General features: G+C 52.7%; 40 protein-coding genes and 2 rRNA genes (1 of these 42 cut by a window edge). 12 read left to right on the top strand and 30 right to left on the bottom strand.

Annotation, left to right across the window (positions count from 1 at the left end; translation table 11 throughout):
- Positions 1-2000, bottom strand: the 5' portion of a protein-coding gene (locus ABD851_RS10235; protein ID WP_344978838.1) for a glucan 1,4-alpha-glucosidase. 403 nt of this gene lie to the left of the window's left edge; 2000 of the gene's 2403 nt are visible here — the first part of the coding sequence; its start codon is at positions 1998-2000; its stop codon lies beyond the left edge, outside the window.
- Positions 2001-2243: 243 nt separating this feature from the next.
- On the opposite strand from ABD851_RS10235, the gene ABD851_RS10230 reads away from it, so the two are divergent.
- Entirely contained in the window at positions 2244-2918 is a 675-nt protein-coding gene (locus ABD851_RS10230) for a hypothetical protein (RefSeq protein WP_344978836.1), read from the top strand.
- Between the two features lie 136 nt (positions 2919-3054).
- Positions 3055-3444: a group III truncated hemoglobin gene (locus ABD851_RS10225; protein ID WP_344978834.1), complete on the top strand. Its 390-nt coding sequence runs from the start codon at positions 3055-3057 to the stop codon at positions 3442-3444.
- Between the two features lie 113 nt (positions 3445-3557).
- Here the strand turns inward: ABD851_RS10225 and ABD851_RS10220 are convergent, their stop codons facing one another.
- The 7 genes from ABD851_RS10220 to ABD851_RS10190 form a co-directional block, all read right to left on the bottom strand.
- Positions 3558-4160 carry a histidine phosphatase family protein gene (locus ABD851_RS10220; protein ID WP_344978832.1) on the bottom strand — a complete coding sequence of 201 codons (603 nt, stop codon included), beginning with the start codon at positions 4158-4160 and terminating at the stop codon, positions 3558-3560.
- Between the two features lie 2 nt (positions 4161-4162).
- The gene (locus ABD851_RS10215) at positions 4163-5581 is read right to left on the bottom strand and encodes an FGGY-family carbohydrate kinase (RefSeq protein ID WP_344978830.1); all 1419 of its coding nucleotides are present in this window, start codon (positions 5579-5581) and stop codon (positions 4163-4165) included.
- Positions 5582-5741: 160 nt separating this feature from the next.
- Positions 5742-7190: an FGGY-family carbohydrate kinase gene (locus ABD851_RS10210; RefSeq protein ID WP_344978828.1), complete on the bottom strand. Its 1449-nt coding sequence runs from the start codon at positions 7188-7190 to the stop codon at positions 5742-5744.
- Positions 7191-7193: 3 nt separating this feature from the next.
- Entirely contained in the window at positions 7194-8180 is a 987-nt protein-coding gene (locus tag ABD851_RS10205; RefSeq protein ID WP_344978826.1) for a 2-hydroxyacid dehydrogenase, read from the bottom strand.
- Between the two features lie 247 nt (positions 8181-8427).
- Entirely contained in the window at positions 8428-9732 is a 1305-nt protein-coding gene (locus ABD851_RS10200) for an MFS transporter (protein ID WP_344978824.1), read from the bottom strand.
- Positions 9733-9742: 10 nt separating this feature from the next.
- Positions 9743-10693 (bottom strand): glycerophosphodiester phosphodiesterase family protein, encoded by a 951-nt coding sequence (locus ABD851_RS10195; RefSeq protein WP_344978822.1) that lies wholly within the window; start codon positions 10691-10693, stop codon positions 9743-9745.
- A gap of 144 nt (positions 10694-10837) precedes the next feature.
- Positions 10838-11920: an SGNH/GDSL hydrolase family protein gene (locus ABD851_RS10190; protein WP_344978820.1), complete on the bottom strand. Its 1083-nt coding sequence runs from the start codon at positions 11918-11920 to the stop codon at positions 10838-10840.
- Positions 11921-12115: 195 nt separating this feature from the next.
- Between ABD851_RS10190 and ABD851_RS10185 the strand changes: the two genes are divergently transcribed.
- Positions 12116-12907, top strand: coding sequence for a DeoR/GlpR family DNA-binding transcription regulator (locus ABD851_RS10185; protein ID WP_344978818.1), 792 nt, complete (start codon positions 12116-12118; stop codon positions 12905-12907).
- 65 nt (positions 12908-12972) lie between these two features.
- Here the strand turns inward: ABD851_RS10185 and ABD851_RS10180 are convergent, their stop codons facing one another.
- Positions 12973-14100 carry a PDDEXK nuclease domain-containing protein gene (locus ABD851_RS10180; protein ID WP_344978816.1) on the bottom strand — a complete coding sequence of 376 codons (1128 nt, stop codon included), beginning with the start codon at positions 14098-14100 and terminating at the stop codon, positions 12973-12975.
- A 156-nt stretch (positions 14101-14256) separates the two neighbouring features.
- Here ABD851_RS10180 and ABD851_RS10175 point away from each other — a divergent pair, with 156 nt between their 5' ends.
- A complete protein-coding gene (locus ABD851_RS10175) occupies positions 14257-14406 on the top strand; it encodes a hypothetical protein (RefSeq protein WP_344978814.1) in 150 nt (49 codons plus the stop codon).
- Here the strand turns inward: ABD851_RS10175 and ABD851_RS10170 are convergent.
- The 10 genes from ABD851_RS10170 to ABD851_RS10125 all read right to left on the bottom strand — a co-directional run bounded on the left by ABD851_RS10170 (position 14393) and on the right by ABD851_RS10125 (position 32768).
- Positions 14393-15700: a hypothetical protein gene (locus tag ABD851_RS10170; protein WP_344978811.1), complete on the bottom strand. Its 1308-nt coding sequence runs from the start codon at positions 15698-15700 to the stop codon at positions 14393-14395. The two genes, ABD851_RS10175 and ABD851_RS10170, sit on opposite strands and share 14 nt — an antisense overlap.
- Before the next feature lie 242 nt (positions 15701-15942).
- The gene (locus ABD851_RS10165; protein WP_344978809.1) at positions 15943-18621 is read right to left on the bottom strand and encodes a family 78 glycoside hydrolase catalytic domain; all 2679 of its coding nucleotides are present in this window, start codon (positions 18619-18621) and stop codon (positions 15943-15945) included.
- 104 nt (positions 18622-18725) lie between these two features.
- Positions 18726-20591, bottom strand: a complete 1866-nt coding sequence (locus ABD851_RS10160; RefSeq protein WP_344978807.1) for a glycoside hydrolase family 97 protein — start codon at positions 20589-20591, stop codon at positions 18726-18728.
- An 86-nt stretch (positions 20592-20677) separates the two neighbouring features.
- A complete protein-coding gene (locus tag ABD851_RS10155) occupies positions 20678-22690 on the bottom strand; it encodes a right-handed parallel beta-helix repeat-containing protein (RefSeq protein ID WP_344978805.1) in 2013 nt (670 codons plus the stop codon).
- A 63-nt stretch (positions 22691-22753) separates the two neighbouring features.
- Entirely contained in the window at positions 22754-23947 is a 1194-nt protein-coding gene (locus ABD851_RS10150) for a DUF4998 domain-containing protein (protein ID WP_344978804.1), read from the bottom strand.
- Positions 23948-23988: 41 nt separating this feature from the next.
- Positions 23989-25191, bottom strand: a complete 1203-nt coding sequence (locus tag ABD851_RS10145; protein ID WP_344978802.1) for a DUF5000 domain-containing lipoprotein — start codon at positions 25189-25191, stop codon at positions 23989-23991.
- A gap of 46 nt (positions 25192-25237) precedes the next feature.
- Complete coding sequence (locus ABD851_RS10140; RefSeq protein WP_344978800.1) at positions 25238-27133, bottom strand: RagB/SusD family nutrient uptake outer membrane protein; 1896 nt, start codon at positions 27131-27133, stop codon at positions 25238-25240.
- Between the two features lie 14 nt (positions 27134-27147).
- A complete protein-coding gene (locus ABD851_RS10135; RefSeq protein ID WP_344978798.1) occupies positions 27148-30576 on the bottom strand; it encodes a TonB-dependent receptor in 3429 nt (1142 codons plus the stop codon).
- A gap of 278 nt (positions 30577-30854) precedes the next feature.
- Positions 30855-32075 carry a FecR family protein gene (locus ABD851_RS10130; protein ID WP_344978796.1) on the bottom strand — a complete coding sequence of 407 codons (1221 nt, stop codon included), beginning with the start codon at positions 32073-32075 and terminating at the stop codon, positions 30855-30857.
- A gap of 81 nt (positions 32076-32156) precedes the next feature.
- A complete protein-coding gene (locus tag ABD851_RS10125) occupies positions 32157-32768 on the bottom strand; it encodes an RNA polymerase sigma factor (protein ID WP_344978794.1) in 612 nt (203 codons plus the stop codon).
- A 332-nt stretch (positions 32769-33100) separates the two neighbouring features.
- On the opposite strand from ABD851_RS10125, the gene ABD851_RS10120 reads away from it, so the two are divergent.
- The 3 genes from ABD851_RS10120 to ABD851_RS10110 all read left to right on the top strand — a co-directional run bounded on the left by ABD851_RS10120 (position 33101) and on the right by ABD851_RS10110 (position 38601).
- A complete protein-coding gene (locus ABD851_RS10120) occupies positions 33101-33544 on the top strand; it encodes a SufE family protein (protein WP_344978792.1) in 444 nt (147 codons plus the stop codon).
- A 342-nt stretch (positions 33545-33886) separates the two neighbouring features.
- Entirely contained in the window at positions 33887-37105 is a 3219-nt protein-coding gene (locus tag ABD851_RS10115) for a SusC/RagA family TonB-linked outer membrane protein (RefSeq protein WP_344978790.1), read from the top strand.
- Positions 37106-37128: 23 nt separating this feature from the next.
- On the top strand, positions 37129-38601 hold the full coding sequence (locus ABD851_RS10110) for a SusD/RagB family nutrient-binding outer membrane lipoprotein (protein ID WP_344978788.1): 1473 nt from the start codon (positions 37129-37131) through the stop codon (positions 38599-38601).
- Between the two features lie 67 nt (positions 38602-38668).
- On the opposite strand, the gene xseB is transcribed toward ABD851_RS10110, so the two are convergent.
- Together xseB and xseA are read right to left on the bottom strand one after the other, a co-directional pair.
- A complete protein-coding gene (xseB, locus tag ABD851_RS10105; RefSeq protein ID WP_344978786.1) occupies positions 38669-38905 on the bottom strand; it encodes an exodeoxyribonuclease VII small subunit in 237 nt (78 codons plus the stop codon).
- Positions 38898-40238: an exodeoxyribonuclease VII large subunit gene (gene xseA, locus ABD851_RS10100; protein ID WP_344978784.1), complete on the bottom strand. Its 1341-nt coding sequence runs from the start codon at positions 40236-40238 to the stop codon at positions 38898-38900. The genes xseB and xseA overlap by 8 nt, the downstream gene beginning before the upstream one ends.
- Positions 40239-40365: 127 nt before the next feature.
- On the opposite strand from xseA, the gene ABD851_RS10095 reads away from it, so the two are divergent.
- From ABD851_RS10095 to tkt, 5 genes are all read left to right on the top strand, one after another.
- Complete coding sequence (locus ABD851_RS10095; protein WP_344978782.1) at positions 40366-41637, top strand: porin family protein; 1272 nt, start codon at positions 40366-40368, stop codon at positions 41635-41637.
- 4 nt (positions 41638-41641) lie between these two features.
- Positions 41642-42082 carry a QcrA and Rieske domain-containing protein gene (locus tag ABD851_RS10090; RefSeq protein WP_344978780.1) on the top strand — a complete coding sequence of 147 codons (441 nt, stop codon included), beginning with the start codon at positions 41642-41644 and terminating at the stop codon, positions 42080-42082.
- Positions 42079-43197: an imelysin family protein gene (locus ABD851_RS10085; RefSeq protein ID WP_344978778.1), complete on the top strand. Its 1119-nt coding sequence runs from the start codon at positions 42079-42081 to the stop codon at positions 43195-43197. Before ABD851_RS10090 ends, ABD851_RS10085 begins: the two co-directional genes overlap by 4 nt.
- A gap of 40 nt (positions 43198-43237) precedes the next feature.
- A complete protein-coding gene (locus ABD851_RS10080; protein ID WP_344978776.1) occupies positions 43238-44611 on the top strand; it encodes a di-heme oxidoreductase family protein in 1374 nt (457 codons plus the stop codon).
- Positions 44612-44805: 194 nt separating this feature from the next.
- Positions 44806-46815 carry a transketolase gene (gene tkt, locus ABD851_RS10075; RefSeq protein ID WP_344978774.1) on the top strand — a complete coding sequence of 670 codons (2010 nt, stop codon included), beginning with the start codon at positions 44806-44808 and terminating at the stop codon, positions 46813-46815.
- 78 nt (positions 46816-46893) lie between these two features.
- On the opposite strand, the gene ABD851_RS10070 is transcribed toward tkt, so the two are convergent.
- From ABD851_RS10070 to ABD851_RS10030, 9 genes are all read right to left on the bottom strand, one after another.
- Positions 46894-48000, bottom strand: coding sequence for a Fic family protein (locus ABD851_RS10070; protein ID WP_344978772.1), 1107 nt, complete (start codon positions 47998-48000; stop codon positions 46894-46896).
- 184 nt (positions 48001-48184) lie between these two features.
- Positions 48185-48529, bottom strand: a complete 345-nt coding sequence (locus ABD851_RS10065) for a DUF3024 domain-containing protein (protein WP_344978770.1) — start codon at positions 48527-48529, stop codon at positions 48185-48187.
- A gap of 264 nt (positions 48530-48793) precedes the next feature.
- Positions 48794-50188: a tRNA uridine-5-carboxymethylaminomethyl(34) synthesis GTPase MnmE gene (gene mnmE / locus ABD851_RS10060; protein ID WP_344978768.1), complete on the bottom strand. Its 1395-nt coding sequence runs from the start codon at positions 50186-50188 to the stop codon at positions 48794-48796.
- Positions 50189-50288: 100 nt separating this feature from the next.
- Entirely contained in the window at positions 50289-51110 is an 822-nt protein-coding gene (locus tag ABD851_RS10055; protein ID WP_344978766.1) for an energy transducer TonB, read from the bottom strand.
- A gap of 60 nt (positions 51111-51170) precedes the next feature.
- Positions 51171-51764 carry an ExbD/TolR family protein gene (locus ABD851_RS10050; protein WP_344978764.1) on the bottom strand — a complete coding sequence of 198 codons (594 nt, stop codon included), beginning with the start codon at positions 51762-51764 and terminating at the stop codon, positions 51171-51173.
- Positions 51765-51818: 54 nt separating this feature from the next.
- Positions 51819-52514 carry an ExbD/TolR family protein gene (locus ABD851_RS10045; protein WP_344978762.1) on the bottom strand — a complete coding sequence of 232 codons (696 nt, stop codon included), beginning with the start codon at positions 52512-52514 and terminating at the stop codon, positions 51819-51821.
- Positions 52515-52640: 126 nt separating this feature from the next.
- Entirely contained in the window at positions 52641-53495 is an 855-nt protein-coding gene (locus tag ABD851_RS10040; RefSeq protein WP_344978760.1) for a MotA/TolQ/ExbB proton channel family protein, read from the bottom strand.
- Between the two features lie 950 nt (positions 53496-54445).
- Positions 54446-54557: ribosomal RNA gene (rrf, locus tag ABD851_RS10035) — 5S ribosomal RNA — on the bottom strand.
- A 157-nt stretch (positions 54558-54714) separates the two neighbouring features.
- A 23S ribosomal RNA gene (locus ABD851_RS10030) occupies positions 54715-57622 on the bottom strand.
- Positions 57623-57671 lie beyond the last annotated feature (49 nt).

The raw sequence follows: 57671 nt of genomic DNA, 5'->3' as shown, positions 1-57671 counted from the left end.
GCCGGGCGGCCCGGGAACAGCTCGCGCTCCGGTATGGCCGCAGCGTCCCAGATCTGCTCGGGCAGCATGCCGCCTTCTCCCGCAAAAAGCCCCATCGTTTCCAGCAGGGTTTCTGCACGCTGCCGGTTACCGGCGGCCAGCTCATAATGCGCGCGTTCGCCGGTCAGCAAGGGCCAGGCCCGGCCTGTGCCGGCACCGTCAAAGGGAGCACCGTCTGCATGCTCGCCATAGCCGTCCTCGTTGTACCGGTGCCAGCAGTCCCCGAAAGGCGTCTCTACCTTCAGCAGGGCGTCGATGGCAACCAGGGTATCGGTAATGCGCTTGTCGTCTGCGGCGCGGAGTCCGAAGCGGACCAGGGCGAGGGCATCCGGGCTGACGATCCTTGCCGCATTGACGTACTCGCTGGTCGGGAGATTTTTGATGAGGATCATCTCCTGGTCGTATCCGTCCGTGCCGTCCACATCCGGAGGAGCGATGCGGACATAATAGCCGGAGATGCCCAGCGAGCGGGACAGGGGCGTATCGCTGACATAGGTCCATGACTCGATCATTTCATTCCACGCATCGGCGATATGCCGCAGATAAGCGGCGGCAGCCTCGCCGTCGGTAGCCTCCAGCAGGTCGGCGGCGGCCAGCAGGGCGGTGATGACCGTAGCGAGGGTAAAGGGAGAATAGCCGCTGTTTTCTTCCCAGCGGTCTTCGGGCGAGCAGGGGCCGTTCCGCAGGATAAAACGGATGGCCTGCCGCAGCATCGGCAGGTAAGGCGCCGTAGCCGGCGGCGCGAGCACCTGCTGCTGACAAAGCAGGTTCAGCAATACGACCGGGAAGGCGGTTTCATCCAGCTGAAGCCCCTGCCAGTAGGGGGTGCCGTCCAGCCACATGTTCTGCTGCCAGTGCCCGTCCGCCTCCTGGGTCACCCGCAGGTAATCCAGCACCCGCAGCGCTTCCCGGCCGGCCCCGGCGGCAAGGAGGCCCCCGGCGGTCTCCACCAGGTCCCGAGGCCATACCAGATGATACCCGCCCAGGTCGTCGTCTCCCTTGGAAGTGCCCCAAGGTACCGAAAGGCTGGCCAGGAATCCGCCGGGAAACTGGGGCGCTTCGTGGGAAAGGATCACGGCAGTGCTTACACGGTACAGGTCGTGTTCCGCCTTTTTTCCCGCAGGAAGGGGCAGCAGGCCGGACTGCCATTCCTGCCATCCTTGGACATACTGGTCCCTGGCTTTTTCAAACCCGTCGCAAAGGCTGGCCAGGGCGCGCTGACCGGCCTCATGGGCGTTCCGCCCGAAGCCGGTCACGACCAGGAAGGGGGCATCGCCGGCAGCGGCCAGGTCAATTTCCCCGCAGAGGGCCACGTTCCCGTTCTCCGCCCGCTCGTACAGGCGGGTGAGCCGCTTGTTCACCGAAATGTCCTGCCAGGCATCGGAGCTGCCGACAAAACCGACCGAACGCCGGAGATAGGGCACGGAGCAGCAGAGCGCCACCGCCGCCCCGTCGCGGGAGGCAAACAGCATGGGGGTACCTTTATACTCCCCGTACCAGGCGGTATTGCCCCAGCCGGCATTCATAATATGGGGCGCCAGGAGCGCATACAGCTGATAATCTTCCCGCTTTCCTTCGAGGGGGATGAACTTCAGCTCCTGGAGGAGGCTGTTGCGGAAAGGGTCAGTGAGTATGGTTTTCTCGATCCGGTACCGCCCCTGCCGGCAGGTGTTGGTAAAATGATAAAGCGGAACGGAGGGCACCGGGTAAGAAAGCCTGGAGACTGTATGCCGCTTTTCTTCCGAAAAAAAATCCTTCCCGTTCCCCACCAGGAAACCCATATCCCGGATACAGGCAATGTCCACCCGCGGATAAAACACTTCGTTCAGGATACCGTGACTCGTTGTAAACCATATTTCGCTGGAACGGTTCAGCGAAGTGCCGACCCCGCTTTTATTGCTGCTGTTCCAGCGCGGCGGGATCCCCGGCCATCCCGGGGCATATTGCATGGCTGTTTCCATGTTTTTTTCTTTGAAATTCTCACCGGTTCCCACACCTCCTGGGTGCCGGTCCGGGCAGGGTCTAACGTTCCGGTCTTCGAAGCCTGCGACACCATCTTGTATCCCATAGCGTCGTCCGGACGGGTTTAACGCGGCAGGGAATGCCTTACGGGACCTGCGCTGCGCCCGTTTTTTGCACTTTGCAAAAAAATATTTGGCATTGTGCTTGCAATATAGCTCTCCAGGCGGATAAAATAATCATAGATGATAACTACCCGTAATATAGTTTTTTTTGAACAACCCCATCCGGTAAGGGAGGGTCTGGCCATTACCCGGGCCCGGAAACTGGAAACGGCGCTCCGGAATGAGCGGGAGAAAAACCAGTGGTGTCCGGAGACGTGGGAAGAGATGCTTCCCTTTACCGAAACGACGGCAACAGGGCTGCCCGAATACCATAGCTGGACACCCTCGGTACTGCTGGATCATATTACACAGCTCGACCAGCTGCTGTTTCAGGACCTGGCCGGCTTGCAGACATGGCTGGAGGAGCTGATCCGGGAAGACCAGACTGCCGATACCCACCTGGTCGGAATTGCCCAGTACGTGTCTTCTTTTAACATGGCCCTGCAGTCGCTTCAGGAAAAGGAAGCGGGGGTGCTGTACCCCTGCATCCGGGAGTACCTCAACGCGGGTACCCAAAACAAGCCCCTTCCCCGGTTCCCATTTGGCAGCATCGTAAGGGCTTTCGAAAACATACGGATCGATTACAAGCAGATCAGCCAATACTGGACATCTGTCCGCACCTACATCTACCACTACACCACGTCAGGCACAAGCGATCTCCTGCAGGAAAAAGTGGCCGCATATGACCACCGGCTTCAGGAGCAGCTGTACCTGAAAACGTTTGTCCTGTTCCCCCTCATCAGCACGCTCGAATAGCAGCGTTCTGCCGTCATTTTTTCTCTCTGTATCTTATTTCACCGCAACGAGCTCCGGCCGGCAGCGCGGGTAAATTTTGTACCTTTGTGCGGCACAGGATAATGACACATGGACTTACATCATCCTGTCCGGAATCATGAAAAAGGATATTCAAAATATGGCCGACGTCCGGTTGCTGGTGGACAGCTTTTATGACAGGGCGCGGAAGGACGCTTTGCTGGGGCCGGTTTTCGAAGCCGCTATCGGAGACCGCTGGGACCGTCATCTGGATATCATGTACCGTTTCTGGCAAACGATCCTGCTGGAAGAGCATACCTATACCGGCAATCCTTTTTCCAAGCATGCCCCGCTGCCGCTGGAAAAGCCGCACTTCGAACGCTGGCTTTCTCTTTTTAACCAGACTACGGACGAGCTTTTCGAAGGCCCCCTGGCCGACGAAGCCAAGAACAGGGCCTTCAAGATGGGGCATATCTTTCAGGTGAAGCTCGACTATTTCCGACAGAGCGGAAAGCAGCCGCTGGTGTAAGAGAGGTAAAAGGCGAAAGGTAAAGGGCGAAAGGCTTTTTTGATTTGATGATGTGCCGATTTGATCATTTGATGATGAACAATCGGCACATCATCAAATTTCCAAATCAAACCTCAAACCAGAAACCCGTTCAGCAGGTTCAGGGTCAATACGCCTTCATCATCGAGCCGGAAACGGGTAATGGTGGAATTGTCCTGCACCAGCATCCGGTAATTCCGGAGGGGCATCCCCAGCTTGTGACAAAGGTATAGCCGGTTCACCGTATTATGGGCTACCACCAGCACTGTCCCTCCGGGATGCTGCCGCAGCAGATCAGAAAAAAAAGCTTCCGTACGCATCACCACCTCCAGCGCTGTATCGCCGGTGCCACCGGCCCTCACCCGGGAAGGATCCCGGTTCCATGCCTCCCAGAGCTCCGGGGCTTCGGCTATAAACTGATCCCTCGTCTTTCCCTCCCATGCCCCGAAGCCTGCCTCGATGAGCCGCGTATCGTTACGGACAGCGGCCCTGCCTGACACGATCTCGGCCGTATGGCGCGCCCTTTGTAACGGAGATGAATATACGTCATCAAAAGCATGATGCTTCAGCTGCTCATGGACAGTCTGCGCCTGTCCGATCCCCTTTGCGGTCAGGGGCAGGTCGGTGCGTCCGCAATAGCGGTTGCCATCCGCATTCCAGGGTGTTTCGCCATGGCGAAGCAAATAAACGTCCAGCATGCTCAGTGTATATATCCTTTTTCCTGTAACCGTTTCACAAACCTACGGTAATTTTTATCATAGGCCTCCGCAGGGCCGGGTTCCGGCCGGATGACCTTCTCAACGCGGGTCATGGCCTTTGCCGCCTCCTGCAGGGAACCGAAATGGGTCCGGGAGGCCGCAAGGATGGCACCGCCGGCGGCGCCGGACACCTGCTCCATCTTATAAAGCGGGAGGTTCAGCACCTGACTCCGGATCTGCAGCCAGACGGGGCTGTTGCTGCCGCCCCCGGCAGTATATACGGCTTTCACCGCTTCGCCCGAAAGCGCCGCGACGCGTTCGTAAGCATAACGTTCCAGATAAGCCACTCCTTCCATCCCGGCCACAAAGTGCAGCAGCGGGGACAAGCTTTCGGGAAAAAAACCCTTTGCCGAAGGGGCTTGAAAAGGGAACCGTTCTCCCTCCTGCTGCAGGGGATACGCCAATTCCCCGGTAGGCAGCGTTACTCCGGCCAGCTCTTCTGCGGAGGGCAGCTTGTTCCCGAACCCGGTGCTGATCCAGTCCGCACCGGTATTGCTGGCTCCGCCGGGCATCCAGTACCCGTCGGGATGGCGGTGACTGTACCATACACCCTCCGGGTCCCGGATCTCCTTGCGGGTGACGCCTTTGATGACGAGCGTGGTGCCGATGGTGGTATTCCAGTCACCCGGGCTCACCGCTCCCGAAGCCATCTGTGAGGCGCAACCGTCTGTTACTCCCGCCGTTACCGTCAGCGTTCCGGGCAGCCCCAGGTGGGCGGCAAGCGCGGCATCGATAGTGCCTACCGGTGTACCCGAAGGCACCACTTCGGGAAGCCACGACCTTTGCAGGGGAAGCTGCTCCCAGAGGTAGGCAGGCCATTCCAGCCGGCGGAGGTCGTAGCCGGATTTCAAGGCATTGGTATAATCCGTAATCCCCCAGCGGCCACTGATCCTGCCGGTGATATAATCTGCGGCATGCGCCCAGCTCCGGAGCCGGGGTACGGTTTCCGGATGGGCATTTTGCCACCAGAGCATTTTCGGGAGGCCGCTCGAGGTATTAAAACCGGTATAGCCGTCAGGATGATAACGCTCCGCCATGCTCCGGCAGATCTGCGCTTCCTGTACCGAGCGCTTATCGCTGTACATAATGGCCGGGTGAAGCGGCTCATGCTGCGCATCCAGCGGAATAACGGTACCGGATGTGGAAGTGACCGCCAACGCCCGTATATCCTGCAGGTTAACATGCCCCTTCACTTCCGCCACAAGGGCTTCCAGGCAACGGAGACTGGCCTCCCACCAATGCCGGGGCGACTGCTCCTCGCGGCTGCCGGCATTCAGCGGGAAAGCCTCCTCCCGGCTGCCGGCAACTTTTCCTTCTGCATCGGTCAAGACCACACGGGCACCCTGGGTGCCGATATCCACACCCAGGAAATAGACCGGGTTTCTGATTGATTTGATGATTTGGTAATTTGGTGATTTGATAATAATAAATTGATCAGCACATCATAGCAAAGCCTTAACTGAGACCACTAAAAAGTCATAACACACGAAGCCTTTTATCTTTTACCTTTTGCCCTTCACCTTAATCTGCCATCTTCCGGAACGATTGCCGGGCCTTTTTCCAACGTTCATACCGCGCAGCATAGCGTTCCTGCCCCCGGGGTGCCACCTCCGTCACCGGCAGCTCCTCTTCGCGATGCAGGTCCAGGGCTTCGTTGCAGGTCAGCACACAGCCGGCCACGGAGGCCTGCTCATATCCCTGCCGCAACCGGATATGCTTTCCGAGAAGTCCGGCAATAAATTCCGCCAGCAGACGGCTTTGAAAACCGCCTCCGCAACCCCAGACATAATCAAGGGGATAAGGGGTAACCTCGCAGAGCCGGTCAAAATTCTCGCGGACACAGCAGGCAATATCCCAGAGGGCCGCCCAGGCAAAATCGGCGCGGGTCAGCTCCTGCGCCAGGGGCACGGGCAGCAGGAAGCCGGCGGGGTTCAGCGGCGTCTTTTCTCCCGCGAGCAGCGAGCCCAGCGAGGCCATACAGGCCGATTCGCCGATATCCCGCACCTCCTGTTCCAGCACGGCATAGCTTTCGTTGGGATAGAAAATGGCTTTCAGCCGCTGAAAGTTCAATCCCGTAACCCCGCAGTTCGTTTCCAGCACCAGCTCGCCCGACACCGTATGACGGCCGGTCCAGGTCCGTTGCTGCCCGTCCAGCGTATAGTCCCTGATGATCTTGACTACGGGAGTGGTGGTGCCGGATACAATGACGATATCCTCTACCGAAGGTTGCGTGCTCCGGATAGCCATCTGGGTATCGGCTCCGCCGACCACTACGGGCGTCTCCGCAGAAATACCCAATGCGGCGGCGGCTTCTGCGGTAACCTTCCCCAGCACAGTTCCGGAACGCTGCAACGGCGGCAGTAGGGCAGCCGGAATATCAAAAACGGCGCACAGCTCATCGGACCAGCGCTGCTGCTCCACATCATACAACAAGGTCTCGGAGGCCTGCGAAGGTTCATAGCGCGCGATACCGGTGAGACAGTACTGGGCCCAGTCGCTGATGCTCAGAAAGGTGGCGCATCTTTCCCATAACTCGGGGCGCCGTTCCCGTATGGCGACCAGCTTCATCGCGGAAAACAGCGATCCGGGATAACGCCCCGTAAGGTCATATACCCGGTCCTTGTCCGCAATACGCCCCTCCCACTCGCGACCGCGGTGATCATGATTGGGCAGGCCGGTCAACGACTCGCCCTGCCTGCCGATCAGCACAATACCCTCCCGCTGGCTCGTAGCCGTAACGGCTTTTATCGTTACTCCGCCCGCAGCTTTTAAAGCGCGCTGCGTCATTCCGGTGATCTGCTTCCACAAGCCGTCCGGATCAAAACCCAGGGCATCGGGATACAAGTGATCTTTTTCATAGATCACGTTTTCCCGTTCCAGGTACAGCAGTGTTCCGTCGGTACCGGTAACGGCTACACGCACATTTCCGGTACCGACATCGATGATAAGATAAGCGGTTGTTTGCTTCATTTTTTAAACAGCTTTGTTCTCCAATTGGGAAAGAGTGCTGCCCCGCTCCCGCAGCCATCCGAGCACGGCCTTGTTCATAATGGCGGCGTGATGATCCTCCACCTCAAAGGTAGCGCCGGCGATATGGGGTGTGGCCAGCACATTGGACAAATGGATGATCCGGTAATCGGTGCTGTCCGGCGGCTCGTGGTCAAACACATCGAGGACGGCACCGCGGATACGCCCGCTTTCGAGCACCTCCAGCAGGTCTTCACGGTTCACCACCACCGCTCTTGCCGTGTTGACAAATATAGCGCCGGGCTTCATCTTTGAAAACAGCGTCTTGCCGATCATGCCCCGGGTCTGATCGTTTACCGGCAGATGTACCGACACGATATCGCTGCCGGAAAATACCTCCTCCAGGTCCGTCTTCTTCCAGGAAGGTTTCGGACTTTCCACAAACGGATCATAGAACAGTATCTTGCAGGGAAAAGGTTCCAGCATCGCCGCGATACGCCGGCCGATAGCCCCAAAGCCCACCGTGCCCACCGTTTTCCCGGCCAGCTCATTGCCTTTGAACTGCAGGTACGAAGTGTGCGCGCCGGCTTCCCAGCGCTCTTCTTCCAGCCAGCTGCAGCCCTCGCGGGTATTCCGCAACAGGGTAATTACGTTCGAGAGAAACATTTCGGCTACGGCCTGCGCATTGCGGGCGGGGGTATGAAAGACGGGTATGCCCAGCTCCCTGGCCGTGCTCACGGCGACATTGGAAGGGGTGCCCCGGCAAACACCGATAAACTGCAAACCGGGAAATGCACGTATAACCGGGTCCGTTACCTCATCATGTTCGGTAATCAATGCCGTTGCCTTTGTTTCATCAAGAAGATCTTTCAGCTCCTGCTCGTTGTAAGCACGTCCCTGCGGCTTCCAGGGTTTGTATACGATCTCGCCCGCTTTTTCTTTCAGCTCCTGCCGCGCTTCTTCATTATACGGCGCTGTAATTAAAATTTTCATCTGTTAATATTCGTTCTTTAGTGGTCAGATGACTGCGAAGCTGCATCGAGACCTATTATAAATCATTTATGAGCGAGACAAACCTCGCATAGTAACATATTCCTGTACAATAAGTACTGTCATGCCCGGTTTCATAAAAAGCAATAATAAACTGTTGATTCTGGATCTACGATAGGTTATTTGTCTAAGGTCCAAAGTTTAAAGTCTAAAGTTTATCTGCCTGGAATGGAACCTTAGACGTTAGGCGTCAAACCTCTTCCGAAGGAACGCCGGAAGCGGTATGATACACGGTACGGGCATTATCCGGCAGGGTGATAAACCGCGTCAGCACAGCGCTGATAAAGTACAGTATGGCCAGTATCCAGATCACACCCGCATTCCCGATCAGCCCGATAAAGATCCCTACAATAGCGGGACCTACAAATACGGGAAGCCCGGCCCCCAGGTTCAGGATAGCCATAGCAGCGCCCTTGTCCTTTTTCACCAGCGAAGGCACCAGGGCAGAAAGCGGAACATATCCCGCCAGCAGGGCGCCCCACAGCACGCCCGGGATCAGGATAAGCCAGAAGTTACCGCTGACCCACTGGGGCATGTAATAAAAAAGCAGCGTAGTGATGCCGCATCCGACGCCGCCAAACCACATTACCGTATTGCGCCAGCCCATCCGGTCGCCCACAAAGCCGAAGATGAGGTTAAAGATGATGTTACTGGTAAAGATGGTTCCCCAGATATGCAGCCAGGCGTTGGTGGACAGACCATGGGTTTCCATATAAGTAGGCAGAAATACCGGGAAGGCAAACTGCGCGGTGGTATTGATGATCCGTACAATGCCGCCCAGCAGCACCTTCGGCTCCTCCTTCACGATCGTCAGCCCCTTGACGAGCTCCCTGGCCTTTGCTCCGGCCTGCTCCGCCCCTGCAGGACGAAACTTGTCGCGATTGAGCACGAGCGCAAAAAAAGCGCCGACCAGCACCCAGAATACCGAGCTCCACAGGGTATTGATATAGCCCAGGCGCGCTATCGCCCAGCTGGAATAATAGGCCCCCAGCACATTCAGTCCGCCGGTAAACACAAACCAGAACCAGCCCACCGCGCGGCCCAGCGATCGCTGCGAGCTGCGGTAGGCAATCCAGACCAGGAAGGAATAGGCAAAAAGCGGATACCCAAAGCCGCGCAGGGCATAGGTCACCAGCATAATCCCATAGTTCAGCCGGGCCACGCCATAGCCCACAAAGCCCACCGTCCCGATCAGGTAGAGGATCAGGCCGGCCGCCATGGTCTTTTTTACCCCGTAGCCCTCCGCCAGCACACCCGAAAACCAGGAAGAGATGGCGATGGTAATGCCATAGACGGTAAACAGGGTGGCCGATTGCTGCATGCGCATGCCGTGGTTGATGAGGTAAGGGCTCAGCCAGCCCTGCTCCATACCATCTCCCATCATAAAGATCAGGATGCCCACATAGCCCCAGAACAGCTGCCGGGGTATCCCCACCCGGTCCAGCAGCGTAGCCTGCGCGGGAGGTATTGTCATCTGCGGATTCGGATTGTTCATACGCGGTGTTTTATTTTAATTTCTTGGTGCCCTGGTATTTGTACAGCCGGCTTTTGGCCGGATAGCCGCCGCGGATGGCCTCCGCCACCTCGATGGGACGATCCGATTCGATGATGTCCGCCCCGTCCTTGACCGACTGCCGGTAAGCTTCCGCGCGCGCCTCCGGAGTATCCAGCTTGTCGTAGGAAGGACCGGCCCCGATCATTACCTTTATATGCCGCCGGTGCAGCTGCTTACACAGGTCCCGGTTCTTATCCGTGATCTCGGGCCCTACATAGGCGATGAGGAAATTAGACCAGGGGATACCTGTTTTTTCATACTCGGCCAGGGCTTCAGGGGTCAGCACCCAGGCAGAAAACAAGCTGCGGTGGTCAAAGTCGTAAAAGAACTTTGCCTCTTTGGCATCATGTATGGTAAAGATCACATAGGCGAAAGCGTTATACTTCTTTACGAGATCCGCCTTTCTGTAGAGCGGTACGTCTTTGACATCAAGGTTGATCACCGTCTTCCCGATGCTCCAGCGGATAGCTTCTTCGAGGGTCTCCGGATGATACGGGGTGGGGCTGCCCTCCGCATCCTTCAGCTGCAGCTGCTGTACCTGGGCAAGGGTATACTTGTTCAGCCGGCCGTGGCCGGTGGTGGTGCGCTCCAGACTGGGATCGTGCATCAGTATGATCCCGCTGTCGCCCGTCAGGTGAGGGTCGATCTCAAACATCGCCGGCGTGGCGCTCAGCGTATGCTCAAAGGTGGGAATACAGTTTTCGGGATACCCCTTTATGGCGCCCCCGCGGTGGCCGCTGATAATGGTGGCATCCGGCCCGTCGTAGCGAAAATAAGCTTTGGTATCGGCTACGCTCCTGAACTTCAGGACATGAATGGTCTGCGCCTGCGCCCCCAACCCCGTAGCAAGACACAGCAGTATTCCAAGGGTCCGGATAAAACGGTTTTCAAAAATCAGCATATGAATGTTGTTTATTGTTCAAATATCTTAAAAATTATTTCAAATTTATTCATTTACTTTCGAATTGTTCAAAAAAAAGACGCGACGGGCATTCTGCCTGCTCCGGAAAATAAGCAGAAAGCTTAAGCACCGTCTCCAAACGGCTCAGCGGATACCGTACCGCCTCAGCGTATCGAGGATGACGGGTCTCAGCTCCTGCAGCATCCGGTCGAAACCCAGGTCTGTCGGATGTGTGCCGTCGACCGTAGCCTCGTGATCGGTACCCAGCAGGTGCCGGCCCCGGATCAGGTAAAGATCATGGACCCCGCTCTGCTGCAGGCGGGTAACCTGTTTTACGATCTCATCATTCTGTTCCGCCACCCGCGCGCCGGCCGCCCGGTCGAAGTTGCCGATCTCCCGGACCACACTCTGGACGACAATGATGGGTGTTTTCGGATGCCGCTGCCGCAGGGTACGGACCAGGTAAGCGGTCCGCTCCCGGATCTGTACGGGGGAAGGGTTGGGCACGCAATCCAGTATATAAGCATCGGCCGGGATATCCGCCAGCATGTCCGCCGCCGCCTTTTCCATCTTTCCGTTACCGCTCAGGCCCAGGTTCAGGAAGTTCATACCGGTTTCCCGGCTCAGCCGGGCGGGATAGGCCATGCCGGGCCGGCTGGCTGCCGCGCCCTGGGTAATGCTGGAGCCATAGATCAGCAGCCGGTAGCGGAAAGGATCCGGCAAAGCGTTAAAAGAAGCGTTTTCCTCCACACCGATCTGCAGGCTGCGGGTCTCATCGTACGTAGGCAGGTAAAGCAGGCATTCCTTGATGCTATGATCCATATTTCGGACCAGCACGGCATTGCCGCAGCTGTCGCCGGGACGACCCACGCCAGCGTATACCCACTTCCCGTTATGTCGTATATAGAGGTCCAGGCCCTTTTGAGCGATAGGCGTCAGGTTGCTTCCCTGCTTTTCCGCACGCACACACCACCGGGCGGCGATCTGTGTGCTGTTGGTCGTAAAGTGTACCGCCAGCCCTGCAGATTCCGTCAGGAGAAATTTTACCGCCGGCGGCAGGGCGGGATAAGCCGAAGTATCCACCCGGTGATAGGGATAGCGGGTCTTTACCGCCTTTCCCGTAAGAGGCAGGTCGGCGGCGTCGATATATTTCAGGGAAATTTTCTCCTGGGCCGGCAGGCTGCTCCCGGCCAGTATCAGGACGAACAGTATCGGTAAAAAACGCATAGTGATTCTTGGGCTTGTCGAAGTCCAGGTAAAGGCACACATGACGGACTTCCACTTAAAAGTAAAACAAAAATTAAATTTTCAAAACGCTTCTTAAAGAAATGTAAAGATTATTTAATTTTGAAAGGGAAATAGTTAATGTGGACATTTACGTGCTGGCTGCCGGACAGCCACAGGATTTTATAAGGGATGACTATGGCTAAAGAGATCAACAAACCGATGAAAAACAGCACGGACAGACATGAGCTGATCCTTCGGAAGCTGCAGGAAAACGGCCGTGTGGGGATACAGGAGCTGAGCGACCTGACGCGGGTCTCCGGCGTCACCATCCGGAAAGACCTTAAGCTGCTGGAGGACAAGAACCTGCTGTTCCGCACCCGCGGCGGCGGCTCTATCACCAATCCCTATACCGTCGAACGCCCGATCAACGAAAAAGAACTTATCAACGACCGGGAGAAGCAGCAGATCGCAAAAGCCGCCCTGTCTATTATCGGGGAAAATGATTCCATCATCATCGGCTCCGGCACTACGGTATTTGCCCTGGCGCGCTGCCTGCATCCCGCCAAACACCTTACCGTGATCACACCTGCGCTGAAGGTGGCGCTGGAGCTGTGCAACCGGCCGAATGTGGAAGTGCTGCAGCTGGGCGGCATGATCCGGCAAAACTCCTCCTCGGTGGCCGGCAGCCTGGCCGAGCAAACCCTCGCAGAGATATCCTGCGGCATCCTGTTTCTCGGGATCGACGGCATCGATCCCGACTTCGGGCTGTCCATTACCAACATGGCAGAAGCCAGTCTCAACCAGAAGATGATCGAGTCCGCGCAGGTAGTGGCCATCCTGGCAGACAGCACCAAATTCGGACGGCGCGGCCTGGGAAAGGTGTGCGACTTCGATCAGGTACAGTATATCATTACAGACGCCGGCGTATCGCCCGGCATGGTCAAGCAGCTGGAAGAGCGGGAGATCAAGGTGATTATTGCGGGGTAGGTATCATCACCCGCACCGTTTTAAATCATTTGCCGCCACGGTTAGCCGGCGGTGTGGCAGGACAACTAAATATTTTTCAATTCGTTGTTTATAAACGCTTCCAATTTTGACTTATCGGGTAGTTGAAGCTGGTATTTGCTCACAAAAATATCCAGATCGCTGTCGGCAATGGCGTATTCTACCAAAGCCTTGTTTTGGTTGGTGACGAGCAAAATCCCAACAGGTGGATTATCGTTGCTTTCCAGAATATTTTTCTTGTAATAGTTGAGATACGATTTTAATTGCCCGATGTGTTCGTGTTTGGCGGTTTCGGTTTTTAGATCTATCAAAACATGGCACTTCAAAATACGATGATAGAATACCAAATCAATGAAGTAATATTCATCGCCAATTAATATGCGTTTTTGTCGAGCTTCAAAGCAAAAACCGTTTCCCAATTCGGTAATAAACTGCTGCAAATGGCTGATAAGAGCCTGTTCCAACTCGTTTTCCTCAATTAAATGCGGCTGTCCGATATTGAGAAACTCAAAGAAATAATGCGACTTAACTAAATCTATTGTTTGTTGCGGTTTTATCTTCTTCATCACTTCGGCAAACGAGATTTTCTGATCGTCCGACAGTCCAACTCTTTCGTAAGTGAGCGTGTCAATCTGCCGTTTGAGTTCTCTTACGGTAGGCTGTGTTTTCAAAATCAGTAACTCATAAAAACGTCTTTTGGTAGAGTCGTCTATTTTTATGAGTTCAGTAAAATGCGTATAAGAAACAAACTGAAAAATATTGGAAATATGCTCTAAATCCTCTTTCGTATCGTTGTTTTGTAATTCTTGGGTTGCCGACCCAAGAATTTGGTTTGGGCTATTTACAAGCATAACATCTTCGAGAAAATCGACTGGAAGCATCGTTTTGAATTTTTGGGTTATCAACCCAAAAATTTGTGGATAGGCATGGTAAAACTGCCGGCAACGAGATAATTCGGGGGCTGAGAGCCCTTTGATACGGATGTTTTTTGCCAATTTTTCAAGTAGTTTAGTTCCGTACTCAGCCCTGTCGCTTCCGTTTTGCTCAAACTCCACAATGTAAAATCCTGTGAGCCAATTCCTAAGCGTAATGTGTATGTTTACGGCTTTTACGGCATTTTGCTGTAAAAATTCGTTGGCCTGCCGTACGCGAAAAGCTAATTTCTTAAAATTCATCTGATTGGCATTCTTATGTTTAATATTCCTTTTCACTATCGTCCAGCTAAAATAAGTCAAAATGAAGTGTAAAAAAGATGGCCGGTCGATAGACCTACAAATTGATGTTTGGTTAGTATAGAGGATTTTTTCAAATGTAAGTTTTCTTCCGCGGGTTTGGCAGACAGCACCAAATTCGGACGGCGCGGCCTGGGAAAGGTGTGCGACTTCGACCAGGTACAGTATATCATTACGGACGCCGGCGTCTCGCCCGGCATGGTCAAGCAGCTGGAAGAGCGGGAGATCAAGGTGATCATTGCGGGGTAGGCGAAAGCCAGGTACGCCCTCCTTCCCTCGTTCGCGCAATAGCGTGATGCGCATTCAGCCAGAAAAGAAGATAGGCATCTGCCGCCTGCCACACAACCATTTGTTCACGACCCGGATAGGTGGGATACTCTTCATACGTGAACATATGACCATCCTTGTGCCGCCCCTGCATAGCCAGGATACGAGCGCTTCTGAGGCGCATCCATTCTGTTGCGCTATGCCCTGACCGCTTGTCCCAATCTAAAAGATACGCATCCACATCCGTGAGATAATAGATATCGAAACGGTATTTACTCCAATCCGTACCCTGCGGATAATAAACCCCGGCCTTGCCGGGTATGTACATGGTTCCGCCCGGAGCTTTGTAGGGGGGCGACGGCCACCGGTGGTTCATCAGCGAATGATAAACAAACGCCGCGTTCCATTCAGCAGCCTGTGATACCGGTTGTTCTGCAAGTGATTGGGTTAAAAAAGCGCGGGCGCTAAGGGTGATGGTCATTGTATAGTCCGGGTGAACGATATGATGATTAATCACTGCGCCATCGTCACGCACATTAAAACCATGCAGCCATTCTTTTACCGGCCTGCCGTCCACCTTTTCGTTGTTCTGCAGATCTTTTTTTATGGAAAAGGCGGACAACATCAATTCACTGCAAACACGCTTCCATCTTTCCACGTGCGCATGCCGGGGCATCATCGCCACGGCAAGCTGCAGAATATTGGCATTCCACGCGTTCTCCTCAGCTTTTGTGTCGCCGGGGCTGTTGACATGCCCGTCCGGGGAAGTCCAGTAGGGAACCTTATAACCCGGCGCTATAAAACGGTCTGCTTCATCGATGACCATTTTCTGAACCATCTGCCGGGTACTTACATCGAGATCGTCCCAGAGCATCCAGGCCCCCTGCCCGGCCAGGGTGGCCCAAAAGGCAGTTTGCCAATCATTCCCCCATCCTTTACCATCTGACCGGTTGGCCTTGTAGGCGGCAGCGACTCCTTTCAAAAGCATCCTTACACGTCCGAAAGCCGTTGCCCGGGATGCGCCCAGGGATTCATCATCAAGCGCGGCACATTTTAAGGCCACAGCCAGCCCGTAACAGGCGCTGGCAGCCGGCCGGACCCCGTTTTCATTGTACTTGTCGATGATATACAGGTGGCGAAGGCTGTCGGTTTTAAATGCATTTCCGATCCAGACAAGATTGTACCGAGCGGCATTGCCCAGGATCTGCCGGCTCTGCATCATGTCTTTATGCTCCCGGATAGGCTTGTCAAAACGTTTCCAGTTTATCGGTAACACCTGCGTATTTGCAACAGAAGTATCAGGCGGCATTGCCACCGTGGCAGACGAAAACAACAGTAAACTCATTATAACCGCAAAAATGCCTTTTATCATGACCGCATTACTTTTAGTCAATTAGCTTAAATATTCGACCAAAGATACATAGGTTAGCATGATCTATAGATAGCTTTGCCACGACCAGAACATTTGCTTTCGTCGCTGTCATATTTTCCTCTAAATTGCAGGGAGGCGGCAACAAGTCATTTGGAATTTAATAGCGCTTCGCTAAACCGGTAGTCGCCGGCGCTCACCAGACATTTGATGGAAGTTTCTTCTTCTGAAACAGCCATCACTCCGGTGTACTTAACCTGCGATGCTACCGGCCACAGGATCTTTCCGGATTCCATTATGGTAAAATCTCCCTGGGTCAGTTTGGGAATATAGATCGTTGCACGCGTATTGGCAGGAACATGAACCGAAAGCGAAAGCTTGCCTGCAGCATGTTTCTTCCAGCCTGTCGTGATAAGTCCTTTTACTGTGGGAACCGCGCCTTCCGCAAATGTCAGACCGCTTATATTCGGCCGGATATCGAACGTGGCAAAGCCGCCGCCAGTGGGCTGAATGCCGAGAATATATTTCTGAAAAAGATACCCGGGATAGGAAGTCCAGGCGTGATTCACCTCGCCGCCGAGACCGAATTGCTCCCAACAGGTTCGGTTTGAATCCAACATGGGGCGATAACGCGCCAGGTCGTGCACCACATATGCCCCCTCGCCCGCGTTCAACATTCCGCTATAGAACGCATCACCGCCATAGCCGCCGATGTTTGGTTTGCCGGATTTTTCAACCGCGGCGAGAATTTTGGATTTGTCTGCTGCCCGCTCGATGTCGAAACGCAACGGCCACGCGGATGCAAGCGGGAACATCTTACTGGTGTCAGTCCGTGCAAGATAGTATCGACCGTTGAACAAATGAGTATTGATGCCTTCTTTGACGCTCTCCGCCTGCCGCAAATAATCTTCGCTTCGGTTGGTTTCTCCCAACACTGAAAAAACACGCGAAGCAATGCGCAGGTTCTCATAGTATTGGCAGGCGGTGGCAATATTGTAGCCGCCGCCGGGCATATCGCCGCCGGCAAAATCGGAAATACGCCACATTTTAAGCGGGTTCAGCAGTTTGGTTTCCGGATCCTGAAAGGGTTTAAGCCACTCCAAAAAAAGCGCCACGCGCGGCGCCATTTCCCGAAGAAGCGTTTCATCGCCTGAAAACAGATATTGCTGCCACAACAACATGGGCCAATACATGGCCCATTCGGGAATCCGGCCATGTCCATCCGCGCCTTCAAATCCATGCCCCGGGCTGACGTTCCGGATATATCCGTTGGTCATTTGTTCTCCTGCAAAGTCACGGACTACTTTGTCGATCATCGTTGTGTTGCGGTGGTTGTAAAGCAGGACGTTGGCAATACTCCAGGCATCCGCCAGCCACGGCAGTTGTTCGCGCTGGGCATCCACGCTGATGATGCCTTGCTGAACGCTCTGCCGCGCCGAACGCTCGCACATTTTGTAAATGTCATTAAGCAAATCGCTCGAACAACGGAACCTTCCGGTCACATCCGCATCGCCATAAGCCCACATACCGCTGACGTCAGAAGCGCTCAATTTCCCTGCGTAGCCGGTGATCCTGAATGTCTGGAACGAGGTGTAACGCCCAAAATTTGCATCCCAGGTTTCTTTGCCGCCGTGACAAATATATTCGTCCCAGCCGGAGGGCTTCCGCTCGCCGATCATCTGGAAGTATTCCACGCGCACGGTATCACCCGGATGGTTCACGCGCATGGTGAGTTTGGGCCAGCCGTTAATACACTGTCCGAAATCCACCAACCAAGCGCCGTTGGTCCGGGTGACGCTAACCGGCCTAAGTGCAGCCTGCACCCGTTCTGTCGGCGCCTTTTGCGCAAACAAATGATAGTCGGAGCGGTTCACTACCATGGGAGAGGCCCAATCGGAATCATCAAAACCAACGTTTTTCCAGCCAACAGGTTCCCGGCGCGAATCAAACCGAATGGCGGCGCGGTTGCCTCTTCCGCTGCCGAAATATGTCGGATCGGCTTCAATAAAAGCGGTAGGCGACAACATCTTCCACGATTCATCCGTTCCGATCGTGGAAGACGAGCCGTCAGGATACAAAAACCGGGCTTCCAGCAGAAAAGCGGGCTTGAGATTGGGATTGCCGGACCAGGGGATCGCCTTGTGTCCGACGGCGGCAAATACATTCGTGCCGGGTTTCAGCAGCTTGGTCACATCGTAAGCATTGTATTGGCCATAGTGATACGGGTCGCACCGCGCCGGGCCTTGCCCCAGGAGTTGTCCGTTGCAATACAGAAGATAATCGTTGATCGCCGTAACATAGACTTTGGCCAATACCGGTTTATTCGAGATCACAAAACGCTTGCGGAAATAGACAAAGTGATTGGCTTTGTCGGCTCCATCCCAGATGTAATGCGCTGTCCAGCCTTTTTGATTTAAGCCCATGTCAAAAAAAGCCGGTGCGCTGTAAAGGCTGGCCTTACCGGTCTCATCCCAAATCCGAACCTTCCACCAGAACCGTGTAGCAGCAGGCAACGGCCTCCCACCATATCCAACCGAAGTTGATTTGTCCGAAGTCACTTTACCGCTGTCCCAGTAATCTGCTTTACCCGCAACCAGGCGCTCGGGTCTGGAGGCCACAAGGATCTCATACGCAGTTTGCATTGCCCCGCGACGGTCGTCCCTAAACATCCAAGTGAAACGCGGCTTGCCGCCATCAATCGCCTGCGGATTGCTCACGCCGTTGACCAGCAGGTCCATGGGAGCGGACGGCCCACCGGAAGCCCAGAACGCAGTCGAAGCCATCATGAGCGTGAAAACAAATCGTGTGACAGCCGAAAAAATCTTCATAATATATTGTATTACCCGGCTACGCTCTTTATTTCCATACTATTTAAATTTTTGATAAAACGCCCTAAGGTAAGCTGTCGGGATATTAAAAAAAGGGCGTACGGCTATTTCAATGGACGCATAATAATTGCCTGTCCACACTTTGCTCTGATATTTATTGGAAGATCTTCTCCCTTTTTAACCTGTATTATTCTCTTACCAATCCCACCCTTACCATCATCCTCATAAATTGCAGCTTCATAAATGATATTCGCCTTTAAGAAATCCAGTTTTATAGCACCGTCCCAATCTTCTAATCCGGCGGCATTTCCTACAAACCAGACATTTCCTTTCCTCCGGGCAACACTGATATACTTCCCTATTTCCCCGGCCAGATAGTGGGACTCATCCCAGACTGTGGGCACATACTTAAAGAATTCTATTTCCTTTTCATTCGTATAATCTTCAGGCTTGCCATACCAGAACATGGACTGCAAAGGACTGAAATAAATCACGGTTAAAGCCAGCTGGTGCGCCATGCTCACCTTCAGGTTTTTGCTGAAGCTGTTCGTCGCATTGGGATAACAAAAGGTAAAATCAGCCGGCCCTGCCAGGAAGCGCGTAAACGGCAATGTCGTAGTATGAAATGCATCCGGACCATTCTCATCTCCTCTGACCCCTTCCTGTGTCAGCCAGGCCGGGTATTTTCTGCTGAGTCCGGTAGGCTTGTAATTATCATGGACATCAATAATAAAACCTGCATCAGTCGCTTTTCTTACAGCGGAAGCCAGCCAGCTGATCCCTTCCTGTGTCATGCCGTCCACAAAACCGAACTTCATCCCCGCTACGCCCCATTCTTTATACAGGGGTATAATTCTGTCAAGGTATTTTCTTAAACCGACGTAATTGACATACAGGATAACGCCAATATGCCTGGACTTACCATATTTAATGATCGCCGGCATGTCCAGCCCTTTTATATAGGTAGTAGGATCTGATATGGAATTAAATTCTTTTCCATACCAGCCTGCATCAAATAATATGTATTGAAAATTATGTTTCGCGGCAAAATCAATGCATCGCATGCCGCTTTCGGTTGTTAGCTGCGCCCTGATCAGCTTGCCCGGTCTAATCCAATCAGGCATGGAATCGGAGACCGGATTTACCAGCTTAAGATAAAGCTGACTGCATGCATGTAATCCGATGGCTGTGTTGGAAAAGCTGATCGTTCTCCAGGGCGTTGTGTAATTTTTCGCTATCCGAACAGCAGCATCATGCATAAAGGAAACCCGAAAACTATGCGCCGCATCGCCTTTCGTTAATTCCGATTTTGCATAGTTATCATTATCCGCTTCACCAATACTGATATACGTATGCTTATAGTCAGTAAGTGTTGCCGGCAGATCACAGCTTTTCCTTAACGAGTCTATTTCAACCGGGTGAAAAACTGACTCCTGATTATATTGATAAACGGTCAGCGGCTTATTAAAAGCAAATGTTGTCAGTTCCCTGGTTATCGCTACATTATTAACCCCCGGCTGAACAGGTATCTGATAGCGAAACGCGACACTTCCGTTAAAAATGCGCAGGATTAGATTGAAATTTAAATCAGCGCTTCTGCACATTAATATGGCCTGGTTATAATCATTAGAGATAGAATCATCTTCACCCAACCGCCAGGCAAAACTTCCCCGATGACGGGACACTGTCTTTTCATCCATAACGGTATGTGCTCCGGCCGTTTTTCCATCCATCACAAAACCCATTTTTGACCAGGTGTTCACTATCGTTTGTTGGTAAAAAGTTCTGTACAACAAGTTACCGGTGGCGTCTATACCGATTTCTATTTTGGTATTTTTATCGGGAGATAACAGGCTGTGGATGATTTTAATATCGGGCGTCGCTTGTGCGGAAAAACCAATCAACAAAACAATTACTGCCAAAAAGCTTATGAAAAGGCCTCTTTTAAATGCGATGGTCATCCGTCTCATTAATTCTAACGATTTAAATGTAATAACTCCGGGATCTCTGATAAAGTTCTGTGTGCCTGTCGAACACAACAATCCAATGGACTATCTTATCTCAATACTATCTTTTTCGTATCAGCCACTTTGAGCTGATCCTTATTATCGATCGTACCTGTAAAAATACCGTTTCCGCTCAACAGATTGTTTTGAATGCTGATATTATCGGTCCCGTATGATTCAATCCCATACCCTCCGTTAAAATGGATCCGGTTTCCGGAGACGGTCATCTTCCGGTTCCCGGTGTAGAGATATTCCGCATGGACGCCACTTTGGTCGTTCCCTTCGATCAGGTTGCCGGTGATCGTTATACCGGCGCTTTCACTGACCGATATCCCGTTGAGCGCATTCCGGGCCAGTTCATTGTCAGTTACCGAGACTTGTTCACAGCTCTGCAGATAAATACCGGATCCGTTTGGAGAGCCGTCCAGGCGGCTGTCCCGGACGAGAATGCTGCTGCAATGTGTCAGCAGCAGGTTGTGCTGCAGCTTGGGACCGGGGACTACCGCAGCTCCGTTTTCATTAAGATCACAGCCGGAAAAGGTCAGATCCCGGGCACCGCTGATGAAAACGCCGTTATACGTGCAGTTCCGCACGGTAAGGTTCATGAAGTGTAATCCATGCATCCGGTTCACCGCCGCACTCCGAAAGAGGACGCCCCCGCGGTTACCTTTGTTGTTAAAGGACCTCGAGCTGTTGGGATCATTACCGGGGTGAGGCTGCAGGGCGCCTTCCACTACAAAGTTGCGCAGCGTGATGTCGTGCAGGTCGTCCGTAGCATTGACGATCGCATCGCGGCCGGCCTCCGGCTTTAGAAAAAGGACCGAACCGGTGCCCATGCCCGAAAGGGTTACCCCGCTGGGGAGCTTCAGCGCGGTGTCGAGGGGGTGCACCCCCTTGGCCAAAACCACCCACCTCCCGGTACCTGCCGCACGGTCCAGCGCCTGCTGCACGGATTGGCCGGGCTGTACCTGGATGGCATCTGCGGGGATATCCGGGACGTCTTTATCGGCGCCCGCAATGTAGGCGGTCGAATCGTTGACGAGGGTTCTGATCGGGGAGGCGGCATGGGCAAAGGCGGCCCTGACGGCGGTAAGGGTGCGCTGGGGTACTTTCGCGCGCATCGAGTCGGCAGCCCGGGCGACGAAAGGAAGCCGGATCCCCAGGGCGGCATAATGGCGGTAAACATATTCGAAACCACCACCCAGATGCATGGCCCGGGGAGAGATCTCGCAATAGCAGTAAGGGGTATGTCCGAGCAGGTATCCGGTCGTATATTCATAGCCCCGGCCGATGCGGTTATCGCCGATGGAAAACAGGTCCACCCCCTGGGTAAAAGCGACCTGCGCCGCACCCGCGAACTCATCGAGTCCCAGCTGTACATGTCCCTGATCCCGTCCGGACTCCTCACACTGCCCGTTGGGATAGATGTATTTAAAAATGCTTCCGTTGACCGGGCCGTGCAGCAGGTGATCCACAGCATCATTGAATAAAGGGCGGTTATCGGTAAAGATCGCGATGGCCAGCAGGCTATGGCAGATCGCACCATCCCAGTTCCCGTTCGCAGTGGGGAAATAATACCGGAGCAGCGGATAGTAAACGGTCATCAGCATATGGGTGAACCGGTCGACGCCTTTCTGGCTCCAACCGGCGTCAGTATAACGCAGGATCTCAGCGGCATTGCAAAAGGCGTGTCCCGTCCAGCCGGCGAGTAGCTTGGCATCGTTGTAATCGAAATCCCAAAGAGTGTCCGACCAGCCGTCCAGAATGCGAATCGCCGTATGGGCATAATTCCGGTCCTTCGTCAGGTACCAGAGCAGCGCGCAGTTATAGGCCACCGTTGCACTTTGGGATAAATCGTCCCCGCCGATATTGGGTTTGGCATAAGGCCCCCTCAGCACATGGGCATGCGCATGGACAGCAAAGGTGGTATCGGTATCTTTTACCAGCTTGTCATAGGCGCTTTTCCAGGGTTCCTGTTTCCGGGCGATCAGTTGTTTCAGATAGGCCAGATCTTTCGCCGACTGGTCGATGCCCGGATGGACAAAGGATTGTGCATGTGCCATTATGCATAGACACGAAAACGTAATAGCAAATAGAATGGTACGCATAGATAATAAATTCTGCCTTTATGGAATAATAGTTCCCCTAAAAGTAAGCTCTGTTAACTGGTACTGATAATCCGATGCACCATAATTTTCCAAAAGCTCAAATCTAAAATACTGATACGCCTCACCATTATCAGGGAATTGAAAGGCTTCAGAAAATGCTGAAGCAGTATAAGTGAAGGTTCCCAGCAAATGCCAATGATCCCATCCCCCATCCGCATCGGGGTCATTGCTTCCCCAAATGGAAAATTTCTTAGGCCAATAGGTCTGGAAAGGGGTTGATCCATGGGGCCTTTGGAACAACTCTACTTTATTAAAGACTGCCTTGAATCCCATATCTACTGTAAACCAGTTTGGCTGACTAATGGCCGGATCCGAACCCTGGACCAGGAAAATGTTCCCGTCCGTCGTTGTATTCCCATCCCATACATTGGTCACAGGATATTTAGGATCATGCTGATAGAAATCGCCCGGCAAAGGATATACCTTCCAGGTATCTTTAGGGATCACCTCTACAAAGCGCGGGACTTTTACCTGGGTATAATCCGTATAAAAAGTATCTATGCTCAGAGAGTCGGGTAGAAATAAGGTTCGGTATTGAAAGTCGCCGCCTTCCTGAACACCGGATATTACGGAGGTATCTTCGGTTATAGGCATACGCTGAATACGGGAATGTCCAAGTGTGTCCGTATATTTTACTTCAGTTGCATACGCTCCGTTTGATACATCTGCAACTCCCCATATAATATTGATCGTATTCCTTGGTTCCATCGTGCTTGAGCTCAAGGGGCGGGTTAACAAGCTGGCTTGATACAGATCTCCATATGTTTCACTTAGCAACTCTACCGGAACAGAAACATTCCCTTTGGCATCATACGTTTTAATGATGAAGGAGTATGCTTTTTCCGGTAAGTTGTCGATCATCACACTGATGGTATCATCGCCGTCTGGTGGGATATTGACCTCCACGGAATCCGTATAATAGTTCCAGAATATAAGGGCTTTGACCACACTCGGATCCTGTCCCCTGGACCAGGATATCTTTATCCTGTCACGCCCCGGATAACCTACCACCCGGGTAGCTTTGCCCGGATAGGTAACCCCGCCCGGAACGACAAATTTCCGGAATTCATCATCCATCTTCCCGCAGGCACCGATGGTCAGGATAATTGCGGACAATGCCGCTAAATATAAATAGCCGGTTGTTCTTTTCATCTTGAATGCCTTTTTTGCCAGTATTTTATAAGCTGTTTCTTTTAGGGTACCATTTTCCCCCAGAACGTAAACTCCCCGAAGTAGAACTGCCCCGTCATATTGTAGGTTTCCAGAACCTTAAAACGCATGTACCGTACGGCAGGGAGCCCGTCGGGGAAAGCGAAATCCTGACCGGTTCTCGCGTAAGCCAGATCGTCGGCCGTATACTGCGGCCAGGGCAGCCCCGAGGGTGTCTTGTAGTCAAACGTCGCCAGCAGCTCCCAGTCTGCCCAATCATCGCTGAGTGTATTGGAACCGTATATGGCAAACTTTTTTACCCATGCCCCGTTGTAGGGGTATTGAATTCTTTGAAACAGCTTCATCCGGCTGAAAATAACCTCGTGTCCCAGATCGATTGAGAACCACTCGGGCAACGGTTTAGTAGGGGGTGCAAACTGGTTTTCACTTTCCAGTTCAATGCCATCCCACAGGTTTTCCATGTTATATTTAGCAGCAACAGGCTGCCAGTTATCCGACTCCAGCTTCAATGCCTTAAATTTATCTTTAGGTATTAACTCCTCAAAACGCGGCGTTAAGCGGGCGATCAGCGTATCCGACCGGTTAAGCCAATGGTCCTGTATATACGCGCCGAATTTTCTTTCAACCGTATCCAGTCCCCGGGCTGCAAAAACCCCTTCTAATTCAGCGGTATAGTAGGTCCCTAACGGCTCCCATGTACCCATGCCCAAAGAATCTTCAACCATTAATGTTATACCGATATTGGCCTGTGTGCTGTCCTTAAAAGACACAAATACCCCCCCGAAAGTAGAGCCCAAGGCCAGCGTCTCAAATATGGATCTCACCGGCGGGGTAAGCGGCTTTACATTCAAAGAGATCGGCTCCGATTCCTTGTTGTTTCGGCCAACGCTGTATATTTTCACTTCATGGCTAAGGGTATCCCCGAAGCCCACCAAGGCAAGGGTATCGGTATAATACGAGGACTTGGCCTCCCGGAATACACCCGGCTGGATTTCATATTCCGCCTTTACATAAAACAGATTGGGGTCTTCGGGTATTTTATAAGTGATAAAAGCACCGCCCGGCGTGCTGGTGATCTTCAGGCCGCTTACCTGCGCCGGAGCGGGAGCCTTAGGATCTATATAAGCATCTGTTTCTCTTTTGCATCCCTGCCATAAGGCAGCCAACATGAGCATGCTAAGGAGTCCGCAGAATGGCGGACTGATAAAAAACTGCTGTTTCTTCATGTTTATCTTGTTGTAAATAAGTATGATAATGATTGCCTTGGAATACCTACCATCCTAAATTCTGCACCAAATTCCTGTTGGCTGTGATCTCCCTGTCAACGATAGGCCAGAAATAATCTTTTGATCCGAATGTTTGGTTAAAGACAGTGACAATCCGGTAATAATCTTCTGCTTCTTTCTGCTGGCCGTCCCATCCCTGGATAGGAGCATTCAACGTCTGAGCAGCCTCTTTCCAACGACGCAGATCCCAAAACCGCTGTCCTTCAAAAGCCAATTCGATCATTCGCTCCCGGTGGATGATCTTCCTTAATCCATTTTGCGTCTTATATTCATCCGGATTGATAGCATACTCATCCCATGCAGATTGCACGGATGGCAGACCGGCCTGTTGGCGAACGAGGTTCAGATAGCGATACACCTCCGGTCCGGGTCCTTCTGATTCATTCAGGGCTTCAGCATACAGCAGGTATAAGCCGCTTAACCGCATAAGGGGCCAGGGATAATTATGTATCGAATAAGTTGTTCCTGCTTCTACTACATTTTCAAAATGTATAAACTTTTTTATAAAGTAGCCTGTTATACTGCCCCGATCAAATTGCAACGCATCGATCTGTCCGAATTTAGCCTGCACATAGAACAGATCTGAAGGGCTGGAATCATCGTACCGGCCCTGTCCGTACCAGACACTGCCATCGAAACCCAGATCGGCATAGAACCGGGGCTCCCTGTCGAAATTCAGGGAAGCCGTAGTATAACCCCTGTGAATATACAGGGCGTCGCCCTCTTCAGCAGTACGTAATTTATGCCTGCCGCTGTAATTCCATTCTTTATCTTCATCGATGGGGACACCATGCCGGGTATAAAACATCTCGGCAATCTTTAAGGGCGGGGACAGTTCTCCCCGGGGTACATGGTTTTCCGTACGGGAAACATCCATCATGGGCAAAGCAATACCTTGCACGCTGGCAAAGCTTTGGGTATTGGCCCAGATAATGCCGCTGTTCCACTTCTCACACATGCTGTTGCGGATAGTCAACTGCCTGAGGATGGTATCGGAAAGATGATACTGGTTATAATTTGACCCGTTTCTGTCCTGATAGTCATATAATTTCATTCCGGCCGATTCACAGATCCCGATCGCTTTTTTACAGGCGGCGGCAGCGGAATCCCATTTGGCTTTGGAAAAAGTCTGATTAAAAAGCTGGGTGCCGTCGGCGTTTTTAAGACCGGCTTCATCTGTGTTGCCGTTGAAAAGCGGGCTAGCCGCATAGGTCAGTACTTCAGCCTTAAATGCAGCGGCTACCGGCTGCGTAATCCTCCCGTTCTCCTGTTGCGGGTCCTGGGGTACAAGCTGCAGATCCGGTGCAGCCTCATCAAGGAGCTGCACAATGTAATTAAAGCAGGAATCAACCGGGTCCCGGGATACCTGTACCTGGTCCGGAGAGGCATCGATCGGCAGGTTTTCCTTGACCAACGGCACCGGTCCGTACATCTTCACCAGATAAAAATGATAATAAGCAATCAGAAACTTCACCTCAGCGATCCATTGCTTCTTTTCCACATCCAGCATATCGGGCACTTTGCCGATATTGTCGAGGAAGATATGGCAATCCCGCAACCCTTTATACAAGGCATCCCACTTGTCACCAATCGGGCTGACCTTATTTTGCAGCCCTCTGGCCATATCCGTAAAGCCATTCCTCCTGTAAAGGATCCGCCAGATCTCATCTCCCCCCTGCATGGCCGGATCATCATCTATGTTTCCGCTTTTGGGCATATAAGAATAGCAGGTAAACAGATACTTTTTTGCCTCTGAACGCATGGCAAAGGCGTTGTCAAGCGTCGCCGTGTTATCCGGCAATATATCCAGATACTTTTCACAGGAGGTCATCATAAATAAGACAACCGCCAAACCAATAATTATATTGATGTAGTTTTTCATATCGAAGATGCTTTTTAATTAATGTCCAGGTTCAGACCTAAATTGAATACCCGTTGTATAGGATAGCCCATTCCGTTGCCCCCCATTTCCACATCCCACATTTTAAATTTGCTGATGGTAAACAGGTTACTGGCGTTCGCGTAAATACGAAGCCTGGACATATGGAGCTTTTTCTGAATGCTCTTGGGAAGAGAATAACCTATTTCCAACTGCTTCAGTCGCAAAAAGGCGCCGTTCCGCATAAACCAGGTGCTGGGTTGGAAATTATTTGAGCTGCCTGCGGGACTTAATCTGGGCCAAAGCGCATTGACATCCCTGTGATCTTCCGACCAATAGCTATCCGCATAGGCCTGCAATACCTCACCATCACTGGCAAACGGAATGGTTGATCCGGTATTTGTAGCAGGGTCATAAGGTTTAACATTTATCCAGAAAGCTTCATTGGACAAGCCCTGGAAAAAGGCAGATATATCAAAGCCTTTATATCCGGCTGAAAAACCAAAGCCATAGACAATTTCAGGTGTGGTCGGATAGCCGATAGGAACCATGTCGGCCTCGGTAATCTCTCCGTCGCGGTTCACATCCAGGTATTTCACATCACCGGCGCCGTATTCACCAAAATTTTGCCGGGGTGAATTCTCGACATCTTTTTCATCCACAAACAACCGTTCTGCAATATAACCGTAGGTCTGGGAAAGAGAATGTCCCACGTGATAACGGTAGGGCTCGTCATAATGCGGCTCTTCGAAGACCCTGTACTTGCTGGTGGCATAAGTAAAGTTCCCCATTGCCTGAAGCCAAAACCCATTGGAAAAATACTTGTTGTACTCCAACGAAATATCCGTACCCTTTCCCGAGGCTTCACCGACATTCGCCCTGCTCGCGGCGGACAGCCCCATCGATAAGGGTATCGACCGGGTCATCAGGATGTGATCGCGGTATTGTGAATAGAATTCTGCTGTAATGCTCAGATCGTCAAACAGGCCGATGTCTATGGCAATGTTTTTTTCGGTTGAGGTCTCCCAGGTGATATCCTGATTAGCATATCTTGAAACCGTAATACCATTCAAAGAATAAGTGCTTTCGGTCGAAGAAGTACCTCCAAAAGTGGCCCCCTTGTCGCCATCATTCATATTCACATTGGATATATAAAAGAAACGGTCTTGCGGAGAGCCAATGGCGTCGTTCCCGATAATTCCGTAGGTTCCCCGCAACCGCAAATTGGAGATCACCGGTTTTATGGACTTAAAGAATTTTTCATTGGAGACGGTCCACGCTAAGCCGTAAGAGGGGAAAAATCCATAGCGATGGTTGGCGGCAAACCGCTCCGATCCGTTGTAGCCAAAATCAAATTCCGCATAATAACGTTTGTCATAATTGTAAGTCAACCTGCCTGAAGTCCCTAAGTTCCGGAACGGGAGAGATTGCTGGAGATCACCCTGGGCACTTGATTGATTGCTTCTCATCTGATAAATCACCATGCCGCTGATACCGTGATTTTCCTTGAATGTGCGGTTGTAATCAACCATCGCCTCCATATAAAAGGAAGAGGAAACATCCGGCCGGCTCTGATTATATCCCAGGTACTCCGTACCCCCTTCTTCATTTAGATTGGAAATCGCATAGGTGTCCGTCAATTTATCGTAACTGTCCAATTGATAATAGAAAGGAGAATAGGCCCGGACCACATCAAAGTAAGACTGCCGGTAGGTATATCCCATGATCCTTGTTGACAGTCCTTCCGTCAGGAAGGAAAAATCCTGTTTCAATTCGAGCTGTGCCTGCATTAGTGACCGGGAGTAATTCTTATAGCCTTTCACCATGTCTGCATAAGGATTGGAATAGCCCACTCCACTTCCGCTTCTTGCGGTATAATTTCCAAACATGATGTGTTTCACATACTGATGAGCGGAATCGGTTGGATAATAAGGAGGAAACAGCACAGGATTAGAATGCATAATTTCATTGTACATGGCTGCACCACCGGATATGGGACCGGTGTAATCATCAAAATTACCGCTCAGCCGGGCACTCAGCTCGGTGGTCTTTGTCAGGGTAATGTTTACGTTCGTCCGGAGGGTATAGCTATTCAGCTTAATATTATTATTAAAATTATTGCGGTGATCGACATTCATCAGACCATTGTCCCGGTCATACGAGCCGGAAACAAAATACCTGGCCACACCGCCCCCGCCGCTCACGTTCAGGTTGATCCGTCTTGTTGTCGTGTAATCCTTAAACAACAGCTTTTGCCAGTCATTGGCAGGATAGGCAATCGGATTGGTGCCGGCTTCCGTATTGGCTATCTTATCTTCAGAATAAAGCGGCACACCAAACGGATCGCGGGTTACGATAGCTTCATTATACATCTTCATATAGGTAACCGGGTCCGCTATCTGCACATTCCGTGTAGGCGCTGATATGGAGTTCTCAAGCCGGAACGAAAGCTTGGCTTTGCCTACAGCACCTTGTTTTGTGGTTACCAGTATGACACCGTTAGCGCCCCGTGCCCCATATACCGCCGTTGCAGTGGCATCTTTTAATATAGAGAAGCTGGCGATATCGTCCGGTTGAATACGGGCCAGGTCTGTTGCCGTCAGTTCTACTCCGTCAATCAGGATCAGGGGATCCGTTTTATATCCGAATGTGGTAACACCACGTATAAAAAAGTTGGCATTGTCTTGTCCCGGCTCGCCGCTTCGCTGAAAAGCGATCAATCCTGCCGCCCGCCCGGCTAAGGATGTGGTCAGGTTACTGGAAGGGTTTTTTGCCAGGTCGTCGGCACTGATGGAAGTTACCGAACCCACCATATCGGCTTTGTTCTGATGGGTCTCAAAAGCAGTCACTACGGTTTCTCCCAACTGTGTGGAGGCCGGCAGCAATCTGATATTAATCGTCTTTTTTCCGGCTACCGGCACTTCCTGGCTTTCAAAACCGATCATGCTGAACACCAGCGTGGCGTTGTCCGGTACTTCGAGGATATACCGGCCGTTCGGGTCGGTAGCCGTACCGACACTTTTGTTACTCTTCAGGTATACTGTCACACCCGGCATCGGGGCGCCGCTGCTGTCGGTAACCAACCCGGTGACCTCTATATCTGCCTTTTTAATTATTGCTTCCGGGATTTTTGAAGGGGGAGCGGGCTGCTTTGGCCTTTCCTTGACCACTATGGTTTTCCCCACTAACGAATAACTCAGCGGCTGATCTTTGAAACAGGCGTCCAGGGCCTCCTTTAATGAGATATCCCTAACGTTTACGTTAACGGGATGCGCCAGCCGTAAAAGTTCGTTCTTATAAAAGAAATCGTATCCCGTCTGTTTCCTGATCTCCCGGAAAATCTTTTCCAGCGAGACATGACGGCCAGAAAGGCTAATATTCTGGGCGTTTGATCTGGCGCTCACCTGCATACAGGTCGCCGCCATCAGGATGATGACCAGTTTCATTATCAGCAGCCTTTTGAGAGAGAAGATGTCAGGTAAATGTCTGCCATAGACACACAGGAATTTTAATTGCATACCTTTGCATTATTGGGTTTGGATAATCTGTTGATCATTCTTCACGGATGAGATAACACGGGGCAAGCCCAAGTCCGCCGTTCCGGGTACCAGCCGGAACGGTTTCTTTTATGTCTTTCCCATGACACAGGCTCAGGGAGGCCTTAAGTTTTCCATCTTTTATTTTTATTATGATATCTGCTCCTTATGCTCCGGTAAAAAATTGCTTATTGTTTCACCCTGATCGTCCTGCCTTCAATAGAGAAATGTATTCCGCTCAGCTCCAGCACTTTTAATACCTGAGCAAGGTTATTATCCCGGCTGATCACACCGGTAAAATGTCCGGCAGGAAGACCTTCCTCATAGCTGACCTCCATATCATACCACCGGGCTATTTTTCTCATGATGCTGGGGAGATCGTCCCCGTCAAAATGAAAGAGTCCTTCCTTCCAGGCCATGACTTCCTCCATATCCGCTTTCCTGATCCGGATATGCCGGGCGGACTTATCGAGATCCGCCTGCTGCCCGGGCTTCAGCAAGGCTTCCGTCTCGCCCTGGCTGACCTTCACGCCCCCCTCCAGCAGGGTGGTTTTTACGGATGATTCGTCTCCGTAAGCCATGACGTTGAAATGAGTGCCGAGCACTTTAACGTGCATGTCGTTCACCTTCACTTCAAAGGGCCGGTCCTTGTCTTCAGCCACCTCAAAATAAGCCTCTCCCGTCAGCTCGACTTCCCGCTTCCCCGTCGTAAAGGCGGTTGGAAAACGCAGAGAGGAAGCAGCATTCAGCCATACCTTGCTGTTGTCAGGCAAAACAACCTGATATTCTCCTCCGGGGGGCGTGGTCAGCGTATTAAAGCTGACTTCGTCCGAAGCCTTACGTTTTTCACCCTGGGCTTCATAAGCCAGTTGCCCGCCCCTGAGCTTCAGCACCCGGGTACTCCCCTGCCGGGTCAGCAGGCCATTCCCGCTGCTGTCCAGGGGGATGCTTGTGCCGTTTGCCAACACAAGCACCGCTTTATTACTACCCGGCGCAATATCGTCACCGGGCGGCATCGTCCGGGATGCAACCGGAGTTTTCAGGGGGTTGCGCGCACGCTGCCATAATATAAAGCCTCCGGCAGCGGGCAGGATGAGCAGGGCTGCCACAGCAGCTGCTCTGAGCCATCGGATACGCTTTCCTTCGCCTTTGCGGGACCGCACTGCCGTCTCTTCTCCGTTTTCCTTTTCTTGCATAATGCGGTGCAGCATGGCATCGCTCTGTCCGGGAGAAAAAAGCGGCATATCCGTCTTATATGTCGCCCAGGCTTCATCCATGAGCGCTTTCAGCTCTTCCGTATGCCCGTCCCTGCTGATCAGATCCATCAGCTCCTGCTCTTCTTCCGCAGTAACCGTCTGGCTAAAATAACGTCTGAATAAGTAAGCCAGCCTTTTATGGTCGGTATTCATAAGTCATATTTGGAAATAAACAGCTGCTCCGGAACATTTCCCAGGTAAGAGACACCGGAAACAGCAAAAAGGGGGTATCGTTCAGCAAAAAAATTTCAGACTGCCGAGCGCCAGGAGAAATATCAGGGAGAAATCGCCATGGGTACGGAGGTAGTTGGAGATCGACCGGACAGCCAGTTTCAGGTATTTCTTTACGGTTTCCCGGGACAGGCTCATGCGGCTGGCTATTTCTCCCTGCTTCAGACCGGCCCGGCGGCTCAGCAGATAAACCTTCTGCTGCTGGGGAGGCAGCTCTGCCACAGCCTGGTCAATGAGCACATAACGATCCACACCAAACACCGGGTCTTCGCTGCTGTGCTCATCATATATTTCACTGTAGTTCAATACATAGTAATAGCTTCTGGCCCGTTCCTTTGCCTGCTGCCGCAGACAGTTCAGGGCATGATTTCGCGAAGTCATATACAGGTAGGCCCCGAAATTGTCCACATTTGCGAGCAGCCGGCGTTTGGCCCATACCTTTACAAATGTTTCCTGAACGATTTCCTCAGCTGCGTCGACAGATCCTGTCAGGCGAAATACATAAGCGCCGAGTTTCTGATGGTAAGCATGGAAGAGCTGCGTAAAAGCAGCCTCGTCGCCCCCGGTGACCTGCATCAGCAGTTCTTTTTCGTTGTCTGAGGTAGAAGTAGGCAATTAGCAGGGATTTGGAGGTAAATATATAAAAAGTCCGAAAGTTAATCCTCAGGAACACAACAACCATCCTGCCCTATACTGGGCTGCCCGGATTTTCCGTGTCACCGGGTCCATATCCGGATTTGCGGAGGTCCCGGACGGTTCCGACGCTACGCTTCCCGCCCCACCCGCCGGCAATCTGACAATTTTCATTACACTTTTTTTCCGGTTCATTACAAATCAGCCAAAATTCGGAGACAACGGAACGATGGTGGGCCCGATTTCCCTATTTTTACACACCGTTAAGGGTAAGTAGGTTTGTGCATCCGATCACCAACACAAACAGTAGCGCAATGGACATCAACAGGCTGCAGGATAAGATCATCGAAGAATTCGACCTTTTCCTCGATAAGATGAACCGGTTCCGGTATTTCAGGTATATCACCCGCCTGGGTAAAGAGCTCCCGCTGATCGATACCCAATACAAAACGGAGCAGCACCTCATCCGGGGATGCAACCCCCGGGTATGGCTGCACGCCGCTTACCAGAACGACAAGGTATTTTATACCGCAGACGGCGATACGCCGCTGGACAAGGGACTGCTGAGCATGTTCATCCAGATATTGTCCGGGCATTCGCCCAAGGAGATCGCCAATGCCGATATGTATGTGCTGAATGAGATCAGGCTGCATAAATATCTGCCCGCTGCAAAATTCGAAAGCGCGTTATCCATCCTGAAACAGATCAAGCTTTACGCGGTCAACTTCCAGGTACAATCCCTCTTCAAGGCCGGCTGACCTTCGCCGTGCTCTTCTCTCCTTATCTCCGCCACCAGGGGCGGCGACTGCCCGTTTGCGGCAAGATACAGCTTTACTCATGCAGGAACATGCTGTATTTTGCCTAAAAATCATTGTTCTGCCTCGTTAATTTGCAATTTCCGGCACAATTTTTTCTTGCATATCACATACATGTGACAGGCCCTATCCATCCCCTTCACAAATAGTATTTGCCCTTTTTATCGAACCGGGTATCCAACAAACCGAGTAGTATGAAAGCCTTATTCCCTGCATGCCCCCCTGCGCGGTTTTCCCTTGCGTCAACAGGCGCTTTGTCCGGATACCGCGAAAAACCAATGCTACATGAAGCGGAAACATGCACTCCTGTTTTTTTTATGCCTTTGCTTATCCGGTACCGTTGCCGCACAAACCATTCGTGGTAAGGTAGTGTCGCCCGACGGCAAAGCCGTACCTGCCGCCACCGTACAGGTCAAGGGTACCGAAAAAGGCGCCGTTGCGGATCAGAACGGCAGCTTTACCCTGCAGGCGGCGCCCGGCACTGTCCTTGTTGCAAAAGCCATCGGCCTGGACTCTACCAGCACAACCGTCGGTACAGATACCAGCATCACCATAACCATGCAGGGCGGAAAAACGCAGACCCTTAAAACGGTGGTCGTCAAAGCGGCGCTGGGGATGCAGAAAAACCAGCGCTCCGTAGGCTATGCCATCCAGGAGGTCAGCGGGCAGGCGGTGCAGCAAGCCAAAGAAGTAAACTTCGTCAACGCCCTGAACGGTAAGATCGCCGGTGTGCAGATCAATACCAACACCGGGTCCATGGGAGGGTCTTCCAAGATAACCATACGCGGACAAAAGTCCATCCTCGGGGATAACAACGCGCTGTTTGTCGTAGACGGCGTACCCTTCAGCAACTTCAACTCCAACAGCGTCAACCAGCAGATCGGCGGGGGCGGCTACGATTACGGGAACCCCAGCCAGGATATTAACCCGGATGATATTGAGACCATCTCCGTGCTGAAAGGAGCGGCCGCTACCGCGCTTTACGGCACCCGCGGGGCCAACGGCGTAGTGCTCATCACCACCAAAAAAGGCGGCAACGGCGGGCATTTTGGCGTTAATTACAGCCTTAATATACAGACAGACCGCGTCTACATCCTGCCTAAATACCAGAACCGGTACGGCGGAGGCAGCTCTCCCGACTTCGATACGCTTTTCTATAATAAAAACCCCGAGCAGTTCCTCAGTGAAAAAGATGCCGCCTACCACGATCCCGCGCTGGGCGCCTATGACCTGCTGCCGGAATATGCGGTAGACGAGTCCTGGGGACCGGAAATGAAAGGGCAGCTGGTGCGACCGTACTGGTCGTTCGACAAAGACAAGAATAATCCGGACTTCGGAAAAACGGCGCCGTGGTCTCCGCACCCGGACAACGCGCGCAACTTCTTTACACCCGGCCTCACCGTATCCAACAACATCAGCGCCGGCAACGACTTCGACAAGGGAAGCGTACGTATATCCTTTGGCGATATGCGGCAGAAATTCATACTGCCGCATTCAAAGCTGCACCGCGACAACATCTCCCTTCGCGGCAGCTACGAAATCCTTGACAACCTGACCGCCTCCGCCTCTTTTAATTATGCGAATACGGGCGCCACCGGCCGGCCCGGCACCGGCTTCTCGGGACAAAACATCATGGAACAGTTCAGCATGTACGGACAACGGCAGCTCGACATGAACAAAATGAAGGACTATAAATATGCGGATGGTTCCCAGATCACCTGGAACCGGCATGCCTTCGACGATCCATCTCCCGCCTCCGCAGGCAACCCTTACTGGGAACGGTATGAAGAGTACGAAAGCGATCAGCGCAACCGGTATTATGGCTTTGCCGGGCTGGACTACAAACCCATCGACTGGCTCAACATCTCGGGGAAGGTCATGATGGACAGCTATAATACGCTCCAGGAAGAAAGGACGGCCAAGGATTATCTTCCCGGCAGCTATGCCCGCAATACCATCGACTTCCGGGAGATGAACTACCAGCTGCTGGTTACCGCCAACCCGAAGCTCAGCGAGGACTTCTCACTGGATGCCACCGCAGGCGGAAATATCATGAAGCAGACCATGAACACCCTCTCCGGGCTTACCAGCGGAGGCCTGGTCGTCCCCGGACTGTATACCCTCAGCAACTCCTTATCCGCGCCCCTGCTTTATCCCGGCATGCCGCGCTCGCAGATCAATTCCCTGTTTGCCGATGTAAACCTGGGCTATAAGAATACCGTATTCCTGGAAGCCACCGGACGGAACGACTGGTCCTCCACCCTCCCGGCGGACAGCCGCTCCTTCTTCTATCCCTCCGTTTCCGCTTCCATCGTCTTTTCCGAATGGCTGAAAAACTGGACCTGGCTTTCCTTCGGTAAGCTGCGCGGCAGCTATGCCGTGGTTGGTACGGATGCCTCCGCCTTCAACGTCTACAACATCTTCGGCAATCCCATACTGCTGAACGGGCAGACGATGATCAGCGTGGACCCTACAAAACGTAACCCCAACCTGAAGCCGGAACGGACCACCGAGCAGGAAGTAGGGCTGCAGCTGAACTTCCTGGACAACCGTATCGGGCTGGATGTGGCTGCTTACAACCGTATCACGCGGGACCAGATCATCCCCGTAAACGTTTCGCCCTCTACCGGCTTTGCCACCTGGCTCGTCAATGCAGGCCGGGTAAGGAACCGGGGTGTGGAAGTCCACCTTGAAGGATCGCCGGTACGGACAAAAGACTTTACCTGGACGCTCAACCTGAACCTGGCCAAAAACGAGAACAAGGTGCTGGGCCTCGCTTTCAACGGCATCGAGGTACCCCAGGTGATCATCGGCACGGAACGACGGCTGAACGCCGTATCGGTGGTGGCCAAGACCGGCTACTCTCTGGGTACGCTTGTGGGATACGACTACAAACGGATCAACGGGAAACCGGTAATGGACTCGGCAGGCAACTATACGCCCACCGACGAGCCCGTTCCGCTGGGCAGCGTGTATCCCGATTATACAGGAGGCGTCAGCACCAACTTCACCTACAAGAACTTCAGTCTGAGTGCGCTGGTGGATTTCCAGCAGGGCGGTAAATTCTTTTCTTATACCAACATGTACGGTCTCTTCTCAGGGCTGCTGGACGAAACCGCTAAAAACAACGTGCGGGAAGACGGCGTTACCGTAGAAGGAGTGCTGGCAGACGGCACGCCTTACCAGACTACCATGGCGGCCAAGGATTATTTCAAGAACGATTTCGGAAAGGTCATCAACAGCGCAAACGTCTATGATGCCAGCTACGTTTATCTGCGGGAAGTAAAGCTTGGATACAACCTCCCGAAAAGCTGGGCGGATAAGATCGGCGCGGAAAACATCGCTTTTTATCTCTATGGACGAAACCTCTGGCTGATCAGCAAAAACGCCCCCAATGTGGATCCCTCCAATATCGCCAACGGATCGGGCAATATACAGGGTCTGGAAGGAGGGGCGCTGCCCTCGGTACGATCCTTCGGTCTGAACCTGAACGTCGGATTTTAATGCATGATCAAAAACTTATGACGATGATAAAAAAGTGGAAATATCTTATCTGCATACCGCTGGGGCTGGCTGCAGCCTCCTGCTCAAAGTTCGACGAGCTGAATACAGACCCGGTGCATCCCTCACGCGTGACAACCGACCAGTCCCTGCTGGCCGGCGAAAAGCTGAGCATGGATGAGCTGTACTTTACCTATGTCAATAACCGCGTAGGCATGCACTATGCCCAGTACTGGTCGGCTACCGATAAGGAGTCCAACAGCCAGTACCAGCTGGACGCTACCTCCACCACCACCCTCTGGAGCGAATACAACCAGGGACTGCAGAACCTGGAAGAGGTGAAAAGAACAAATGCGGAGCTGGATGAAACACCTACCCTCAAAAATCAGAACGCCATTGCCGATATCCTCGAAGTGTGGATCTATCATTTCCTCACCGACGCTTTTGGCGATATCCCTTACTCGGAAACCATCAAAAACGACGATAACCCTACTCCCAAATATGATCATGCTGACAGCATTTATACGGCCCTTTTGAAACGGCTGGATACCGACGCCGCAGCGCTGGATCCCGCCCAGCCCAGCTTTACCACAGGCGATAATATTTACCAGGGCGACGTTTCAAAATGGAAAAAGCTGGCCAACTCCCTGAAGCTGCGTATAGCCATGCGCATGGCCGACGCCAATCCATCGGCCGCCAAAACAGCCGTTGAAGCGGCGGTAAAGGCCGGGGTGATGCAGGGGCCGGAAGACGATGCCCTTTATCTCTATACCGAAGACGCCACCAACCGCTTTCCGTATAACAATGCCGACAAAGAGCCTATTGAGTTCGTGCTCAGCAAAACGATGGTGGACTACCTGGATTCCCTCAACGATCCGCGGCTGCCCGTCTATGCCCGGAAGGCGCGCGCTACCGGTACTTACATCGGAAAGATTTATGGGCTCGGCACCAATTCGGCGAGTGAGATCAACGACTATTCGCAACCCGGCACCACAGTCTACTCCGCTGCTTTTCCGGGCATCCTGATGACCTCTTCCGAAGTAGAGTTTCTGCTGGCCGAAGCCGTAGAGCGCGGCATGCAGGTCGGCGGCTCGGCAGAAGAGCATTTCCGGAAGGCCATCCGGAACAATTTCAGCTTCTGGGAAAAGATCAGCCTGGAGCCGATGGACGAGCAGGCTGCAACGCAATACGCGGATACGCTGAGCTATAGTTCAGACAACTGGAAAAATATTATCGGCACCCAGAAATGGATTGCCATGTACATGCAGGGGCTACAGTCCTGGTTTGAACGGCTGCGGCTCGATTTCAAAAAGCCCGACGGCACGCCGCTGTTCGTCGCGCCCCGGGCCGGCTCGCTGGACCCCAATGTAAAAGATGTGCCCACAAGGCTTACCTACCCCGCTTCGGAAACCAGCACCAACGGCGCCAATCTGCAGACCGCCGTGGAGCACATGGGCGGCGACACCCAGGGAATCCGGAACTGGTGGGATAAGCATTAAGATACCCCCAAAAGAGGACCCGGAACGGCTTGACGGCAATTGCTGTCAGGCCGTTTCCTTTTACACATTACCTCCCTTCTGCGCCGGCCTCCGCTGAAGCGCCCGTAGCGGCATCCAGCTCCCGCAATATTTTATCCACTTCTTCTTCCGTAGAAGAAAGCCGGGACTTACATACCTTGATCAGCGCCACGGCATGCCTGACCTTTTCGGAAAGCTCATCCACCGATATCTCGCCGGCTTCGATCTCCGCCACGATGGTTTGCAATCTGGCAAAAGCTTCGGTATAGTTTATTTCTTCATTCATCATCGTCTGTCTTCCGGATGGCGGTTACCTTGCTGGTAAGCCCGCCGTCAAATAACTGTGTTTCGAGGATATCGCCTTCCTTTACCTGCTCCTGCGCTTTTACGGACCGGCCGTTGAGCCGGGTAATGCTGTAGCCCCGCCGCAATACATTCACCGGATCCAGGTTGGTCACGATCCGCTGCAGGGCCTCCAGCGCCCCGCTTTGGTGCTGCCGGAAAAGCGCGACGTTTCTCCGGATGCCGCTCATGGCGGCGGCCTGTTGTTCTTTTTCCCGCTGCAGCCGGAAACGGCTCTGCTGCAGCAGGGTTGCCGTTTGCCCGTACAGCTCGTGGTCATACCGGTTGAGCCGGTTCCTCGATACCGAACGGAAATATTTGGCCAGGGAAAGGAAGGCGGTCTTTTCCTCCCGGAGCAGCCGGGCCGCCCGCTCCGCGATCTTTTCTTCGGCCTGCCGCAACGGCACGGCAAAGTTATGAAAGCGCTGAAGCAGATACTCGCCTATCTTGGTCGGCGTGATGGCATTCTGAAAGGCGATCATCTCTGCGACGGTTTCATTGGTAGCATGACCGATACCGGTAATTACCGGCAGGGGAAACAGGGCGATCTCCCGGGACAGCAGGTAGCTGTTATAGCAGGACAGGCCGATATCCCCGCCGCCGCCCCGGACCAGGGCTACTACATCAAAATGATGCTTTACCTTTTGTATACGTTTCAGCTGGCTACGGATGGAAGCCACGGCTTTTTCCCCCTGCAGCAACGCAGGAAAAAGCAGGTGAAAAAAGCGGTAGCCCCAGGGGTTGTGATCAATTACCCGCAGGAAATCTGCGTAGCCCTTGCTGGTCTCTACCGAGATCACCGCAATCCTTTGGGGAAGCAAAGGCAGGGACAGCATTTTATTCCGGCCGAACAGCCCTTCCTGTTTCAGCTGCATCAGGGTTTCCTGCTTTTCCCGCTCAAGATCCCCCAGCGTATAGGCCGGGTCGATATCCGTGATCCGCAGCGTAAGACCGTAAACGGGATCAAAAGTTATCCTGGCGGCAAAAAGGATCTTGATACCATCTCTCAGCGGCTCGTTCAGGACCTGTTGAAATCTTTTATCGATCAGCTTATAATCCTCTTTCCAGAGGATAGACCGGATCTGCGCTATGACCTTCCCTTCTCTTTTTTCCACCAGCTCGGGGTAGCAATGGCCCGAGTGGGAGTAGTGGTTGAGCTTGTTCATCTCCGCTTTCACCCAGAAGGAGCTGGTATAACGTCCCTCCAGCGTCTTCTGTATGCTCCGCATCACCTCCAGCAAAGAAAAAACCGTTTTCTCATTAACCTTTTCCGGCATGAAAGGGCTTTTATTTTTAAAGTTACTGCTTTTCCGCATCTCGTAAATCTTTTTCCGTATCCCGTAAACTGTCCCACAGGCCATTGCGGTAGATTTGCCTCCCTATATTAATAAGCGGAATTTTCAGATGCTAAAAAAATTACTCTTGGGCGGTGTGCTATCGGGTCTACCGCTATTTCTCTTCGCACAACAAACTGAGCAGAAGCACCAGCCACACCAGACTCCTGCGCAGCAGATGATATCGGGAACCGGAGAAGATCTGCTGACCAGCGGGAACGCGGGAGAGGCCAGAACGGTGATCTCCGGCTACGGCGACCTTTCTTATCAGCGCGATTTTAATTTCAAAACCTCTACACTGAATCTTAATCGTGCCGTATTGTTTGTCGGACATCAGTTCAATAACAAGATCGCTTTCTTTTCAGAGCTTGAAGTCGAGAATGCCAAAGTGGAAGGCGGGAAGCTGCAGGGAGAAATAGGCATGGAGCAGGCCTACCTCAAATTCAGCCTCAACCCCCGTCAATACCTGGTGGCCGGGTTATTTCTTCCCCGTATCGGACTGCTGAACGAAAACCACCTTCCGATTAACTTTAACGGCGTGGAAAGGCCCCTGGTGGAACAGCTGGTTATTCCCGCTACCTGGCGGGAAATCGGCATAGGCTTTTATGGGCAGATGAGCACCCTGCCCCTCGCCTATAGCGTAGCCATAATGAACGGCTTAAAATCCGCTGAGTTCACCCATGGAAACGGACTGGCAGACGGCAGGGCGGAAGGACAGATGGCCTCGGGCAATAACCTGGCTCTAAATGCCTCACTGCAATACTTTATCTCAGACTGGAAGTTCCAGGTATCCGGCTACGCCGGCGGCACGGTAGGACTTAGTCCGTTACAGGCAGACAGCCTGCAGCTGCCCTCGGGGATGTTCGGCGCCCCCGTCTATCTCGGGGAAGCCGACCTGCAGTATATGAAAAGCGGATTCTCTGCAAAGGCGCTGGGCACGGTGGTGTCCTACCCCGACGCCGGGAGCATCAACAAAGCTTATGCCTCCAACGTGCCAAAAACGATGTACGGGGCTTATGCGGAGCTGGGCTATAACCTGTTTGAGACTGCGAAAAGCGACCGTCTGAAAACACAGCAGCTGATCGTCTTTGCCCGCTATGAAAGACTGAACCTGAACGCACGCATACCCGCAAACGGCATCACCGACGGTACCGAAGACCAGTCGCATCTTATTGCCGGGCTCAGCTATCTGCCCATTCCCAATGTGGTCATCAAAGCCGATGCAAGGCTGATGCATACCGGTCCTCAAAATCCGGCGCTCATCATCAATCCCAATCCTGCTGCTCAGCCCTATCAGCAAAACAACGCTTTTTTAAATCTGGGCATAGGATATTCATTTTAAGATCATGCACAGAAGAAATTTTATAAAAACCTCCTGCACCGCCTGCATGGCTGCGGGATCCGGCTGGTTCCTGGGCAGCCTGCTGACATCCTGCGGCAGCACGGTCAGCGTGTTCAAAACCGCTGCCGTGAATAACAGGGTCAACATTCCGCTGAGCGATTTCGGTGAAAGTAATTTCAGGCTGATAAGGGTAAACAACTACAATTATGATATTGCCGTGCAAAAAACCGGGACAGGCAGCTACCGCGCCCTGGTAATGATGTGTACTCACGCCGGCAACCCGCTGACCAAAACGGGCAGCAACTTTTATTGCCCGCTCCACGGAAGCCAGTTTGATATGGCCGGACGGGTACAAAAAGGCCCGGCCGAAAAACCGTTGATTCACCTTAACACCCAACAAGACGATAAAAATCTATGGATCACTTTAAAACCTGCCGTTTTATGAAAAAGCCATGCTTACTTACCATAACGGGCTGCACTATACTGCTCTCCATTTTTAGCAGCTGCAGCAAATCCGACGACCCCAAGCCCGGAGACAATACCGATTTTGCAAAACTGGAAACCCAGGTGCTGGAAGACTTTGTCAACAAGGTTGCCCTCCCGCAATATGCCATGTTCAAAGACCGGTCCACCACCCTGAATAATGCGGTGAAAACCCTGATCGCCAGCCCAACCGAGGCCAATCTCGCAGCGGCCAGACAGGCCTGGAAAGATACCCGTACCACCTGGGAACAATGCGAGGGTTTCCTGCTGGGTCCTGTGGAAGACGATAACTACGATCCCTATATGGATACCTGGCCCGTCGATTACCAGCAGATGGATGAGCTGCTGGCCAGCAACCAGCCGCTCGACCTGGAGAGCATCGAGTCTGACTCCAGCGAAACCACGCTTTCCCTCCGCGGCTTTCATCCCCTGGAATACGTACTCTGGGGAAAAGGAGGAACGGGAACGGCCGCCGGCATTACCGCCCGGCAAAAGGAATATGCAGGCAGCCTCGCCCAGGATATCCTGAACAATACCACCAAGCTTTATAACAGCTGGCTTTCCGACGGGGGCAACTATGCCGCCAATATCCTGACGGCCGGAGCAGGCAGCCAGGTGTTTAAGACCAAGGAGGATGCGCTGGAATCTATCGCCAGCGTGCTGATCGATATCTGCTCCGAAGTGGGCGACAGCAAGATGGCCGAACCTTTTTCCAACGGCCAGGGACAGCCCGATTCCACTATTACGGAATCCCCTTTCAGCCACAATTCCTTTATCGATTTTCACAACAATATCGTAGGGGCAAGAAATGTCTATCTCGGCAAATATACAGAACAGGGAAAGGGCATCAGCGATCTGGTAAAAGCCAAGAATCTTTCGCTGGATAAAGACATCCAGAACCAGTTCAATACGGCTATCAATGCGCTGAACAGCTTTATCGAAAGCAACATCACCTTTGAGACAGCGGTCTATAAAAACCGTACCCAGGTGCAAAACGCGCTGGATGCCCTGCACAACCTGCAGACCACCCTGCACGAAAAACTGATCCCTTTTGTACAGCAATATGTAAAGGACTGAGCTACTGTTTCTAAACGTGTGTCGTATCTAAACCTCAGCGGTGAAAAAGATAAATATTGTCAGCGGTATCTTGCTGGTCATTTTCCTGGGCGTGCTGTGCCGCAAACCGCAGGCCTTTGACGATGAAAGCTTTGATCCCCGTCTCTCGGGCGGCGCAGCTACCGCTTTCAATATCACCTCCCAGGCCTTTGGGGAATGTATCGAAGGACTTTCACCCTGGGATCAGCTGATCCACGACAAGGGAGACGGGCTCTTTGAGCAGACGTTTGTATCTGCGCCGGCCCCCCTGTATCCGGGGCTCGGCCCGATCTTCAATAATGTATCCTGCGTCTCCTGCCATCACAACGACGGGATCGGCATACCTACGGCAGGGAAGCCCAACTCTTCCCTGCTTGTGCGCATAAGCCTGCCCGGTGAAGACGAACACGGAGGGCCGTTGCCGGTACCCGGCTTTGGCACACAGCTCCAGGATCAGGCCGTTTTCGGCGCCCAGCCCGAAGCGCGGGTAAACATTACCTATACCGAAGAGCCGTTCCGATTCCCCGACGGGGAAACCGTATCGCTGAGAAAACCACATTACCAGCTCAGCAATGCTTACCGGCCTCTCCCCGGGCATTATCTTTTGTCGCCCCGTCTGGCGCCCTATGTATTCGGAATCGGCCTGTTGGAGCTGATCCCCTCATCTACCGTGCTTTCCTTTGCCGACCCTGAGGACAAAAACGGCGACGGCATTCGCGGTCATCCCAATTATGTCTATGACCCCGTCAGCGGGCAGACCGTGCTCGGCCGTTTCGGTCTGAAGGCCAATACGCCTACCGTAGCCGCCCAGGTGGCCAGCGCTTTCCAGCAGGACATGGGGCTGAGTAACAAACTCTTCTCTTCCGAAAGTGCGTTGGGGCAATCGCAGGACGACAAGCGACCGGATGATCCGGAGCTGCCGGACAGCATCCTGAATGCCATGGTGTTCTATATCCAGACGCTGGCGGTTCCCGCCCGGCGTAACGTCACCGATCCTGTGGTAAAAAAGGGCGAAGCGCTGTTCGAACAGCTGCAGTGCAGCAGTTGCCATATCCCCACCCTGTATACCGGCGTCAACGTGAACCTTCCTACCCTCAGCCATCAGCGCATACATCCCTACACCGACCTGCTGCTTCACGACATGGGTCCCGGATTGGCCGACGGCCGTCCGGATTACCAGGCTACCGGTTCGGAATGGCGAACCTCTCCGCTATGGGGGATAGGTATGGTAGCCAGAGTAAACGGCACTCCCTATTACCTGCACGATGGCAGGGCCCGCACTCTCACTGAAGCTATTCTCTGGCACGGGGGAGAGGCGGAGCAGTCCCGGGAAAATTTTGTCCAGCTCCGGAAGAGCGACCGCGATGCGCTGCTCAGCTTCTTAAATTCACTGTAAAGGACCTTCTTCCCGGTATTATACGCATACCCGGCCCTCACCGGGGAAATATGTCCCCAATCTACCGGCCTTTGCCCCCCAGCGCCACATGGAACAAATTTTGCGCCCCTATACCGGCAGTCTTAGCTGGATGACTACCAATCAATAACTATTGACCATCGACTACCGACCATTGACCGATCAAATCCCGCCTTATGAAAGACATGACCCTCGATGAGAAATGCATCAACACCATCCGCTGCCTGGCTATGGATGCCGTGCAAAAAGCCAATTCAGGACACCCGGGCACGCCGATGGCCCTCGCGCCCGCCGCCTATACCTTATGGATGCAACACCTGCGCTTCAACCCCAAAAACCCGAAATGGCTGAACCGGGACCGCTTTGTGCTTTCTAACGGGCACGCCTCGATGCTGCAGTATGCCGTGCTTTTCCTGACCGGTTACGGCATTACGCTGGAGGACCTGAAGAATTTCCGGCAATGGGGCAGCAAAACGGCCGGTCATCCCGAATACGATCTCACCCCCGGGGTGGACACCACTACCGGCCCGCTCGGGCAGGGCATCATGACGGCAGTAGGCATGGCCATGGCCGAAGCCCATCTGGCCGCCCGCTTTAACCGGGAAGAAAAGATCATCGATCACCATACCTACGTATTCTGCAGCGACGGCGACCTCATGGAGGGGGCTTCGCATGAGGCCGGCTCCGTAGCGGGACATTTCGGCCTGGGCAAGCTGATCTGCCTGTACGACAATAACCATATCAGCATCGAAGGCAATACCTCCCTCACCTATTCGGACGACGTGGCCCGGCGTTTCGAAGCGTATCACTGGCATGTGCAGGACCTGGGGGAAAAGGCAAACGACATCGTGGCGCTGTCTGCCGCTTTTCAGGCGGCCAAGGAAGCCAGCGACCGGCCGTCCATGATCATCCTGCGCTCCCATATCGGCTATGGCGCTCCGCATAAACAGGATACGCCCGAAGCCCACGGATCGCCCCTCGGGGAAGACGAGGTAAAGGCGGCCAAGGCCTTTTACGGCTGGCCCGAAGATGAAAAGTTTCTGGTACCGGAGGATGTAAAAAAGCATATGGGGCAGGCGGTGAAGCGGGGCGAACAATGGGAGAAAGACTGGAACCAAACGCTGGAGCAATATAGGCAGCAGCATCCCGATCTGGCCCGGGAGCTGGACCAGTGTATCCGCCATACCCTGCCGGAAGGGTGGAACAAAGACCTGCCTGATTACCGGCCGGACGACGGGCCGAAGGCTACGCGGCAGGTCAGCTCCGACTTCCTGAATGCGGTGGCGGAGCGTCTGCCCTGGCTGCTCGGCGGCAGCGGAGACCTGGAGCCTTCCACGCTTACGATGATCAAATCTTCAAAATACTTTGCCAAGGGGGCTTATGAAAACCGGAATATCGCCTGGGGCGTCCGGGAGCATATGATGTGCGCAGCCAGCTCCGGGCTGCTGCTGCATGGTGGCCTCCGCTCCTATGCCGCCACCTTTTTCATTTTTAGCGATTATGCCCGCCCTGCCATCCGTCTGGCCTGCATCATGGACCTGCCGGTCATCTACGTCATGACCCACGACTCTATCGGGCTGGGGGAAGACGGTACCACCCACCAGCCGGTGGAGCACCTTGCCTCCTTCAGGGCCATGCCGCATATGTGTCTCATCCGGCCGGCGGATGCCAACGAAGCCGTATATGCCTGGCAATGTGCCCTCGAAAGAACGGAGGGGCCTACCATGCTGGTGCTGACCCGGCAGAAACTGCCCGTCTTCGACCGGGAAAAGCTGGCCGCCGCCGAAGGTGTTTTAAAGGGAGCTTACGTGCTGTCCCCGGAGCAGGGAGCGGAGCCGGATATCCTGCTGATCGCTACAGGGTCGGAAGTACAGCTGATCCTCAAAGCCCAGGAAATGCTGCAGCAGGAAGGCATCCATGCACGGGTAATCAGCATGCCGAGCTGGGAGCTGTTCCGGAAACAATCCTCCGCCTACCGCGAAGTAGTATTACCGGCTTCCTGCAAAAAACGTCTGGCCGTAGAGGCCGGCGCTACACAGGGCTGGGAGGAATGGACCGGCGAAGAAGGGGCCGTTATCGGCATCTCAAAATTCGGCTCGAGCGCCCCTGCAAAGGAGTTGTTCAAGCACTACGGTTTTACGGCCGAACACGTGGTCAGCGAAACCAGAAAAATGCTGGGGACCTGATATCCGGCCGATGCAAAATGTAGTTTGTATTGATTGATAACTATTTATGAGGAATAGGTACAAGTAAAAGCCAAATAACTATGGCAGGTTCAACTGATACCGCACAGAACGCCCCGCTCCTTCCTGAACCAATACGCCCGATTCGTGCAATTGCTGCAAATCGCGCGTAGCAGTCGCTTTGGAAACCTTGGTAATGCCCATGTATTTCCTGGCCGTCATTCCCCCTTCGAAGCCCTCAACTCCCTTGTCCAGCATTTTGTTGATCGCCTTCAATTGCCGTTCTTCAATCCGGTTTTTATAACGGTCATAAAACTGCGCTTTCTTCAACGTAAACAGTATCATGGCTTTGGCATCACGCTGTGCAGTCAAAACCACGTTAGCAAAATAAACCATCCATGCGGTAATGTCCAACGCGCGTTGTGCTTCTTTCAATGCATCGTAGTACGCTTTCTTGTTGGCCTCAATGGTTTTGGAAAGGCTCAGCATGATGGGACGTCCAAGCGACTGCGATAGTGCTTTCTCCGCTATCGACCGTCCGATGCGGCCGTTGCCGTCTTCAAACGGATGGATGGATTCGAAATACAGGTGAGCGATTGCCGACTTCAGTATAGCCTCGGGCACCTGCCCTTTTAGTGGAAAGGTTGCTGAATTGTACCACCCGACAAAGCGTTCCATTTCCTCCGGTACCCGTGTCGATGGCGGTGCTTCGTAATGGACGATTTCCCGTCCATAAGCACCGGAAATCACCTGCATGGAAGCATCCCCCAGCCGCCACTCGCCCGGATTGACACGACTTGCATTGGCAAAGAGTAAGCGGTGCCAAGCTTTTAGCATATCCAGTGTCAGCAGTTCCTGAAAGCCTTTCCTTACTGCCACCATCAATTGCGCCACGCCCGATGCCCGTTGATCTTTAACGTAAACAGGCATATCGTTTAACCCCAAGTTATTCCGGATGGAAGACTTCACGTCCTCGCGGCTTAGATACTCTCCCTCTATTTCAGAGGTTTTCACCGCTTCGGAAAGCATGAGCTGGAGCAGTGTCTCTTGCTTGAGCGTATCCGGCAACCCTTGAATAAGGCCATTAACTTCCCCTGTTTCCTGGGCAAATGCAAGAATAGACGGTTGAACTTCCGCGACGTCGTAAGTAAAGTCAGGCCATCCTTTTAGTTGCCAATTATATACCATGAGCCGATTATACCTCTTAATTGGCTCAAATATAGGCAAAAAATGAGCCGATTTCAAGTTTTATTCGGCTCATTAATCAATCTTTCAAAATATTATTTTTTAAGCTGCCTAAGTTACCATTTCAATTGCGAACGCATTGGGTTCACAATCGGGAGGGCACTGGGTTCCAGTTCGTCCTTTCCCGTTATCCAAAAAAACAACCGTAAGCGTCATTTTTAATTTCAGTCAACAATTCATACACATCAGTACTCTCCGGTTGCGGCTCATAGGCTTCCCATTTTCCAGATCCACGCATCCAATAGAGTTTCCATATTCTGGCAGATTTAACAAAACGAAGCTTAGCAAATGGTAGCTCTAAGATTTTCGTTGGATCATTCCATTGTGGACGAATTTCAAACAATAAAGCACTTTGTCCATCCCAGGAATAACCAAAATCCAATTGCTTACGGATTTCTTCGTCTGTCGGCCGTAACGATTCAATAAAGCTTCTAAATTGAACTTCGATCATCGAAATAAGTGGTTTCTCCATGCTCACGCTGTTTAACCCGTGTTTATATCTTCCGTCATCCGCTTTCCCAATGCTGTCAATACATAACGTTGCTTGCTGTTTTTTGACAAGCCTTTGAAATGATCGCATTGCAAGCTTCCGTATTTAGGTATATCCTTTTTACCATCGGGAAATCTGCAAACTGATGTAATCCGAATATATAAGCCCTTTGAAAACCTGTTCTTCAGCACTCCGCTTTTGACCTAATTGTTGACATGCCTGATCGGGATGTATAATGTTTCCACACTATTTCCCGATACAGAACTGGCTGAAGATATAGTCCAGCACATTTTCGTGGGTCACTACACCGGTGATCTCCCCAAGAAAATGCAGACAGCGGCGGATATCGGGGGTTAGCAGATCAGCGGAAATATGCGCATCCAGTCCCTCGCGCACCGCAGTAAGGGATGCCAGCGCTTCCCGTAGGGCGGCCAGATGCCTCGTATTGGTAAGGATGGTATCTTCGGGCTGTATCTCTCCCCCGGTTACCGCCTTATACAGCGCATCTTTGAGCTGCCGGATGTTTTCCTGCGCTTTTGCCGAGATCAGGAGCGTCTTTCCGGCGCCTGCGAGCTTCCCTGCCGCTTCCGCTCCGCCGGGAAGATCCGTTTTATTGCCGATCAGCAGGTACCGGATATTTTCCTTTTCAAGCGCGCTCCGGCGTTCGTCCATCCATTGCGGCGTGGCGCCGGTAACATCAAACAGGTAGAGCACCAGATCTGCGCTGCGCATCTTTTCGAGGCTCTTTCCCATCCCGATCTGTTCGATGGTATCGGTGGTATGCTCGCGGATACCAGCGGTATCGATCAGCCGGAAAAGCACACCGTTGATGTTGAGACTTTCTTCTATGGTATCCCGGGTGGTACCGGCCGTCTCGCTGACGATAGCCCGCTCTTCGTTGAGCAGGGCGTTCAGCAGCGTGGATTTGCCGGCGTTTGGCGGCCCTACGATGGCCACGCTCACGCCCTGTTTGACCACATTTCCCAGGCGGAAGGAGTCGATAAGCTGCTGTACTTCCCCGATGGCGCTGTCTACCAGCGCATAGAGACGGCTTCTGTCGGCGAACTCCACATCCTCCTCGCTGAAATCAAGCTCCAGCTCGATGAGGGCGGCAAACTGGATCAGCTGGGCGCGGAGCGCTTCAAGCTTTCGGGAAAAACCGCCGCGCAGGTTATGCAGGGCGGAGCGCTGGGCCGCCGCCGAGCGGGATGCGATGAGATCGGCTACTGCTTCCGCCTGGGCCAGGTCCAGCTTTCCGTTCAGGAAGGCGCGGCGGGTAAACTCGCCGGGCTCTGCCAGCCGGGCGCCCTGCCGGAGACACAGCTGCAGGATCTGCTCCAGTATATAGGGGGAGCCGTGCCCGGAGATCTCGGCAATGGGTTCGCCGGTATAGGAATGCGGGGCTTTGTAGATGCCGACCACTACTTCGTCCACGATCCGCAAGCCGTCGCGGAGGGTACCGTAGTGCAGGGTATGGGAGGGCTGCAGCTCCAGCTCAGCAGGGCCGAAGATGCCGCCGGCCATGCTGATGGCGGCCGGGCCGCTCAGGCGGATCATGCCGATGGCGCTGAGGCCCGGCGGGGTAGCCAGGGCCACGATGGTATCGTTGACCGGTCCGGGAAAGATACTGTTCTCAGTCATAGGTCAGCCATTGATGCGGGCGGCAGGTCAAAAACAAAGTTCCCCGTCTGGCTGACGGGGAACTTTGTATGTTGAATACGTTATCTGCTTTTCGGGAAGGTTACTGCAGCATGAAGCGTACAGGCAGACTGTACTGCACGGTTACCGCACGTCCGTTCTGCTTACCCGGCTTCCATTTGGGCATTCCCTTCACCACGCGGGTCGCTTCTTCTTCCAGGCCTCCGCCTTTGGCAGCGCCTACGGTCTTCACATTGCTGATGCTGCCGTCGGGTCCTACGATAAACTGTACGACTACGGTTCCCTGGATATTGTTCTCACGGGCCACCGCCGGATAGCGGATGTGGTCGCGAAGGTATTTCATCAGGGCTTCATCGCCGCCGGGGAAAGAAGGCATCTGTTCCACGAAGGTAAACACCTTGTTCTCCTGGGGGGCGGCAGCTACCACGCCGCTTCCTTTATCCGGTACCAGACCGGGATCGATACCGTTGGGATCGCCGGCCAGGTTTTTGGTGCCGATGGCCTTGTCCTGGATCTTATCCAGATCCGGGGGCTGCTCTTCGGGCTTCACCTCTTCGTCTTTCACCACTTTCGGAGGGGTAAACTGCACCTGGGGCTTGATCTTGGGCGGTTCCGGAGCAGGGGGCGGAGGAGGCGGGGGCGGGGGCTTGTTGGCATCCAGATCCACGTTCTCCAGCTTCACATCCTTGGTGACGGGCTTTTCCACCTTTTTCTCAAACTTGGCAAAGTATGCGCTGGCTGCATAGGCGCCGATCAGCAGCACACAGAGGATCACCATCAGGATGAGTGCGTTTCTCAAACGACGTGAGAAGTTCCGCCTGAGCTCATAGGCGCCGTAATCCTTGTTCCTGTGTTCAAACAGGATGTCCAGAAAATCGGCTCCCAGATATCTATTTGCTTCCATGGTTTCTTTTTTATAAAAGGATGCAGCAAATCATAAATTCCATACTACACCCGTTGGGGGTTACTGGGCGGCGTTGGCATTGGCCTGCGGCTGTCCCTGTTCCTTGATATCGATCAGCTTTTTGTCGTTATCGGAAATATCCACCAACGCGTATTTTTTTACACTGTAGATATTCATATCGTCCAGCAGGGTCACCACGTTGTTGTAGGATGAACTGTCTGTCGGTTTGATGATGACGATCATGCTGTCCCGGCCGCCGGAGTTCTGGATCACGCTTTTCCATTTGTCCGAGATCACCTTTCCGATACCGCTTTGCAGGTCGTAGGTGGACGGCTTCAGCAGGTTGACGGGATCTTTGGAAACATTTTCGCCGGTCCCCTCATAGTAGTATATCTTGTTCTTTTCTCCTACCAGAATGGTCAGGGCCTGGCTTTCCTTTACCTTATTCTGCTCTTCGGGGTTGTCCACGTCCTTGGGGAGGAACAGGTCCATCGTTTTGGGACGTTGCAACGTGGTGGTGAGCATGAAGAAGGTGATGAGCAGGAAGGCCACGTCGCACATCGGCGTCATATCCACCCGGGTGGACAGTTTCTTACTCCGGGTACTTTTGTGCCGTTTCCCACCGGAGGATTGCGCCAAATCTACATCTGCCATAACTTCAAAAGTTTAAAACGGTTTGCAATTTGAGTCGTCTGTCACCCGCTGTGACTATTGCGCTGCCCCTCCTGCGGGTGCTCCTCCTGCCGGTGCAGCTCCTTCGCTGCCGCCGCCTTTCTGGGCTTCCATCGCCGCCGGAGTTCCTGCGGGGGGCGCTTTCATATCCGTAATCAGGTGCAGCTTCATGTGGTTACCCAGCTTGAGCGTTTTCAGCACTTCGTTGACCTTGGGGAACTTGGTATCCACGTCGGCCTTGATACAAAACTGGGTGCTCTTGCCGGCATTGATGCTCACCGTATACTTGATCCACTGGGCCAGCTCGTTGTTGGCAGAGTCATACGGGATCCCGGGCTGCTGCGCCGCTTTCTGGTCGTCGATAGACATGGAAAGGAACTGCTTCAGCTGGGGAATCGGCACGCCGAAGGAAGAGTTCATGGAGAACTTCTTCATCTGTTCGTTGCTGAGGCCCAGGTTATACTGCTGGTTGATGGCCTGTATCAGCTTTACCCGCAGGTTCTGGTCATCCAGCCCGTAGAAGACCTGACCGTTCTTTCCTACGATGATCATGGCCACATCTTCTTCCGGCAGCAGCTTCTGCGAAATGGAAGTAGGCGTTACCACGGCCACCGGGTCTTCAGGTTTGAACTTGGTGGTCAGCATGAAGAAGGTCAGCAGCAGGAAAGCCACGTCGCACATCGGTGTCATATCCACAAGGGTACTTTTCCGGGCTATTTTTACTTTTGGCATCTTTGCTGATTTTGTTCGGTTTACGTACGGCGCGGATATTCATCCTTCCGTACATGAATAGAGATGCAAGGCATCGCGGATTCCACACATTTTTTTCAAAAAAGGAAAAAACGGGGCCGCTGCCGCTTATTTATAGTTGGCGGCGAAGCTCTGCGTCAGCGTATAACCGGTTTCATCAATACCATAGGTGATGCTGTCAATGTTGGTAGTGAAGAAGTTATACATGATAATCGCGATGAAGGAGGTACCGATACCGAGGGCGGTATTTACCAGGGCTTCAGCGATACCGAGGGCCAGTGCGGTTGAGTTGGATCCTCCGGAGTCGGACAGGGCCTTAAAGGCGCGGATCATCCCGAGCACCGTTCCGAACAGACCCAGCAGGGTAGCGCAGGAAGCGATGGTGGAGAGGAATACCAGATTCTTTTCGAGCATGGGCAGCTCCAGGGTGGTAGCCTCTTCGATCTCCTTCTGGATGTTCAGCACTTTCTGGTCGGTATCCAGGTCGGTGTTGGTAGTCATTTCTTTATACTTCCGCAGGCCGGCTTTCATGACATTACCCACGGAGCCGCGCTGTTTATCGCATTCTGCCAGGGCTGCATCCAGGTTTTTGTTGGCCAGGTGATACTGCACGCGGCGGATAAATTCGGTCGGTTTGATCTTACCTTTGGCTTTGCTGATGGTAAAGAATCTTTCGATCACGAAGGTCAGCACCAGCAGGAACAGGGTGATCAGGATCGGCACGATCCAGCCTCCGGTATACATGGTTCCGAAATAGTTCAGCGCATGTACGCCTTCACCTTCCTTGATACCGTTTGCAAAATTGGCAGGATTCCCTAACACGTAGATGAAGAACAGGAATGCCACAATAAGACAGATGGGTACGGCCAGTATAGCTATCGCGTTGCCGCCCCCCTTCTTGGTTGCACCTGCTTGCGGAGCGCTGGTTACCTTCGACGTCACAGTCGGTTTTGTTTCAGCCATGTTGATTGAATTTTAGTGTTAATTGAAATGAATTGTTTTTAATACGGTTTAAATTCTGACTGGTTTAAAACGGTTTAGGATTCGTGTAAGGTATTTTCACAAAGATATAGGTCTGATCAAAAAAAACAAGTTATCAAAAAAAAATCTTGAAAAGATAATGTATGTTACCGTTTTCACATACCGCACACCTCTTTCTCATTACCTTATACCAGCCTGTTGTAACTGTTCCGGCAAACGGTGATTACATCAAATTTTCAAGAAACGAATGCTGTTCAGAAGCGGACCCGGATAATAGTAACAAGGCTACGGCGCGGATTCCTGCTTATGCTCATTCACCCGGCACTTTTCCGGCCTATAACCGGGGCGCCCGCTGACACCTACGTCAGCCGCACAATTTAAGGAAATTTTTATAAGTGCCAAGTGTTTTTTTTAACAAACAGCAAAATTCAGGCCTGTTTTCTGCCGATTTCCTAAAGCAGCGGCCCGGATAACGGTTTTTCCGGACCGGGACGGCCATCCTGCGGTATAAACCGTTCCTCTTCCTGCCGGTCGAGACAGCTGTTTTCCGGCGCCGGCTTTTCCGGCTCCGGTTACATCCTTTTATTATTACGTATATTCGTAAGCGTTATTCCCCGTTAGCGTACCCGTCGGGGCGGGCACTAAGATAATGTTTCGAAAATTAAAAAAAATATTTAAAATGGAAAGAAAGAATATGATGGACGGACGGCGGATAGGCCGGATGAGGGGGAGTTTAGGGGTCTAAGGAGCAGGGCGGGAATGAGCGTTCCGACAGATGGATATGCAGGGCGACTGACTTTGCCGGGGCAGGGCGGGTTGGGATGGATGACCAACCTGCGGCAGGTATGCGATTTTACCGGAGCAGCAGGAGTTCGGATTGGCATTGGGGCAAAAAAAAACTCCGCAGTTACAAAACTGCGGAGTTCGAATAAATATGGCAGCTACCTACTCTCCCACATTGCTTTGTAGTACCATCGGCCATGAGGGGCTTAACTGCTCTGTTCGGAATGGGAAGAGGTGAACACCCTCGGTAAAACCACCATAAGAAGGTTAAAGGTTAAGGGTCAAGGGGCAAAGGGCAGGGAAGATTTCTTCCTTTTACCTTTCTCCTTTTGCCTTTTACCTCAATAAATTAACATATTGGATCAAAAGTTGCGAACCACCGGAGCGGTTCATTCCGCGTTCACACACGGAATAAAAAAATTTAAAGCGTACGGGCAATTAGTACTACTCGGCTTTGATGTCACCACCTTTACACCTGTAGCCTATCAACGTCATAGTCTCTGACGGCCCTTAAAAGGAAACTCATCTTGAGGAAGGTTTCACGCTTAGATGCTTTCAGCGTTTATCCTGTCCGTACATAGCTACTCAGCACTGCACCTGGCGGCACAACTGATACACCAGCGGTACGTACGACCCGGTCCTCTCGTACTAAGGTCATGTCCTCTCAATTTCCTTACGCCCACCACAGATAGGGACCGAACTGTCTTGCGACGTTCTGAACCCAGTTCACGTGCCACTTTAATGGGCGAACAGCCCAACCCTTGGGACCTTCTCCAGCCCCAGGATGTGACGAACCGACATCGAGGTGCCAAACCTCCCCGTCGATATGAGCTCTTGGGGGAGATCAGCCTGTTATCCCCGGAGTACCTTTTATCCTTTGAGCGATGGCCCTTCCATGCAGAACCACCGGATCACTTTAGCCTGCTTTCGCACCTGCTCGGCTGGTCAGCCTCACAGTCAAGCACCCTTATACTAATGCGCTCTACGTACGATTACCAACCGTACTGAGGGTACCTTTGCGAGCCTCCGTTACTTTTTAGGAGGCGACCACCCCAGTCAAACTACCCACCATGCAATGTCTCCCGCTTGCGCGGGGTTAGACTCTAAGCAAATGAAGGTTGGTATTTCAACGACGACTCCATGACTCCTGGCGAAGCCACTTCAAAGTCTCCCAACTATCCTACACATCATTTACTCAAAATCAATGCAAAGTTGTAGTGAAGGTTCACGGGGTCTTTCCGTCCCGTGGCGGGTAACCGGCATCTTCACCGATACTACAATTTCACCGGGCTCGTGGAGGAGACAGTATCCAACTCATTAGACCATTCGTGCAGGTCGGAACTTACCCGACAAGGAATTTCGCTACCTTAGGACCGTTATAGTTACGGCCGCCGTTTACCGGGGCTTCAGTCAGGAGCTTCTCCGCCGAAGCGGATAACACCCTTCCTTAACCTTCCGGCACCGGGCAGGTATCAGGCTCTATACGTCATCTTTCGATTTTGCAGGGCCCTGTGTTTTTGTTAAACAGTTGGTTGGATCATTTCACTGAGTCTCGCCAGAGGCGAGATGGCCTTATCCCGAAGTTACAGCCACAATTTGCCTAGTTCCTTCTCCACGGCTCACCCGAGCACCTGAGGATATTCTCCTCGGCTACCTGTGTCGGTTTGCGGTACGGGCTGCTTTAGCCACACCTTAGAGGTTTTTCTTGGAAGTCTGATTAGGGTCACTATCCGCGCTGCCGAAGCTTTGCGGTACTATCACGTTCAGCATCCCCGGCGGATTTGCCTACCAGGAATATACCTACACGCTTTAACGGGAACATCCGTTGCCCCGCGGACCTTTCACTCCTCCGTTACCCCATCGAAACTAAAGCAGGTACTGGAATATTAACCAGTTTTCCATCAGCTACGCCTTTCGGCTTTGCCTAAGGACCCGACTAACCCTGATCCGATTAACGTTGATCAGGAACCCTTAGCCTTACGGTGGTCCGGTTTTTCACCGGACTTATCGTTACTTATGCCTACATTTTCTTTTCCCAACACTCCAGCATGCCTCGCGACACACCTTCAACGCAGATGGGAATGCTCCCCTACCACGCTCCGCCAGAGGCGGAGCATCTATAGCTTCGGTAGTATGTTTGATGCCCGATTATTTTCCGTGCCCCAACCCTCGACTAGTGAGCTGTTACGCACTCTTTAAATGAATGGCTGCTTCCAAGCCAACATCCTAGCTGTCATAGGGTTGAAACTTCGTTTGATCAACTTAACATACGTTTAGGGACCTTAGCTGATAATCTGGGTTATTTCCCTCTCGGCCATGGACCTTAGCGCCCACAGCCTCACTCCCGGAGATATGTTATAGCATTCGGAGTTTATCAGGGTTTGGTAGGTTTTGACACCCCCTAGCCCAATTAGTAGCTCTACCTCTATAACACTTCATAATCCGAGGCTGTTCCTAAAAACATTTCGGGGAGAACGAGCTATCTCTCAGTTTGATTGGCCTTTCACCCCTATCCACAGGTCATCCCATAGCTTTTCAACGCTAACGGGTTCGGTCCTCCAGTTTGTGTTACCAAACCTTCAACCTGCCCATGGATAGATCACAAAGTTTCGCGTCTACCCCCACTGACTAAACGCCCTGTTCGGACTCGCTTTCGCTACGGCTCCGTTATTTCAGAACTTAACCTCGCCAGTGAGGAGTAACTCGTAGGCTCATTATGCAAAAGGCACGCCGTCACTCGTCCTGTCCGAAGACAGGATCTGCTCCGACCGCTTGTAGGCGTACGGTTTCAGGGACTATTTCACTCCCCTGTTCGGGGTGCTTTTCACCTTTCCCTTACGGTACTGGTTCACTATCGGTCTCTAAGGAGTATTTAGCCTTACCGGATGGTGCCGGCAGATTCACGCAGGATTTCTCCGGTCCCGCGCTACTCAGGATACCGCTCGTCCCCGACAATTTACACTTACAGGCCTGTCACCTTCTGTGGGGCTTCTTTCCAGAAGCTTCTGTTTGATGTCGGTTTCTAAATGCGGTCCTACAACCCTCAGGAAGCACGCTTCCTGAGTTTAGGCTGTTCCCATTTCGCTCGCCACTACTCTGGGAATCACTCTTGTTTTCTTTTCCTCCGGGTACTTAGATGTTTCAGTTCCCCGGGTTGGCCTCTGCCTTGCGGCAGATGACTGGCCTTCAGCCAGTCGGGTTGTCCTATTCGGAAATCTGCGGATATAATGCTCGTTTGCAGCTCCCCGCAGCTTATCGCAGCTTACCACGTCCTTCATCGCCTCTTAGAGCCAAGGCATCCACCATACGCCCTTATTTGCTTTAAAAAAGTTAAAATATTCGTTGCTCGATGATTACAACTTTTGATTACCCAAT

The organism is Compostibacter hankyongensis (assembly GCF_039541075.1).
In the GTDB taxonomy this organism is placed as follows: Bacteria; Bacteroidota; Bacteroidia; order Chitinophagales; family Chitinophagaceae; genus Compostibacter; species Compostibacter hankyongensis.
The sequence above is the reverse complement of the archived record's forward strand: the minus strand, read 5'-3'. Positions and strand labels throughout refer to the sequence as shown.

Bases quoted from the DNA above. Each gene is read 5' to 3' on its own strand.
- ABD851_RS10230 (WP_344978836.1), top strand. From the start codon at position 2,244: ATGATAACTACCCGTAATATAGTTTTTTTTGAACAACCCCATCCGGTA.
- ABD851_RS10225 (WP_344978834.1), top strand. From the start codon at position 3,055: ATGAAAAAGGATATTCAAAATATGGCCGACGTCCGGTTGCTGGTGGAC.
- ABD851_RS10220 (WP_344978832.1), bottom strand. From the start codon at position 4,160: ATGCTGGACGTTTATTTGCTTCGCCATGGCGAAACACCCTGGAATGCG.
- ABD851_RS10210 (WP_344978828.1), bottom strand. From the start codon at position 7,190: ATGAAGCAAACAACCGCTTATCTTATCATCGATGTCGGTACCGGAAAT.
- ABD851_RS10205 (WP_344978826.1), bottom strand. From the start codon at position 8,180: ATGAAAATTTTAATTACAGCGCCGTATAATGAAGAAGCGCGGCAGGAG.
- ABD851_RS10200 (WP_344978824.1), bottom strand. From the start codon at position 9,732: ATGAACAATCCGAATCCGCAGATGACAATACCTCCCGCGCAGGCTACG.
- ABD851_RS10195 (WP_344978822.1), bottom strand. From the start codon at position 10,693: ATGCTGATTTTTGAAAACCGTTTTATCCGGACCCTTGGAATACTGCTG.
- ABD851_RS10190 (WP_344978820.1), bottom strand. From the start codon at position 11,920: ATGCGTTTTTTACCGATACTGTTCGTCCTGATACTGGCCGGGAGCAGC.
- ABD851_RS10185 (WP_344978818.1), top strand. From the start codon at position 12,116: ATGGCTAAAGAGATCAACAAACCGATGAAAAACAGCACGGACAGACAT.
- ABD851_RS10180 (WP_344978816.1), bottom strand. From the start codon at position 14,100: ATGAATTTTAAGAAATTAGCTTTTCGCGTACGGCAGGCCAACGAATTT.
- ABD851_RS10165 (WP_344978809.1), bottom strand. From the start codon at position 18,621: ATGAAGATTTTTTCGGCTGTCACACGATTTGTTTTCACGCTCATGATG.
- ABD851_RS10160 (WP_344978807.1), bottom strand. From the start codon at position 20,591: ATGAGACGGATGACCATCGCATTTAAAAGAGGCCTTTTCATAAGCTTT.
- ABD851_RS10155 (WP_344978805.1), bottom strand. From the start codon at position 22,690: ATGGCACATGCACAATCCTTTGTCCATCCGGGCATCGACCAGTCGGCG.
- ABD851_RS10150 (WP_344978804.1), bottom strand. From the start codon at position 23,947: ATGAAAAGAACAACCGGCTATTTATATTTAGCGGCATTGTCCGCAATT.
- ABD851_RS10145 (WP_344978802.1), bottom strand. From the start codon at position 25,191: ATGAAGAAACAGCAGTTTTTTATCAGTCCGCCATTCTGCGGACTCCTT.
- ABD851_RS10140 (WP_344978800.1), bottom strand. From the start codon at position 27,133: ATGAAAAACTACATCAATATAATTATTGGTTTGGCGGTTGTCTTATTT.
- ABD851_RS10135 (WP_344978798.1), bottom strand. From the start codon at position 30,576: ATGAAACTGGTCATCATCCTGATGGCGGCGACCTGTATGCAGGTGAGC.
- ABD851_RS10130 (WP_344978796.1), bottom strand. From the start codon at position 32,075: ATGAATACCGACCATAAAAGGCTGGCTTACTTATTCAGACGTTATTTT.
- ABD851_RS10120 (WP_344978792.1), top strand. From the start codon at position 33,101: ATGGACATCAACAGGCTGCAGGATAAGATCATCGAAGAATTCGACCTT.
- ABD851_RS10115 (WP_344978790.1), top strand. From the start codon at position 33,887: ATGAAGCGGAAACATGCACTCCTGTTTTTTTTATGCCTTTGCTTATCC.
- ABD851_RS10110 (WP_344978788.1), top strand. From the start codon at position 37,129: ATGATAAAAAAGTGGAAATATCTTATCTGCATACCGCTGGGGCTGGCT.
- xseB (WP_344978786.1), bottom strand. From the start codon at position 38,905: ATGAATGAAGAAATAAACTATACCGAAGCTTTTGCCAGATTGCAAACC.
- xseA (WP_344978784.1), bottom strand. From the start codon at position 40,238: ATGCCGGAAAAGGTTAATGAGAAAACGGTTTTTTCTTTGCTGGAGGTG.
- ABD851_RS10095 (WP_344978782.1), top strand. From the start codon at position 40,366: ATGCTAAAAAAATTACTCTTGGGCGGTGTGCTATCGGGTCTACCGCTA.
- ABD851_RS10090 (WP_344978780.1), top strand. From the start codon at position 41,642: ATGCACAGAAGAAATTTTATAAAAACCTCCTGCACCGCCTGCATGGCT.
- ABD851_RS10085 (WP_344978778.1), top strand. From the start codon at position 42,079: ATGAAAAAGCCATGCTTACTTACCATAACGGGCTGCACTATACTGCTC.
- tkt (WP_344978774.1), top strand. From the start codon at position 44,806: ATGAAAGACATGACCCTCGATGAGAAATGCATCAACACCATCCGCTGC.
- ABD851_RS10070 (WP_344978772.1), bottom strand. From the start codon at position 48,000: ATGGTATATAATTGGCAACTAAAAGGATGGCCTGACTTTACTTACGAC.
- ABD851_RS10065 (WP_344978770.1), bottom strand. From the start codon at position 48,529: ATGGAGAAACCACTTATTTCGATGATCGAAGTTCAATTTAGAAGCTTT.
- mnmE (WP_344978768.1), bottom strand. From the start codon at position 50,188: ATGACTGAGAACAGTATCTTTCCCGGACCGGTCAACGATACCATCGTG.
- ABD851_RS10055 (WP_344978766.1), bottom strand. From the start codon at position 51,110: ATGGAAGCAAATAGATATCTGGGAGCCGATTTTCTGGACATCCTGTTT.
- ABD851_RS10050 (WP_344978764.1), bottom strand. From the start codon at position 51,764: ATGGCAGATGTAGATTTGGCGCAATCCTCCGGTGGGAAACGGCACAAA.
- ABD851_RS10045 (WP_344978762.1), bottom strand. From the start codon at position 52,514: ATGCCAAAAGTAAAAATAGCCCGGAAAAGTACCCTTGTGGATATGACA.
- ABD851_RS10040 (WP_344978760.1), bottom strand. From the start codon at position 53,495: ATGGCTGAAACAAAACCGACTGTGACGTCGAAGGTAACCAGCGCTCCG.